The following is a 54421-nucleotide window of genomic DNA, read 5'->3' as shown; positions in this document are numbered from 1 at the left end:
CGGGATTTCTTTCTGAACGGAGCTGACGACGCTGTCCAGCATGGTGTCGAGGATTTCCCGGATGCCGAGGTCCGCACCGGCCTGCTGCAGGGCGCGGGCCGAATCGGGAAGGGCATTGCCCACCAGCTCCATGGCCTGCTCATCGCTCCAGCTGATACCGAACCGGGTCATCAGGTCCTTCTCCGCGGCGAACCAGTACGGCTCGGTGTCCACCAGGGTTCCGTCCATGTCCCAAAAAACGGCATGCAGGGCGGGGTTCGGTGCCAAAGGTCCTCCTGGACAAGCGCCGCAGGAGCCCGCGGCTGGTGATGCGAATAGTCGATAACGGCTGGGCACCTCATGGGCCGCAGCGTCTCCACTGATCGTGGCAGTGCCGCCGGGTTCCGTCAAAACGGAAGACGCCCGCGAACGGGAGACGTCACCGGTTTGCTGACGGAAGCCGGGCGGAAACCAAACTGTCGGGGAGTTCCCGTCCCTTAGTGGCCTTCAGGCACAACTCTCAGGGAGCAAAGGCTCCTCTGGGAGCGGTCAAGGGACATCAGCTCCCCGAGGGGTTGCCGCTAGCTCCCGTGGGACCGCATGAACTCCAGCACGGGAGCCGCCAGGGACGACCCAATCGTGTCCTGCGGCCGTTTGTTTCCGGCCACCTCGAACATGTGGTTTCCACCTTCAACACGCTCGACGACGGCACGGGGCCCGATCTTCTCGGCCACCGGTTCAAGCTCGCCGGGCAGTGCAAACGGATCCCGGGTGCCCTGGAGGAACAGCATCGGAAGGGTGAGCCCGTAGAGGTGCTCATCGCGGAGTTTTCCCGGCTTGCCCGGAGGATGAAGAGGATAGCCCAGATAGACGAGTCCGGCAGCCGGCATGCCCTCCGCGACGGCCATGGAAGCCATCCGCCCGCCAAAGGACTTGCCGCCCGCCCAGACCGGGACGCCGTCGGCGTTGTCTTCTGCGGCGAACATGACCGCACGCCACGCCGCTATCGCAGCCGGAGCGCGGTCCGGGAACTTCTTCCCGGATTCGCGGTAGGGGAAGTTGAACCGCCAGGTGGCCACGCCGCCGTCGTTCATTGCATCGGTGAAACCGGTGAGGAAGGGGTGCTCCATGCCGGACCCTGCCCCGTGTGCCACCACCAGGGACGCCCACGCGTCCTCGGGCCGGGTGAAAACCGCGCTGACGGTCCCGTCGCCGACCGAGACTGTGAGGTTCTCCTGCTGCACTGGCATGGGTTCCAATTTACGTGACGGCTTCACTCCGCTCACGTCACAGCGGCAGCCCGGCCTCTTCCTTGACGGTTTTCATCACGATGGTGCTGGTGAGCTTCTCCACGCCGGGCAGGTTCACTAGCACGTCGTCGTAGAACTGCTGGTAGCCGGGGAGGTCCGCCGCGATCACCTTCAGCAGGAAATCGGGATCCCCGAAGAGGCGGTCCGCCTTCACTATCTGCTCATGCCGGCCCACGGCCGCCTCGAAAGCCAGCATCTGCGCGCGGTCCCGCAGGGTTACGAACACAAGGGTCTGGAAGCCCAGCCCGACGGCGGCCGGATCCACTACGGCGCGGTAGCTGGTGAGCACGCCGGCGCGTTCAAGCTCCTTGATCCTTCGATGGCAGGGGGCAACTGTCAGCCCCACCCGTGCGGCCAGCGCCGTCGCACTCATCCGGCCGTCATTTTGGAGCAGGCGCAAAATTTCCCGGTCAATGGCGTCAATCACGCAAAAATCATAACGCCAACCTGGTTTCTCCGGCACATTCCGGTCAGCACTTAGCGCGGTGTTTTTCTTAGGCTGGAGGAATGGATTTTTCGCAGCTCGCGGGTTTCGCGGCCGTTTCGATCACCCTGGCCATGACCCCGGGCGCTGACTGGGCGTACTGCATCTCCTCCGGGCTGCGCTCCCGGCGCATTACACCGTCCGTGGCCGGACTGTGCACCGGTTACCTCTTCCACACCGCGCTGATCGTCGCCGGGCTCGCCGCACTGATCGCGGCCTCGCCCGGCCTCCTCACCGGCCTGACGCTGGCCGGCGCGGCCTATCTGCTGTGGCTGGGCGTTTCCACCATGCGGTCCTGGCGCAGCGCCGGATTCACGGACGGAACTTCGACGCCGGTGCCCGCGGGAGAAGCGCAGCCGGAGCCGTCCGCGGAGACCGGTTCCGGTTCCAGCGGATCTGTGGCGCTGGCGGTCCGTGTGCCGGTAGGCTCCCGCCGCGCCGTCGAACGCCGGGAATTCCTCAAGGGACTGGGGACGTCCGGTACCAACCCGAAGGCACTGCTCCTCTACCTCGCACTGATCCCGCAGTTTGTAGACCCGGCAGCGGCCCTTGCACTGCCGCTGCAGTCGCTGGTGCTGGGACTGTCCCATTTTGGTGTTTCCGTGCTTGTTTACACGTTGGTGGCAATCGGCGCCCGCCGCCTGCTGCGTTCCCGGCCGGCAGCTGCCCGGGCGGTCACGCTGGCCAGCGGCATCCTGATGGTGTGCGTGGCGCTGGGGCTGCTCGGCGAGCGGCTTCTGCTCCTCGTCTGACCCGCGCCGTCGGACCCGGACCGCTCATCGAGATGGCAGAAACTGCCCGTTTGAGGGCTCAAAAGAGCAGTTTCTGCCATCTCGATGGGGAGGGGGGATTGGGAGGGGGAAGGGGAGGCTAGGCGGACGGCGCCGCGACCACCTGCCGCGCCAGCGCCTTCAGGCTGAAGCCGGGAGCCGAAACCTCCTCCGGGGCCGGACTGATCCCGGCGGCCAGCAGCTTCCTCGCCCCCAGATGTTCCCCGGGGGAATTGACCGACTCCACCGCAGCCAGCCTCCCGTTCCGGAAGCACAGCACGGAGAACTTCCCGGACTCCGGATCCCCGCTGGTCACTGTCTGGTCCCCGGGCGCGGAGAGACCGGCGATCTGCAGCCGCAGGCTGCCCTGGTTGCTCCAGAACCACGGCAGGTCCGTGTACGGCTCGTCCACTCCGAGGATGGTCCGCGCCGCGTGCCGTCCCTGGTCGGTGGCGTTCTGCACCGACTCGATCCGGACCCGTGTTCCCGCATGCGCAGACGGGAAAGTGGCGCAGTCGCCCACGGCCAGGACCGCCGGATCCGAGGTGCGCAACGCCGCATCGACCACAATGCCGTTCCCGGTCTCGAGTCCGGCTGCGGCGGCAAGCGCATCATTGGGCACTACGCCGATGCCCGCCACTACCAGGTCCGCCCGGTACCGGGAGCCGGTCGTAGATACGGCCCAGCCAACCCTGCCGTCCATGCCCGGCTCCAGGGAGGCTATGCCCTCGTTGAACTGGAGCCGGATCCCGGCGCGGGTGTGGGCGGCGGCGAACCAGGCACCCGTCACCGGACTCAGCGCCCGCACCATGGGGCCCGGCGCGAATTCCAGTACCGTCACCTCGCAGCCGCGGGCCCGCGCGGCGGCGGCAACTTCCAGCCCGATGAAGCCGGCACCGACCACCACCACCCGGCGGGCCGCAGCGAGCTCCGCATGCAGCCGCTCGGCGTCGGGCAGTGTCCGCAGCAGGTGCACGCCGGGCAGGTCCGCGCCCGGGCAGGTGAGCGCACGGTTCGCGGTGCCGGTGGCGAAAACCAAATGCCGGTAGCCCACCTTTTGCCCGTCGCCCAGCGTGACGGTCCGTGCGGCGCGGTCCACGGCGGCGGCACGCACGCCCTGACGCAGCGTGATGTCTTTGTCCGCGAAGAACGACGCCGCGCGCAGCGGCAGGGGAGCGGGGCTTCCCTCCGGGGACAGGTAGTCCTTGGACAGCGGCGGACGCTGGTACGGCAGGCCCGGTTCGCCGGCGATGACGGTGATGCCCTCCGGGTAGCCGCCGCTGCGCAGCGAGTCCGCCACCTGCAGCCCGGCCTGACCGCCGCCGATGATGACTACGGACATCTCAGACCTGTTCCGCAGGCACGTCGACGATGATCCCGTCCAGTTCCGTGCAGGCCCTGATCTGGCAGCCGAGACGGGAGGATTCGGTCCGTTCGGCGGTGGTGCGGTCCAGCATTTCCTCTTCGTCGTCGCTGGGGTCGGGCAGCGCGGCGGTGAACTCGGGGCGCACGTAGACGTGGCAGGTGGCGCACATGGCTTGGCCGCCGCATTCTCCGACGATGCCGTCCACTCCGTTGGTGACGGCGGCGCGCATCAGGGACGTGCCCGGCTCCACGCTCACGGTGGCAGGCACGCCCGAAGGCTGGATGAAGGTAATGGTGTTCATGGTTCTCCTAGGAAAGGCGGGGTTAGTCCCAGCGCACGGGCATCTTGAGCATTCCCCGGAAGACCCAGCCGGCGTCGACCGTCTTTGCCGAGGGGTCCAGGCGCAGCCGCGGAAACCGGTCAAAGAGCGCGGGCATGGCCACCTGGGCCACCTGGGTGCGGGCCACCCAGGTTCCGGCGCAGAAGTGCGTTCCGCCGCCGAAGCCCAGGTGCGGTTTCCTGGGCCGGCGCAGGTTGTAGGTTTCCGGGTCTTCGAAGACTGCCGGGTCCCGGTTGGCGGCACCGATGACGACGCCGATGCGGGCTCCCTTGGGCAGGCGGACCCCCTCGAGCACGGTGTCGCGGGTAGCCTCCCGCGGATACATGCCGATCGGAGCCACCCAGCGGACGGACTCTTCGAAGGCTGCGGCATAGAGTTTCGGGTCCTGGTGTACCGAGGCCGCCTGGTCCGGGTTCTCCAGCAGGGCCCAGACCGTGGTGCCCAGGACGTCCCGCGGTTCGTTCAGCCCGCCGCCGATGGTCATCTTCAGGTTGGCGCGGATGGCTTCCAGCGGGATCGGCATGGAGGCCAGCCCGGAGAGCAGGGAGTGGTCGGGGTTCTTCCGCAGGTACGGGAGCATTTCGTCGATCGCGGCGTCCACCTCCGCAGAGGAGCGGGCGCTCTTTTCCCAGACATCGGCGTCGTCTGCGTAGTTTCCGGTGCCGTCGATCATCGTCTGGCTCCAGCGCTGCAGGTCCTGCTGCGTGGCGTTGTGAAAACCGCAGACCAGGCGCAGGTTCTCCGCGGCGTAGGGTGCGGCGTAGTCCCAGACGAAGTCGGCCCCCGCCCCCTTGGCCTCCAGCTCGCCGAGGTACTTCTCATTGTTCGCCTCGAAGAGGGCCCTCCAATGGTTCTTGATGGTGCCCGGGCGCAGCGTCGATCCGTAGGAGTCACGTTCGATCCGGTGCTCCGGATCGTCCTTGCGCAGCATCGAATGGCCCATGGAGCGCTTCATCAGGGAGCCGGTTTCATTGGCGGAGAAGGCCTCGTCGTCCTGCTCGATGGTGTGGCACGCGGCGTAACTGGTCACCATGTAGCGGTTCACCGCCGGGACCCAGTGCGCAGGAGCTTCCTCGCGCATCCGCCGGTAGATCGGGAACGGATCCCGGTAGAGGTCGGCGATGGTGACCCAGTCAGCCACGGGCGCTTCGCGGCCTCCAGGCCGGGACGGTGGAGCGGGCGCAGCGGAAGGCGCGGTAGCCGTAGCGGCGGCGGGCGCCTCGGCGGCGTCCCCCCGCATGCCGGAATAGGGACAGCCGGGGGACTGGGTGGTATCCGGGGTGGTCATCGGAGATCTCCTCGAGTGCGTCGCGGCGGCATCCGCCTGGCACTCAGTGTGCCCTGGGTCATATCCTCGGTAAAGTACAAGAAATCTACGAATATCCACGCCTTTAGTGAGGTTACGCATGCTCCGGTACACCCTGCGGCAGCTGGAAGTGTTCGTCGCCGTGGCGGACCAGGGCAGCATCTCGTCCGCCGCGGAGAGCCTGCACGTCTCCGAATCGGCGGTAGCCGGGGCGCTGAACAACCTGGAACGGGCCTTTGGGGCACAGCTGGCGATCCGGCGGAAAGCCCACGGCATCACCCTCACCACGGCGGGTCAGGGAGTTCTGGCCCGGGCCCGGAACCTGCTGGTGGACGCCGTGGACCTGCAGCTGCACGCCGGCGGTACGGACGCCGAGGTGCGCGGATCGCTGGTGCTGGGCTGTTACCTGACGCTGGCGCCTACGGTGCTGGCCCGGCTGATCGAACACTACGGGCGGCGGTATCCGCTGGTGGAGCTGGACTTCTATGACGGCCCCCAGTCGGAAATCCACCGGCGGCTGGCGGACGGACAGCTCGACGTCGCCATCGCCTACGATCTCTCGCTGCCGGCAGGACTGAACCGGCAGCCGCTGTTCGCCGCTGAACCAGCCGTGGTGCTGGCCGCGGGCCATCCACTGGCGGAGCGCCGCGAACTGTCCCTGGCCGAGGTTGCGCCCGAGCCCATGATCCTGCTGGACGTCGATCCCAGCCGGGAGAACACCATGACCATGTTCGACGCCGCCGGCCTGACGCCGAACGTCCGGTTCCGGACCACGGACTATGAAGTGACGCGCTCGCTGGTGGGGCGCGGGATGGGCTACGCGGTCCTGGTCCAGCAGCCCGCGGGAGAGCTGTCCTACGAAGGCCGCCCGCTCGTGGTGCGGCCGCTGCGCCCGGCGGCGCGTCCGGTGCCCGTCTCCCTGGTGTGGCCCGCTGCCCTGCGGCCATCCCGCAGCGTGGCCGCGATGCTCAGCCTCGCAGCGGAGCTGTACGGCTGACCGGAGACCATCGAGGGGCCAGTTACGGCTCCTTTCAGGCCTGAAACGAGCCGTAACTAGCCCCTCGAGGGGAGGAAGGTGTGGGGCGGCAGCAGCGCGGCCGGCGGATGTGGCAGGAAGCACGTTCCCCGAATTCGACGCCCGCCAGACCCGCCCGGATACTTGGAGGCATGACATCAACGCACACTGACACCCTTCCGGCCCGCGGGCCGGAGGCGGTGACGGTCTCCATCACCCGGCGGGTCGATCCCCGCCGGGTGCCTGAGGCCACGCACTGGGTCCAGGAGGGCGTCAACCTCGCCAACACCTGGCCCGGGTTCCTTGGCTCCGGATGGGTCCGCGCCTCCGCCACCTCCGACGAATGGCACATGCTCTACCGCTTCTCCGACGCTGCCGCCCTTGATGCCTGGGAGCACTCCGAACCGCGGAGGGAGTGGCTGGAACGCGGGCGGGACATGGTCGAAGACCGCACCGTCACCCGCCGCACCGGAATTGAAGGCTGGTTCGACTCGCCGTCGTCCACCACTGACCTCGAAGCCCCGGTGAAACCTCCGCGCTGGAAGCAGGCCGTGGCTATCTGGCTGGGCTTCTTCCCCGTCAACCTGGTTTTCACCTGGCTGGTGGGACTGGTTTTCCCGGGCTGGGAGCTGCTGGCCATGCCGCTGCGGGTACTGCTCACGACGGCGATTCTCACCCCGATCATGGCGTACTGGGTGCTCCCCTGGGTCACGGGCCTGCTGCAGCCGTGGCTGGCACGCCGCCGCTCTTAAGGCACAGACACGCGACGGCGCCGCCCGGGACACTGTCCGGGCGGCGGCGTCGTCGCTGCTACCGGACCGCGGTGGGAACGGGTGCCGGCCTGCCCGACTTCCAGGCCTTGAGAAAACCGTCGCCGATGTCCCACAGCCCGATGAACAGCACCAGTGCAGCCGTGATTCCGGCAATCCAGGTGGAGGCGGCAGCACCCCGGTCGACGTTCGCCAGGAAGGCCCAGTCGAAGACCTGGTCCGTGGCCAGCAGCCACAGCACCGGCACCATGAACGCCAGCGCCAGCACGGCGTTCACTGCGGCAAGGGCGTAGGTCCACCGTCCGGCCAGGTAGAGCACGACGGCGAATCCGGCCTCGATGAACAGCAGGACGATCACGTAGGGCAGCCAGAAACTCCACAGGTCCTCCTGGAGGACCATCACCGGTTCGCCTTTGAAATACATCACGGAGCCCACCCGCTGCCAGAGCAGTACGCCAATGAAGAAGGCGGCGAGTGCCACCGAGGCGATGGTGTCGCCGAGGGAGACCTGGGACTTCCGCGGAACCTGGGGCAGCATGGCGGGCGTCCACTGCTGCAGGCCCAGGTCCTTCCGCCGGGTGCCGTTGAACTGGATGATCGCGAAGACCAGGGTGACCCAGAAGCCGAGGTGCACCAGGACGTTGATGGCTGTGCCGATGGCGCTGCCAAACGCGCCCCATGGATTGCCGGGGTTCACCGCCAGCCGCGCTACCAGCGATCCCACGAAGGAGATAGGGGTGACGATCACCGCGAGTGTCTTTAACAGCCGCCGCCAGTCCAGGAACAGATCCGGTCCAACCAGGTACAGCGGGCGGCCGCTGTACTGGGCGGCCAGGCGTGCCGGATCCCCGAGTTCGGTGAGGACCGCGTTCTCCGCTTCCGCCGCCGGCTGGCCCGCTTCGACCCGCGCTTCGACGTCATCCGCTATGGAGCCGCGCAGTTCCCGCTCAATGTCAGCCCGTGCTCCCTCCGGGAGGGAACGCAGGGCGGCGAAGACATAACGGTCAGTGAGTGTACTCATGATGCATTTCCTTCGTTGAGCCGGCGGATGGAGGCGTGGAGCGCGTCCCAGTCCTTCAGCAGGGCGTTCAGCAGCTCGGCGCCCTGCTCGCTGGTGGTGTAGAACTTCCGCGGCCGTGCCTCTTCGGTATCCCAGGAGCTGGTGAGCAGCCCCTGCTTTTCGAGGCGGCGCAGCAGGGGGTAGAGGGTGTTGGCCTCGACGGTGAACCCGGCCCGGTCCAGTGCTTCAAGCAGGCCGTAGCCGTAGCCGGGGTGTTTGAGGATGGAGAGGCAGGCCAGCACCACGGTCCCTCGGCGCAGTTCCTGGAGATGTCCACCCAGCAGTTCTTCTTCCATAATTCACACTATGGTGTGTCACGCACTACATTGCAATAGGTGGATTGTTTTATTTTCCTAGCACAGGGCTGGCGGAGGGCGCTCAGTTTCCCCGGGCACGAATCCGGTACGCCTGCGGATGAAACCCGGGGGGCTCTCGTGAATCATCACAGTTCACCGGACCGCCCGGGGCAGTGATGCGCGGACGGGTTCTGCGTTCGCTACTATCCAAGGAGGCAGCCGCTCCGTGGGGCGGCAAATGACAGGGGAATGATGGCACTGGTGGGCACAGCCGCGACGGTGGTTCTGCTGCGCGACGGCGGGCAGGGGATTGAGGTCCTGCTGCTGGAACGGCCGCGGCATACGGGCACGTTCGCCGGGGCCTGGGTGTTCCCCGGCGGCAGGGTGGACCCGGAGGACTACGCAGCCGCCGGGTCCATTCCGCCCGATCTCCAGGCCGGTCCGCGGGATCCGCAAGAGGATGTGCCGGCGGCGAGGATTGCCGGGGTGCGGGAGACGGTCGAGGAAACCGGCCTGGTGCTGGCGCCGGAGGGGCTAGTGGAACTTTCCTGCTGGATTCCGCCGCTGCAGGCGCCCAAACGCCTGCGCACCTGGTTCTTCCTGGCACCTGCCCCGGCAGGTGAAATCCGGCTGAACCCCGGCGAGCTGATCGATTCCGCGTGGCTCACGCCGGCCGCGGCGCTGGAGCTGCACCGCCGCGGCAAGATGCTCCTGGTCGCTCCGACCTTCGTCACGCTGATGCTGCTGCAGCAGTTCCCGGACACAGCCGCGGCGCTTGGGGTTGCCGCCGCCGCCACGCCGGAGACCTACAGCAGCCGCCTGCTCGATGGATATGAGCCGGATGCGGTCATTGCGTGGCATGGGGACGAGGAGTATCCCGCCGACGATGCGGGTCAGCCCGGCGACCGGCACCGCCTGGTAATGCGCGGCAGCGACTGGCGCTACGAACGGAGCTAGGTTCCGGGCTGGACCGCGGGCCGCTGCCGGGGGTGCTCCGGAAGCACACGGTCTCGCCCGGCGAGGAAAGCCATGGCGCAGCTCAGTCCCATGATGCCGGCGCTCGCAGCCAGCGGGACGGTCCAGCCGCCGCTGAGGTCATACAGGAAACCGAACAGCACCGGACCGGCGGCGCCGATGGCATAGCCCACGGACTGCGCCATTCCGGACAGGGCAGCTGCCTGGACGTGGCTGGTGGTCCGCAGGCTGAACAGGGACAGAGCCGTCACGATCATGCTCCCGCAGCCTGAAGCGCTGACCACCACCCAGAGCAGGGACAGCCCGGGAGCAGCCAGGAGTCCGAGGAAGCCGGCCATCGCCAGCAGGCTGCCCGCCATGCCCAGCAGCCGCTGGTCCGCGAAACGGCCCAGGACGGCGCCGGTCAGCAGGGATGAGGCGGTGCCCACCACCAGGAAGGCCGAGACGTGCAGCCCGGACGTTGTTTCGGATATGCCCTGGTCACGTTCGATGCTCGGCAGCCAGGTGGTCACCACAAAGAATCCGACGGACTGCAGGCCCATGAACAGGGTTACCTGCCAGCCGAGCAGCGTCTTCCAGGGGGACCTGTACCGGACCCGGGCCGCAGGAGCGCCTGCCGCAGCGGCATCGCCGTCGGCCGTTCCGCGTTTCAGGCCCGGAAGCAGAATCGCCATGGCAATCAGCGCCAGTCCGGCCCACATCCCGAGCGCAAGCCGCCAGCCCGATCCGGGGATCAGGGACACGGGCACAACAATCGCGGCGCCCAGCGCGGTCACCAGGCTCTGAGCGGCAATGTAGAGGCCCGTGAGCTGGCTGATCCTGCCGGGAAAATCACGCTTGATCAGGGAGGGAAGCAGGACGTTGAGAAAGGCGATTGCGATGCCGATCAGGGCGGTCCCGGTCCAGAGTGCCGCCGGGGCCGGAATGGACCGGAAGACGGTGCCGGCAGCCAGCAGCGCCAGGGAGAACCAGAGGGCCCGGTCGAGTCCGGCCCGCAGGGCAACTGCCGGGGCCAGCGGGGAGAATAGCGCAAAGGCGATGAGCGGAAGGCCGGTGAGGAGCCCGGACTGGGCGCTGGAGAAGTCGAATTCGCGGCCGATGTCCGCCAGGAGCGGGCCGACGGAGACGAAGGCCACGCGGAGATTTACACCGATTAGCAGGACGCCGGTCAGGGCCAGGCCTGCCCGTACGGGCGGCGCCTTTTTCATCCTGCTGAAAACCGCCACGCTTCTCCTTTGCAGCTGCGGGTGTGTCATGAACACGTTAGCGCGAGGTTGGGGCACTCGGGCTAAGAGTACATATGTGACACGTCGCAGCCTGCGGCGAGAAGCGCGGCGGCGGCTGCGTGCCTATGCGAAGGTGTTTCCGGCTGAGATCTTTTCGATTTCCTCCGGAGTCAGGCCGGCGACGGCGGCGATGCTTCCGGTCTCCAGGCCCTCATTCACGGCGCTCTGCACGAGTTCGGTGAGGACCTGCTCGGCGCGGTCAACGGCCCACTGCTGGGCTTCCAGATTGGAGGCAGCCATGGCGAGGGAGGAAAGGGATTCTTCAACTGGAGCTCGGAAAGCGGGGACCTGCTGGGAGTTAATGACCGTCATGACTTCACCCTTCGATAGGTAGGCTAGCAACTAGCTAGACAGACTATTTATAAACTAAGGCTTCTGTTATGTAAAGTTTGGACACCAATCTTACCCGTCCACCTCGAGGACGTGGGTCATCTGCTGCAGGAACCGGGTGATGGTTCCAGCCTCCTCCGGAGTCAGCGCCTCGGCCGTCTCCAGCATTTTGCGGTGCATCGCCCCCAAGGTTTCACGGACCTCGTGGTCCGCGTTTTCGGTGGGAATAATTTCAAGGGCGCGCCGGTCCGTGGGGTGGGGCCGCCGGGTCAGGTAGCCGCCCTTTTGCAGGCGGTCGATTAACGCGGTGGTCGATGCAGTGGAGATGCTGAGGACGCGGGAAAGGTCCTTCGGGCCAATGGATTTGCCGGCCTGGCGGGCCTGCATGACATAGCGGACGGCCAGCAGGTCAGTTTCGTTCATCCGCATCGAATCTCGGGTGCGGCGGCGCATGGCGGCTTCGGCGGCGCGGTAGGCGCGAAGCGCATTGAGTACGTCCACTCCGCCTGCGGTTGCAGGCGACTGGTCATACCAGTATCCGGCTCCTGTGGGATTGGCGTGTTCGGGCATGCAGACAAGTCTAGCTGAACGGAATACTAGCCAGCCTACCTACTCACATTGGTGATTCCCCAAGTTTTATGGCCTAGGGTGTTAAGCCCGTAACGCGATTCCTTCGCCCGCGGCGAAGGGCGCGCACATGCTGCAAAGGAGAAACGGCAATGGCCACACCCTTTGAAGAACCGGCAATTCCTTCCCGCACCGAGGAAGACACCCTTGAACAGCAGCTGCCTGTTATTCCGGATGTGGAGGAGGATGAAGGCGCTGCCGATCCCATCCGCCCACACGGTGATCCGCTCCTGCCTGGAGGGTCTGAAGCGGACCGGCTGGACCAGGAGCGTGACGGGTCCGCTTCTGACAGCGAGGACGACTACCCCCGGGATGCCGGCGAGGAGTTCCCGGAAGCCGCCGACTAACCGGTCAGCGCCGGCTCTTCCGGCGGCGGCTGGGCGCTCATTCGAGCAGAAGGCAGTGGTGGGGGAGGCCGTCTGCTCCTAGGGTATTTCGCATGCGAAATATTGAGGTGCCGGGGGCTGTCTCAGCAGTGGTCAACATCGGTGTGCGCAAAACGGACAGTCTGAGCGGAATCCTGCGGCTGCCGGCCAGCGGCGATCCGCTGGCCGCAGTAGCAATCCACCCTGCCACCGCCGTCCCACAGCGGCTGTACAGCGGTTTCGCGGATTTTTTGGCGGCCCGGGGATTCGCCGTGCTGACCTATGACTACCGCGGCACCGGAGCATCCGGCAGCGCGCGGGAGAACCGGCGGCTGCGCATGCGGGACTGGATGGACCTGGACGTTCCGGCGGCCGCTGCCTGGCTGCGCTTACGGTATCCGAAGCTGCCGCACGTCGCCGTTGGGCACAGCCTGGGCGGCCACGCGCTCGCGCTGGACAACGGCGGAGAAGGCCTGCTCGGTTTTATGACCGTGGCCTCCCACGCCGGCGTCACCCGTTCAATTCCTGACCGCACGGAGCGGGCGAGGGTGGAACTGATTCTTCGGGTGCTGGGTCCCGGCGCAGGGAGGGTCCTGGGCTACGTACCCGGGCGCCGGATGGGGCTGGGAGAGGACATGCCCGCTGCGGCAATGCTGGAGTGGAGCAGATGGTCCCGGACACCGGGATATTTCTTCGACGACCCCACCATGCATGCCCGGGAGCGGACGGCACGCGTGCGGACCAGCGTGCTGTGCGTGGGCCTGGATGACGACCTCTGGGCCACGCCGGCACAGATCGGCGTGATCGCCCGCCGGCTGGTCAATGCGCAGGTCCAGACCAGGACCTACGCGCCGTCCGACGCCGGTGTGCCGGCAATTGGGCACATGGGGTACTTCCGCCGCGGCCCGGGAGCCGTGCTCTGGCCGGATGCCGCTGCCTGGCTTGCGGACCGCGCAGGAATACCCGGGCCGTAACGCCCGGCGGCCGCGCTTCACGGTTCCGCTGCGGGGCACAACCACCGTGGGAACTGCAGCTAGGGCCGGTCCACGGCAGCCGGGTGGGTCAGCACGCCGTCCCGCATCCGCGCCACAACGTCCGCCAGAGGAAGGAACTCGACGTCGTGCGTCACCAGGATGGTGGCCACCTTGAATTCCTCCGTGACTTCGCGGAGCAGTTTCATGATCGAGGCCGAACGCTCGTGGTCCAGCGCTGCGGTGGGCTCATCCACCAGAAGCAGCGACGGGTTCCCCATCAGCGCCCGGGCGATGTTCACGCGCTGCCGCTGGCCGCCGGAAAGCTGGTGCGGCCGCTGGTTCACCTGTCCGCCCAGCCCGACGACGCCGAGCAGGTTCGCGGCGCGCTCCGCGGCCGCGCCGGTGGACTCGCCGCGCAGGTGCGCCACGGCAACGAGCTGCTCCACCGCGGTGAGGGAGGGCAGCAGATTGGGCTGCTGGAAGACGATGCCGATTTCCTCCCGCCGGAGCCGGGCACACCCGGCGTCATCCAGCCCGCCGACGTCGGACCCGTTGACCTCCACCGTCCCGGAGGTTGGCGGGATCAGGGTAGCCGCGACGGCCAGCAGGCTGGACTTGCCGGAGCCGGAGGGCCCTGCCAGCCCTGTGACGGTGCCGCGGACGGCGGACAGGCTGACGTTGTCCAGTGCCCGGATGGTGTTGTTCTGCCCGTCGGGGTATTCGAGTGTGACGTCCTTCAGGACCAGGGCTGTGCTGGTGGTGTTCATGGTGTTTCCTGTCTGTAAGTGGTGGAGTGCCGGCAGCGGGTCAGTTCCCGCCCAGCGCCAAGAGGGGGTCAACCTTGGTGACGCGGCGGACGGCGAGCGCTGCACCCGCAAGGCCGAGGAGGAAGACGCCGGCAACCGGCAGCACCGCGGTGGCGGCGGTGGCAGCGAAAGGAGCCGCCGTGGCTGCCACCTCACCGGCAGCGGCACCGAGCAGGCCTCCCGCTGCAGTTCCGGCAGCCAGAATGGCGGCGGCCTGGACCAGCGCGTCACGCAGCACATAGGAGCGGGTTGCGCCCAGTGCCCGCAGTACGGCGATGTCCCGGGTGCGCTGCAGTGTCCAGACGGTTAGGAACGCGACGATCACCAGGGCGGAAATGCCGTACAGGAAGGCCTGCATCATCAGCAGGGATCCGTTCTCGGAGGAGTAGGCAGGCAGGGCCGACAGGCTGTCGGACCGTTCCAGGCTGGTGGTTCCGGCGGCGCTGTTCGCGGCGTCCATCGCGGCGCCGTCCCGCGTGCCGCCGTCGTAATCCACGGCGAGGACGGTACCGGCGACGTCCGGTTCGGCGTGGGCCGCGTCCTTCCAGTCGGCGAGCGAGATCCAGGCAACCGGGGTGTGGCTGTACCACTGGTCCTCGACCACGGCCGCAACCGTGAACGGCTGGCCGTTGACGGACGCGTCCGAACCGGGCAGCAGCCCGAGGTCATCGGCGAACTGCCGGCTGATCACGGCCCTCCCCGGTGCGAGGCCCTCCGGGGCAATCCTGCTGCCGGGGTTCGCTCCGAAGATCGCCGCGGAGGCCGTGCCACCGGCCTGGATGCGTCCCTGGGTGATGCCCAGCGGCTCGGCACTGCTGACACCGGGCGCTTCCTGCCACGCCTGCTGCTGCCCGGGAGAGATCGAGGACTCGGTAAAGGACGCATTGGGTTCGGTTCCCGCGGGCGCGCCGAAGACCACCTCGCCGGCAGGGAGCGATTTGATGCTGGAGGTGGACTGGTCTGACAGGCCGGCAGTGAGGCCGGAGAGCATCACAAGCAGGAAACTGATGAGCGCAACGACCGTTCCCATCAGGGCGAAACGGCCTTTCGCGAAGCGTATTTCTCGCAGGGCCAGGTACATGTGGATTGTCCTTTGATCGTGTAGGAACCGGTTTTCCGGGATTTCCCCTGTTTCAACTCTTCCGGCGGCAAGGCTGTCCGGCATCGGTGGACCGTACGGTCCACGGGCATCGAATGGTGCAGGGGACGGTCAACCATTCGGTTGATGCGGTGCTGGGGCCCGGTGGCTAGGCTGGCGGTATGTCCGCTGAGTTGGGCCGGCCGCGGGCCGGCGAGCGGGTCCTGCGCGTGCTGCGCCTGGCCCTGCACGTCGGGTTCGCCCTCCTGCTGGCCGTGGCGGTTGGGCGGATGCTGCTGATGGCTCCGCCGTCCTGGAAGTCCGTTGTGGCGCTGCTGTTGTCCGCGGTGCTGGCCGTTGTCTATGTGGTCGGCACGGTGGCTGAAAAGCGGGCGTCCGACGGCGGCCGGGGGCGCCGGGCGCTGCGATTCGATCCGGAGCGGCACGGTTTGGCCTGGCTGGCGGCGGTCACCGGTCTCTGGGCCGTGCTTCTGATACTCAGCCCGGACTTTTCCTGGCTGGCCTTTCCGCTGTTCTTCCTGCAGCTGCATTTGCTGCGCCTGCGGCCGGCGCTCCTGACCGTTGCGGTGACCACGGCCGCCGTCGTTGCGGCGCAGTGGGCGCATGCCGGCGGGTTCCACGGCGCGATGCTGCTGGGCCCGCTCATCGGGGCGGGGTTCTCCGTCATTATGGCGCTCGCCTACCAGGCGCTGTACGCCGAGGTGACCAACCAGGGCGAAGCCCTGGACGAACTGCGCCGCACCCGTGCAGAACTGGCACGCAGCCAGCGGGAACAGGGAGTGCTGGAAGAGCGCGAGCGGCTGGCCCGCGAGATCCACGACACCCTGGCCCAGGGGCTGGCCAGCATCGTGCTGATGAGCCGCTCTGCCCGGGAAGCCCTGGACGGCGGGAACCTGGGGACCGTGCGGGGCCGGCTGGACACCGTTGAGGGCACCGCTGCTGAGAATCTGGCCGAGGCCCGCCGTTTTGTCCGGGACCTGCGCGAACCGGAGAATGCCCGGGGGTCGCTGGCGGAACGCCTGGCCCGGGCCTGCCAAGCGGTGCAGGAACGTGCCGCTGCGCAGGGACGGGAGCTGGCCTGCAGTTTCCGGCTGGAGGGTGCCCCGGTACCGCTGCCGGCACCCTACGAAGTAGCCGTGCTGCGGGCAGTGCAGGCCACGCTGGCCAATGTCCTCCAGCATGCGGACGCCGGCCGGGCCGTGGTTACGCTGGCCTTCCTCAGCGGGGACATCACGCTGGATGTTTTCGACGACGGCCGGGGATTCGATGCGGCCGCTGAGCGTGCCCGATCGGGTCCGCGCCGGGACGGTACCGGCTACGGGCTCATCTCGATTGCGCACCGGGTCGAAGCGCTGGGAGGCAGCCTGGATCTTGAATCAGCTCCGGGGGAGGGCACTGCGATAGGAATCCGGCTACCGCTGCCGGAAGCACGGCCGGCTGCGGCTGCAGCAAATCCGCAGGGAACCGCTCCAGGCGCGGAAGGTGAAAGCCGTGGCTGAACTGCGGGTGCTCCTGGTGGATGACCACCCCGTGGTGAGGGCAGGCCTGCGGGCCATGTTCTCCGGGTTCGAAGACGTCTCCGTCGCCGACGAAGCGGCCAACGGGGATGAGGCACTGCGGATCCTTGACCGGGAGTTCGCGGTAGGCGGGAAAATCGACCTCGTGCTCATGGACCTCCAGATGGCACCTGGCATGGACGGGGTCACGGCGACCCGGCGCATCAGGGAGCAGTACCCGAACCTGCCGGTGCTGGTCCTGACCACGTACGACACTGACGCAGATATCCTCGCCGCGGTGGAAGCAGGTGCCAGCGGCTACATGCTCAAGGACGCTCCGCCAGGCAATATCCGGGATGCAGCCCGGTCAGCTGCGGCAGGGCAGACCGCCCTGGCGCCGGAAGTCGCCGCCAGGCTGATGGGACGGATGCGCAACCCGGTTCCCTCCCTGAGCGCCCGCGAGATCGAGCTGGTGGAGCTCCTCGCCACCGGCATGTCCAACCGCGCCATTTCCCGGCGGCTGTTCATCAGCGAAGCCACGGTCAAGACTCATCTGGTCCACATCTACGAGAAGCTCGGCGTGGACAACCGCACCGCTGCCATTGCGGTGGCGCGGGAGCGGAGGATTATCCGCTCCTAGCGGCCGGAGATCGGCCGCCCCTCTAGTGACTCGACGGGCACATGACTAGTCTCGGCGGCCAGGGTAGGAAACAAGGGTCCCAACTTCACCCCGGGAACATTTCCGCCTCATTACTCGCACCTGAGGGGAACCATGAACACTCAGCAGTCTCCTGTCCGCCGAGGAACCGTCCGCCGAAAGCTGCACGGAAGGTTCAGGGGCATAGCCGTCCTGGTGCTGTCATTCCTGCTGCTGCTCCCCTTCGCAGGCCCGGTTCAGGCGCGCATAGGCGAACCAGTCCGGAACGATCCGGTGGGCACCTCCGAAGAGACGGACATCGTCATCACGTCCCTGGGATTTGGGCAGGCCGTCAACGGGGCGCTGCCGCCGGCCGGCACCACCTGGCCCATCGATTCCTATCCCACGTCCATTCCCGCCGGCTACGAAACAGAGAATGTTGACTTCGCGGGAATCATCGAGACCCAGGACGCCCAGGGCACCACCACCGCCCAGATGTACTGCATCGACCTGCGCACTTCTACCCGCGTGGGCATCGGCTACGTCAACGGCACCTGGTCCGAGGCCAATGTCCCCAATATCGGGTACGTGGAGCGGATCCTGAATACCTACTACCCGTCCTCCAACCTGCCAGCGGGGCTCAACAACAACCAGCGGGCGGCGGCAGTGCAGGCAGCCATCTGGTTCTTTACCGACGGCTACGTGGTGAGGCCCGGTTCCCCGATTTACTCGGCCGTGGCCGGAATCGTGAACGCGACCATCGCCGCCGGCCCCCAGACCGAACCTCCGGCACCGGATATCTCCGTCACTCCTGCCACGGCAGAGGCCTCGGTGAACGGCGTGGCCGGTCCCTACACCGTGCAGGCGCAGGAAGGCGCCGAGATTAACGTCAGCGTGTCCGACGGGTTCACTCTCTATGCCGACGCAGCCGGCACCGTGCCCATCACCAACCCGGTTGAGTCCGGGACCCAGGTATGGGTGAGAAGCGATGCCGGAGACACGGGGCCGGCCACCATCCTGGCGCAGGCGGCGGTATCGGTTCCGACAGGAAACGTGTACCTGTACGACGGCGCCACGTCAGGAACCACCACCGCCCAGAAGCTGATCCTCGCCGCCACCCGGACGCTGACCTCCAACGCCACCGCGCAGGCGGAGTTCTTCGAAGTTGGTTCCCTCGCCGTGACCAAGACGATCGACGGTGCGGCAGCCGGCAGCCAGGGAGCCGTAGCCATCAGCATCGACTGCGGCGAGGGCTACCAGTTCACGTTCAACATCGATGCGGGGACCACGGGATCCGTCAGCGAGACCTTCAACGAGATTCCGGTGGGATCCACCTGCACCATCACCGAGCCCACCAACGGAGCCACGGCTACCGTAGCGGTGAGCACCGTCCTGCCGGACCCGGTGGCCATCACGGCAGGGACCACCGCGACGGCCACCGTCACGGACACCTACACCTTCGTACCCGGAACGCTCTCCGTGGGCAAGACCATCGCCGGTGAAGCTGCCGGCGCCCAGGGCGAGGTAGTTCTCACGGTGGTCTGCACCTCAGGCGAAACGCAGGTGGTCAATGACACCATCACCATCCCGGCCAACGCCACGGAGGTCACCCCCACCGAGTACGGAAACCTGCCCGCTAACACCAGCTGCGTGGTCACGGAAACCAGCAGCGGAGAAACCACCAGCATCGCTGTGGAGACCACAGGTACGGGCACGTACACCGTTCCCGCCGCCGGCAGTGTCCAAGCCGCCGTCACCAACACCTACACCTTCAGGACCGGTGTCCTGGGAGTCCGGAAGCTGATCGAGGGCGCAGCCGCGGGTCAGCAGGGCCCCGTGACGCTGAACGTCGTCTGCACCGGCGCCTCTACCCTCAACGAAACGATCACCATCCCGGCGGGAGCAACCGAGACCGATCCGGTGGAATACACCGGCCTGCTCGCCGGCACGAGCTGCACCGTCACTGAAACGGCCAACGGGTCCAGCACCGAGATTGGCGTCGAGACAGTGTTTGAACCGGCTACGGGTACGGTCACCATTCCTGCGGAGGACGGTGTGGAAATCACCGTCACCAACACCTACACGGTGAACCCGGGCTCATTGACTGTCTCCAAGGCCATCGCCGGAGCAGCGGCGGGACAGCAGGGTGAGGTACAGATAGACATCCTCTGCCGGCTCGACGACGTCACGACCTTCAGCACTTCGGTCACGATTCCGGCGGGGACTACCGCACCGCAATCGCAGACATTCACGGACATCCCGGCCGGCAGCGCGTGCGCAGTGACGGAGTCGGCCACCGGCGAGACTGACGAGATCGCCGTCGTCGTCGACCTGCCGGACACCGCGACCATCCCGGCGGGAGGCACGGCAACTGCCGCGGTCACCAACACCTACACGCAGAAACCCGGCATGATCACGGTCTATAAGAATTTCGATGGTCCGGCTGCCGGCAGCCAGGAAGCTGTCCTGGTTGAGGTCACCTGCACGCTGAACGGGGCGACCGTCCTGGAGGAGACCTTCCAGGGCCCGCCGCAGGCGGCTTCCCCGGTCTTCGGCCGCTTCCTGAACGTGCCGGCGGGGGCATCCTGCTCGGTAACGGAACTGGAGGACGGCAGCACCCCGGCCATCCTGGTGGAGACGGATCTTCCGGATCCGTTCACCGTTCCTGCCGGAGGTGACGTCGAGGCCACCGTCACGAACACCTATACCTTCGCTCCCGGATCAATCTCCGTGAGCAAGGTCATCGACGGTGAAGCGGCCGGGAACCAGGACGACATTGTCCTGCAAACGGTCTGCACCCTGGACGGCGAAACCGTCCTCGACGAAACGTTCATCATCCCGGCAGGTTCCACCGGTACTGAATCGACCCAGTATGAGGACCTGGCGGTAGGCACCGAATGCACCGTCACCGAGACGCAGGACGGCGCAACGGAAACGGTTGGCGTCAGCACCGTGCTGCCGGACCCGGTAACCATCGCGGCCGGTGCCGGGGTTGAAGCCGCAGTCACCAACACGTACACCTTCAATCCCGGTTCGCTCAGCGTCAGCAAGGTGATCGACGGAGAAGCAGCCGGAGCGCAGGAGGACATTGTCCTGGGCATCACCTGCTCATTGAACGGCGAGACCGTGCTGGACGAGACGGTCACGATTCCCGCCGGAACCACCGGTACCGAAACGCAGGAGTTCGAGGACCTGGCCGTGGGTACCGAGTGCATCGTCACCGAACCCGGCACCGGAGCGACAGAGACCGTGGGAGTCACCACGGTCCTCCCCGATCCGGTGACCATCGCGGCCGCGACGGTCAGTGAAGCGACGGTGACGAACACCTACACCTTCAATCCCGGAACCCTCGTCGTCACCAAGCAGATTGCCGGTGCGGCTGCAGGGCATCAGGGAGAAGTGGTGCTGAACGTGGTCTGCATCCTGGCCGAGGAAACGGTGCTGGATGAAACGCTGACCGTTCCGGCCGGAGCCACCGGCGAGGTGATGTCCACGTTCGGCGGGCTGGCCCAAGGCACTGAGTGCGAGGTGACTGAGACGGCAACGGGAGTGGCGAGCGGGCTGGAAGTCAGCACGGTCCTTCCCGAACCGGTTGGCATCAGCGCCGCCGGGGCATCCGAGCTGCGCGTCGTCAACACCTACACCGCAACGCAGCCGGCACCGCGTCCGGCACCGGATCGGCCGGGCAAGAACCGCCTGCCGTCCACGGGCGCTGAGTTTGCCGGAGGCTTCCTGGCCCTCGGTGCCGGCCTGATCGCGGCCGGCGGAGCCAGCGTAGCTGCCGCTAAGCGGCGCCCGGGCCGCAGGAGCTAGCCCTAAGCTGGCAGGGAACGTAACAGGACTGGGCGGCCGGGGAACCGGCCGCCCAGTCCTCTTAGCCTCATTCGGGGTTTTCCGGGTCCTTGTCCTTGGAGCCGGGAACGGCGCCGAACCTGCGGTTGACGCCCGAGCCGTGTCCCATCGAATCGGGATTGGGTTTGCCCGCGATGATCATTAGCAGGAACGTCAGCAGGCACACGATGAACGTGATGCACCCGGCTGCCAGCCCCAGCTGCCAGCGCAGTTCATTCTCGGCGCCGCCCGTGGAAACCACCGCCGTCGTAATGGCCACGAATCCGGCGATGACTCCGGAAGCGATGACGGGGACGTTGCCGTAGGCGGGCCCGGTGCCCTGGGTCCCCTTGGTGTCAGCCATGATCCTCAGCTCCTGAACATAGTGCGTGCTGTTCGGTGCGTAGCCGCTTCAAGCGACCTGTGCCGCCGATTCTTCCACCGCCTCCGGGAGGCTGGAAGGGCCGTGGCCGTCTGGACGCAGGCCAGGCAGCAACCAGACAGGGTTCAGAACTTGAAAAGGGCCGCGATTTCGCGTTTCTGTCCGTCCACGAAGACGTCGGTGCGCTCGTCGTAAAAGCAGACACGGTCCTGCAGCTGCGCTGAGTCGGGAAGTATCGACTCATAGGACCAGGCCAGGTCTTCGCCCTCCGGCGTCCCCGCCACGGACCAGTACCTCGCGGTTCCCTTGTAGGGGCAAACGCTCTGGGTGGCCGTGGGCTCCAGGAGCCGCCAATCCACGTCGTCGCGCGGATAGTAAGTGCGGACCGGCACCATGGTCTCGTAGACGAAGAGCGGATGGGCGGTTTCTGCCAGTGTCTGCCCCCTGAACTCCACGCGCGACGCTCTGGAGGATTCCCGGGCGTCCACCCGGTGGAAAGGGTCGCGCGGGTGCCCCTTGATCTCCTGGTCCTCTTCGAGCCACTGGTGGAATGCGGAGAAATCCAGCAGCACGCGCCCGCCAAGATCGGGGTCGTTTGGCATAAACGCTGCAGCGGGCAGGGTTTCCGCTGCGGCAACAAGGTCAAAGGCCGTGCCTCCAGTTGTGTGCACGGAGAAAGGAAACCGCGGATCCATGACCGGAGCGGGACGGAGATCGGCTGCAGGGGCAGAGGAGGGAACCACATCGGCGGCCAAGTCAGCGGTTGGCACCGCGAAGATGGGGGTTACACGCCCCGGTTCCCAGACGAGCAGTGCATCCGTCGTGTCCAGGACCAGGCCGGACTCCAGCCGGGCGCGGATGCGCCGGGCGGCGGGCTCGAAACGCAGCTCCGGCAACAGGTTGAACCAGGTCCGGCTCAATTTCAGTGCCATACCTCGATGGTGTGCCTGCCGCCGGGATGAGGCAAGGCCTCTCCGGAAATGCGCTGCCGGGCGGCATTTCGGTTCATGCTGCCATCCCACCGCGCGCAGCAAGAAGGGCCGCAGGCGATTGCCTGCGGCCCTTTTTACGGGTTTTCCGGAACGCTCTAGACCTGCGCCTCAACGGCAGCGGAAGCTGCCGTGCTGGAGAGCGCGGGAGCGGTATCGAAGCTCAGTTCCACGGCGGATACTCCTCCGGCCACGAGGGCCGAGGCTACCGCGATGCCTGCGAGGAGAGCGGTTGTCCGGTGTGAAGTCCGTTGGCTTGTCCGGGTCTGGAACATGGGTATGTCCTCCTTTCCAGAACGGGGATGGGACCAGCACGCAGGCCGGAATGCCCGCGCCGCTGTGCCTCTCTTAAGGCTACGGTGCGCAGCATGCCCAGTTGCATAACACAGCTCACAATCCGGGGATTTACCGCCGTGGTGTTGGCCACGGTGCAGTGTGCCCCGGACTACGTCTGCGGTGTCAGTGCCGGCGGAGGTTCCGCAGCGCCTGCCAGGCTCCCGTGGACCACAGCGCCCAGATCACCAGCAGCGGCTGGAAGAACAGGCGGATAAACCGTTTCTGGTCGGTGTCCAGGCCAAAACCGTCCGTCCGCGTGACGTACTGGGAGATATTGCCCGGGAAGATCGCGATAAAGAATGCCGCTGCGGCCAGCCCGACGGGCACCCTTCGGCTGGGCAGGAGGGCCAGGGCGGAACCCACCCCGATCTCCGCGATGCCGGACAGCAGCACTACGGTGTCCTTGTCCAGTGGAACCCAGCCGGGCACCTGGGCCTGGAATTCCTCGCGGGCAAACGTAAGGTGGCTGGTTCCGGCGAAGGCCAGGAACAGGCCCAGCACGACGGCGGCGGCCCGGCGCAGGCGGCTGGTCCGCGGTGCGCGGGCGGTCAGGGTATGGATCAGGGCGCTGCGGGACATGCCCTGACGCTAGCGTATCCGCCTGCCGCCGGAAAGCACGGCGGCAGGCGGCCGGGTCAGTGGCCGAAGCTGTCGGAGTCCAGAATCCCGGCGTCTCCGGTGTCCAGCGCCGAAAGGTCCGCGATGTCAGCTTCTTCCAAAGCGAAATCGAAGACCGCCAGGTTCTCCGCCAGGTGCGCCGGTGACGAGGCTTTCGGGATGGGAACCAGGCCCTGCTGGACGTGCCAGCGCAGCACAATCTGTCCGGGGGTCTTGCCGTACTTCGCGGCGAGGGCGGTGACTGCAGTGTCCTCCAGCAGCCCGCCGTCCCGTCCGAGCGGGCTCCATGACTCGGTGACGATGCCGAGCCTGTTGTTCGCCTGCCGGGACGCTTCCCGGACGTGCCGGGGATCCACCTGGATCTGGTTCAGGTCCGGGACCACTCCGGCCTCGGCGAGGCGCTGCAGGTGTGCCGGCTTGAAGTTGGAGACGCCGATGCCGCGGATCATGCCCTCTTCGAGCAGTTCCGCCAGGCCCAGGACGGCTTCCACGTACCGGTCCTGGTCCGGGTTCGGCCAGTGCACCAGGAGCAGGTCGATGTATTCGGTGCCGAGCTTCTGCGCCGATGAGGAGAATGCACGGCGGACGCCGTCGCGGCTGTGCCACTGCTTGTTGAACTTGGTGGTGATGACCACTTCGCTGCGGGCGATGCCGCTGCGCCGGATGCCTTCGCCAACACCGACCTCGTTGCCGTAGTTCTCTGCTGTGTCGAACAATCGGTAGCCGGCCTCGACTGCGGCGGCAACGGCGTCGGCCGCCTGTGCATCGTCCATAGGCCACGTGCCCATTCCGAGGGCGGGCAGCTCGAGGCCGTTGCGGAGGGTGACGGTGGGGGCGGCGGAGTTCGGCATGGTGCTTCCTTTCACTCTGGCTGTCGTTCGAGCCTAGCCAGACCAGCTCTGCGTTGCAGAAGCGTCCAGGACCCGCACCTCCCACGGGCGCAGTTCTGCGGAGTCCCCCAGCTCGGCGTAGTTGCCCAGGAGCAGCGGCCCGTCCGGGGCAAGCCCCGGGGGGACCTCCAGGACTTCCCCGGACACGTTGGCAAGGACCAGCCAGGAGGTGTCATCGAGGCGGCGGCGGTAGGCGAACAGGCGCGGGTGTTCAGGGGCCTCCAGATGGAAGTCGCCCAGGACCACCACATCCTGGGTGTGCCGCAGCCGGATGAGGTCCTGGTAATACCGGAAGACCGACTTTTCCGCTGAACGGTCCGCCTCGGTGTTGATGCGCCGGTGGTTCGGGTTGACGTCGATCCAAGGCTGTCCCTCGGTGAAACCGGCGTTCGGCCCGTCCGTCCACTGCATCGGGGTGCGCGGGTTGTCCCGGCTCATGGCCCGCAGAGCCTCCAGGGCTTCCTCCGGGGGCGTTCCCTGGGCCGTGGATTCTGAGTAGAAGTTCAGGGATTCAACATCCCGGTACTGTTCAACCGTGGTGAAGCCGGCGTTGGTCATGCCGATCTCCTCGCCCTGGTAGACGTACGGCGTGCCGCGCTGCAGGTGCAGCAGGGTTGCCCAAAGCGTGGCCGATTCGTACCGGAACCCGGCGTCGTCCCCGAACCGGGACAGATGCCTCGGCTGGTCATGGTTGCTCAGGTACAGGCTGTTCCAGCCGCGGTCCGCGAGCCCGCGCTGCCAGCGGTTCCAGGAGGTCTTCAGGTCCGGCAGGCTCAACGGCCGGTAATCCCATTTGCGTCCACCAATCTGGTCCAGGCTGACATGTTCGAACTGAAAGACCATGTCCAGCTCCGCCCGGTACGGGTCGGTGTAGAGCAGTGCCTGCTCCACCGTGGCCCCGGGCGTTTCACCCACCGTGAGGAAGCCGCCGTCGCGCCCTTCGAACACCTCGCGGCGCATCTCCGCCAGGAACTCATGGATGCGCGGCCCGTTGGTGAAATGCGGGGAACCGTCGCCCCAGATACTGCCCGGCCCCACCAGTCCGTCCGGAAGCGCCGGGTCCTTGGAGATGAAGTTGATGACGTCCATCCGGAACCCGTCCACCCCGCGGTCCAGCCACCAGCGCATCATCTCGTACACCTTGTGCCGGACGGCGGGGTTTTCCCAGTTCAGGTCCGGCTGGTGCGGGGTGAACAGATGCAGGTAGTACTGCCCTGTTTCCGGCTCGTACGTCCAGGCTGGTCCGCCAAAGTGCGAGCCCCAGTTGTTAGGTTCGGCGCCGGGTTCCCCCGGTTCGAAGCCCGGACGCGCGTCCCGCCACCAGAAGTAGTCCCGGTACTTATTGTCCCGTGATGTGCGGGCTTTCTGAAACGCCGGATGTTCGCTCGAGGTGTGGTTTACCACCAAGTCCATGACCAGCTTCATGCCGCGTACATGGAGCTGCCCCAGCAGTTCGTCGAAGTCCTCTTCGGTGCCGAACAGCCGGTCGATGCGGCGGTAGTTGGAAATGTCGTAGCCGTTGTCCCGCTGCGGCGATTCATGGACCGGGGACAGCCAGATGACGTCCACGCCCAGGTCCTGCAGATAATCCAGATGCGCAAGGATGCCGCGCAGGTCCCCGATCCCGTCCCCGTTGCCGTCCGCGAAGCTGCGCGGATAGATCTGGTAGACGACGGCGCTGGTCCACCACGCGGGCTGGTGCGGATCGGTCATGGCCGGGTTTCCTCTCGCTGGCGGTGCCTGCGAGTCTACGCGCCGGGCCCGGGGACCCAGAAGGGAGCCCGGACCCGCGCCGGGCTAGTCTTCCACCGAATCTCCGCGGACCAGGCGTTGCGCCACCTCCGTGAGGAGCTCGACGCCGCGCACGGCGTCCTCATCGCGGGTGAACTCGGCTTCGTTGTGTGAGATGCCTTCAACGCTGGGCACAAACAGCATCACGGTGGGTACGTGGTCCTTGAGGTTGGTGGAGTCATGCCCCGCCACGGTCATGATGTCCCGGTGGCTGAAGCCCAGCGCATCTGCCGCGGCATGGCCCAGCCGGACGCCGGACGGCTGGTAGGGGTTCAGCCCCCACTGATGGGTCAGTGCCAGGGAGACCCCGGTCCGGGACCGGGACTCGGCGTCGGCAATGCGCTTGTCCAGCAGGTCCATGGCGCGGGCGAGGACGGATTCGTCCGGTGAACGCAGGTCCAGGTTCATGACCACCTGGCGGGCGATCGTCACCGGAGAGTTGGGCAGGACCTGCAGCTGGGACACGGAACTGTGCAGCAGGCCCGGCTCGAACTCTTCGGTGAGGTCCCGGGCCGCGGCGATGACCAGCGACGCTCCGTACAGGGCGTCCCGGCGGTCAACCATCCGCGTGGACCCGGTGTGGGACTGGTCCCCGTCCACCGTGACCTGATACTTCGCGGCGGCCCAGGTCTTATCCACGATGCCTACCTGGGTGCCGGTCTCCTCGAGGATGCGGCCCTGTTCAATGTGGATTTCCGCGTACCGGGCAACGGAGTCCAAAGCCGGGGCAGTCCCCGGCGCGGACGGGTTGCCCAGTGCCTGGGCCACGGTGGTGCCGGCCAGGTCCGAGGTGGCACGGGCTGTTTCCAGGGACAGCTTTCCCGTGAAAACGCCGCTGCCCATCATGCTGGGGGTGAAGCGGCTGCCTTCCTCGTTGAACCAGTTCACCACTGCCAGGTTGAAGACCGGTACCAGCTCGCCTGCTTCCGCGGCGGCTGCTGCCCGAACCACTGCGTGGGCGGCGGCCAGCACCCCGTAAGCGCCGTCGTACCGTCCGGCCAGCGGCTGCGAATCAAGGTGCGAGCCGAGCAGGACCCACGGTGCTCCGGGCACGATTTCCGCCAGCCCAAACTGGTTGCCCGCCGGGTCAACGGCTTCGGTGAGACCGTGTTCGGCGAGCCAGATGCTGAACCAGGCGCGGACGGCGTGGTCCTCGGGTGTTCCGGCTTGGCGGTCGACGCCGCCTCCTGCCGTTGCGCCGAAGCTGGACATGACGGCGAAATCCGCCAGGAAACTGGAGTTGCTGGTGCTCATCGGACGTCCTTTGCTGCGTTGGGGAAGGAGGGGAGATTGGGATGTGAATAGCGGAGTTCGCCGCCCACCATGGTGCCCAGGACCTGGGTGGCGCCGATCCGGGAGGGATCAACCGTTGTGGGATCCTGGTCGAGGAAAACCAGGTCCGCGAGCAGGCCGGGGGAGAGGCTTCCCTTCTCTCCGGACGTACCGGTGGCTGCGGCGGAGCCGGTGGTATACGCCGCCAGCGCCTGTTCAGCGGTGATCCGTTCCGCAGGCCCGTAGGCCATGCCCGAAGGGGTCAGCCGTTCCACGAAGGACTGCATGACATCCAGCGGCCGCCCGTTGGAAACCGGACGGTCGGAACTGCCCGGCAGGACGGCGCCGCGGCGCAGCAGCCCGGCCGCCGGGTAGGAAAGCTCCGTGCGGGCAGGACCAAGGAGTTCCGCCATGCCGTCGCCGAATTCGGTGATGAAGTGGGGCTGCGGAACCAGGACGATTCCCGCCTCCGCAATCCGGTCCAGCTGTTCCGGGCGGACCACGCCGCCGTGCTCGATGCGGTTGGGGAAGCAGTTGGGACCGTACGTTTCCTGGGCCTCAATGATGATGCTGATGGCGTGCTCCACGGCCGCGTCGCCAATGGCGTGCATGGCAATCGGCCACCCTGCGCGATAGGCGGCGAGGGCCGACTCGCGGAGCTCCCCGGCGTCCATCTGCAGGTAGCCGTGGTTGTGCGTGCAGCCCACGTAGTCCTCGGACATGTATGCCGTGCTGCCCAGCAGTGATCCGTCGCTGAAGATCTTCACCGGACCGATCCGCAGCCACTCATCGCCGAGTCCGGAGCGGATGCCCGCATCCAGTCCCAGCCCGCCGCCGTCGTCCGTGTGTCCGGAAAGCGGACGAAGGGCATCAAGCACCAGCATGGGCTGCATCCGTACCGAGAGCAGTCCCTTGTCCCGGGCGGACAGGTAGGCGCCGAACTCGCGGGGGGAGTGGCCGATCCAGCCGCCGGCGATTCCGGCGTCGGTGACACTGGTGATGCCTTCGGTGAGGTAGTGCGCCGTGGCCAGTTCCAGGGCCTTTTCGATGGTCTCCAGCGGATACGGCAGCATGAGCTCCTGGACCAGCCGCATGGCGTTTTCCTCTAGGAGGCCGGTGGGCCGGCCGTCTTCGCCGCGGACAACGACGCCGCCGTCAATCTCCGCTGCCAGGTCCTGCGTCCGGGCCACCAGGTCCAGGGCAGTGCCGTTAAGGGTGCAGGCGTGGCCGGAGGAGTGCTTGATCCACACCGGCCGGCCGCCCGAAGCCTCGTCCAGCCGGTCCCGGTCCGGCTGGGCGCCGCCGAGCAGGAGGGGACTGAAGCCCGAGGCGACGACCCAGTCATCGGGCGCCAGCTGGTCTGCGGCAGCGGATATCGCCGAATAGACGTCGTCCAGCGAGCGGGCATCCCCCAGTGCGGTTTCCATCAGCCCGAGCCCGAACCACACGCTGTGGCTGTGCACATCGTTGAAGCCGGGCACCACGGTCAGCCCTTCGGCGTCGAACACCGCGCGGGCGGGGAGCTCGATGCCCGGGTCCACGGCCAGGATCCGGCCGCCAAGGATGGCCAGGGTGCCGGCACGCGGATGTGCCGGGTCCTGGGTGAGCACCTGGGCGTTGGTAATCAACAGGTCTGCAAGCATGGGTTCCTAGCCGTTGTTCCGTCCCCACGGCGACGCATGGAAACGCACAGCCTGCTGGGTGTTATTCCCATTCAACTATGGCTAAATGTCTCGCTCAATGGACATAAGCCGCCATAGTTGGCGGATAAATTATGCATATCCATAAAGTGGCAGGATGACCGAAATCCCCCTCCCGGCCCTGGTTCCCTCGCCCCGGGCCTTCCCGCTCGAAGCTCCCGCCGGGCACCAGTGGGAAGACCTGATCCGGCGGCTGTGGACCCAGCGCGATTCGCTGGTTACCGACTTCCTTTCCAGGTTCGAAGCCGTGTCCTATGACGATGCGCAGGTACCCGTGGAGGACGTCTACCAGACGGCCGTGGACACCATGGACATGTTCCTGTACCAGATGGCGGGGCTGGAGCTTCCGCCGGACCTGCGTAACCTGCCGCGCGAGGTAGCCACCCGCCGCGCGTCCCAGGGTGTGCCCCTGCAGTCCTTCCTGGAAGCCGTACGGAATGATTTCCGCGTCTTGTGGAAGGGCCTGGAGCGAGTCGCGCACGGGGACGGCGTCAACGTCCTGGTGTCCAACATGGACCGGGTGATGGACGTGGTGGAAGGCTACGTGTCGAGCATCCAGCAGTCCTTCGTGGAGGCAGAAGCGCTCCTGGCCCGGGACAAGCAGCTCTACCGCCAGCGCCTGCTCTCCCGGCTGTTCGGCGGAGAACCGAAAACACCGCAGGACCTCGAGGATATTGCGGCGGGGCTCGGGGTCAAGGCGGCGGATTCATTTGAGGTCCTGGCCGTGATCGGAGAGGCCGTGGCCGAGGCGCAGCGCACGTTCCTCCATGACCGGAGGCTGCATTCCTATGAACGGGCGGGGGTCCTGTACATCTTCCGGCAGCGCCGTGCCGGCTCCTGGCAGCAGGAGCCGCCTGGATTCGCCGCAGGCTACGTGCCGGACATTTCGGGACTGGCGGCAGTACCTGCCGCCGCATCATCGGCCCTGGTGCTGGCACGGAGCGGCGGTCCGGGCCTGCAGACCGTCCAGGAAGCCTGGCAGCGGATCGCGGCCGAACTGCTGGAACAGACGCTGCCGGGTTTCTGCTCCGGCGTCCAGGAGGCACTGCGCAGGTGCACGGACCACGAGCGGGCCAGGCTGCTCCAGGTGGCTGAAAGCTACGCCCGCACCGGTTCAATCAAGGAAACAGCCGAAGAGCTCTACTGCCACCGCAACACGGTGGTCAACCGGCTGCATTCGCTGCAGCAGGTCATTGGGCTGGACCTGGCTGTCCCGGGGGAAGCCGCCTGGGCGCTCATAGCCCTCAGCACCCTCCCGGAATACCCACGCACTGTATAAATGCCCAATTTCCGCGTAAAAGGTGGGTGAAATTTGTCATTGTTTGGTCAATTGCCGCCTGACTACGCTCAGTGAGATACCTCCCACTCCGGCCCGCATGCCCCCCACTTCAGCGACGCGGCCAGCTCGAAAGGCAACATCACTCGTGACTAACACCACTCGATCAGGGGAACGCGGCGCGCCCGTGACCATCTCCGGAAAGGACGCGGGCACCATTGCCCGCGCCTCCTTCGTCGGAACCGCTCTGGAATGGTACGACTACTACCTCTTCGGCACAGCGGCAGCGCTGGTCTTCAACCGCCTGTTCTTCACCACCATGGACCCCACAGCGGCGCTGCTGGCCTCCTTCGCCACTTTCGGCGTCGGCTTCGCTGCCCGCCCCATCGGCGCCGTCCTCTTCGGCTACATCGGTGACAAGTTCGGCCGCCGGCCGGCACTGCTGGCCACCATCGTCATGATCGGCATCGCCACCGGGCTGATCGGCCTGCTGCCGGACTTCGGTTCCATTGGCCTCGCAGCACCGATCCTCCTGGCCGTCCTGCGGCTGGTCCAGGGCCTGGCCGTCGGCGGTGAATGGGGCGGTGCCGTCACCATGGCCATCGAGCACGCACCGGTGGAGAAGCGCGGCCGGTTCGCCGCCCTGGTCCAGGTCGGTTCGCCGGTAGGTACGCTGCTCTCCTCCGCAGCCTTTTCCCTGGTGCTCCTCTTCCCGTCGGAGACCTTCGACGCCTGGGGCTGGCGCATCCCGTTCCTGATGGCCTTCCCGCTGCTGCTCATCGCCCTGTGGATCCGCATCAAGGTTGAGGAATCCCCCATCTTCAAGGACCTCCTGGCACAGGAGGAAACCTCCAAGGTTCCAGCCCTGGACGTCTTCCGCAACGCCGGCGGCCGCCTGGCCGTTGCCGTGATGGCTGCGCTGCTGGGCGTGGGCGGCTTCTACATGATCACCACCTTCATTGTCAGCTACGGTTCCAACACCCTCGGCGTGGACCGGCAGGTCATGGTCAACGCCACGCTGATCGCGGCCGTCGCCCAGATTTTCGTCACTATTGCGATGGGCCGGCTGGCCGAGAAGATCGGCCCGGGCAAGGTCACCATGTGGGGCGGCATCCTCACCGCCGCCGCGGCCTTCCCGATCTTCGCGATGGTGGACACCAAGTCCACCCTGATGATCACGCTGGCCATCACGCTCGGCATCGTTCTGATTGCCGTGGCCTACGCCGTCAACGGCGCGCTGCTGACAGAACTGTTCCCGCCGAAACTGCGCTACTCCGGTGTTGCCCTCGGGTACAACATCGCCGGCGCCACCAGCGGCTTCATGCCCCTGCTAGCCACTGCCATGCTCGGGTTCTCCGGCAACCAGTCCTGGGGAGGAGCGCTCATCCTGGTCATCATTGCCCTGGTCACCGCTGTTGGCGGATTCCTCGGCGAGCGGCTGCGTGTGCAGGACAAGCGGATCGTTTCCGCGGACTAACCCCGCCGCCGGGCTGAGAGACGGCACCCAAATCCGGCCGGCAGGAAGTATCCGTTCCCCCATGGACTTCCTGCCGGCCTTTCCAGGCAAGGCCCCGCCGGTTCCCCGCGGCGGGGTCTTTTGCCGTCCGCGGGAGCCTGCACCGCTAGAGTGTCAGCCGCATCAGTACCCGCGGAAAACCGCCAAGGACGGAGTCGGTGTCCGCAGCTTTCGTGAAGCCGGCTGCTTCGAAAACGCTGCGAGTGCCAACGTAGGCCATGGTCAGTTCGACTTTCGCGCCCTGGTTATCCACCGGATAAGCCTCGACGGCGGGTGCCCCGTGCCCGCGGGCGAACTCGACGGCGCCCGCCACCAGCGCATGCGAGATTCCCCTGCCGCGATGGCCGGGACGGACCCGCACACACCACAGGGACCACACCGGCAGGTCATCAACGTGCGGAATCTTCCGGCTCCTGGCAAACGAGGTGTCCGCGCGCGGATGGATCGCCGCCCACCCGGCCGGCTCTCCGTCGTCGTAGGCCAGGACGCCGGGCGGCGGCTCCTGCCGCACCAGGTTCCGGACGTATTCCCCGCGGGCCGGGCCGCGCAGTTCCTGGTTCAGGCGGGAGGAAGCCAGCCGGTAGCTCAGGCACCAGCACACGGTGGAATCGGCACGCCGGGGCCCCAGCACAGCCGCAGTGTCCGCGAAATCCGTGGCGGCCCGCACCTCGATCGGCATGGCCAAAACCATACTCCTGATGCCTGGCTCACAGAAGCTGAGATCCCCGCGGAAAGGGGCTAGACTAGCCGGTTCATCCGGCAGATTCCCTGCCGGAAGACACAAGCATTAGGAAAAAGAAAAGAGAGCGCAATGTTCGCCGCTGGAGCGTCCATTACCGAGATCGAGCAGGACGTCGAGGACATGATCGTGCAGCTGGTGCACCGGCTGGGAGACCTGGCCGATGCGGATCCGGATCCGGTGGGAGCCCAGGAGCGTGCCTACATCAAGGCCTTCTCCGACGTCCGTGCCAACAGCTCCATGGACCAGGCTGCGCTGCTGCAAACAGCCATCAGCCGGCCCAATCTGGCCGAATCCCTGCTGTACCTGAACCGCCGCCTGGATGCGGCGAACCTGGGTCCGCGGGATCCGGCCGGAATCATCGGCGTCATCGTCCGCCTGGCCATGGACGGGCTGTGGGTCAGCGACATCCTGGACTCCAGCCGGTTCACCAGGCCTGAGCGCGAGCGGATCACCCGGCTGCTCACGGCCCTCTCCCGGCTGAGTGACGAGCGGATGGCGGAGCTGCTCCCGCAGTGCGCCGCCACCCGCTAGCGGTCACTTCTTGTCATCCCCGGTGAGGCGCTGGGACAAGTAGACCGGGATCATCGACGCCACGATCAGCACGGCGGCGATGACATTGACCACCGGTGCCTGGTTGGGCCGGGCCATGTTGTTGAAGATCCAGATCGGCAGCGTCTCGGTGCCGGGCGGCGCGGTGAAGGTGGTGACCACCACTTCATCGAAGCTCAGCGCAAAGGCGAGCAGCCCGCCGGCAACGAACGCCGAACGGAAGCCGGGGAACGTGACATGGAAGAACGTCTTCACCACGTTGGCGCCCATGTCCATGGCCGCTTCCTCGAGTCCGCGGTTCATCCGGCCCAGCCGGGCCTGGACGTTGTTGAACACCATCACGATGCAGAATGTCGCGTGGCCAACGATCACCGAGAAGAGTCCCAGCCCAATGCCCAGCGGTTCCAGCACGGTCTTGAACGTGTTGTTGAGGGCGACGCCGGTGACGATGCCGGGCAGGGCGATGGGCAGCACTACCAGCAGGTTGATGGTGTTCTTGCCGAAGAAGTCGTAGCGGGACAGCGCGAACGCCACCATGCTGCCCAGCACCAGCGCGATCACCGTGGCAACGGACGCGACCTTCAGCGAGGTCCACAGCGCTTCCCGGACGCCTTCGTTGTGCCAGGCGGCAACCCACCAGCGGGTGGTGAACTCCTGGATCGGGAACGCACCGGAGGTGGTGGCGTTGAATGAATTGGCGATCACCAGCAGCAGCGGCAGGTAGATCGCAGCCATGACCAGGCCGGCGAAGACCCGGAGGGTGATTTTGGCGGAAGCCGATAGCCTCATGGGTCTCTCCTACAGTTGCTTCAGGGCGCCGGACTTGCGGGCCAGGAACAGGTAAAGCACGACGACGATAATCGGCACGGTGCCGAAGGCTGCGGCGAGCGGCGGGTTGAGGTTGATGTTCGAGGCGATGACGGTGCCGATCACCTGGGTCTTGCCGCCGACGAACTGCGCCGCGATGTAGTCGCCCAGGCTCAGCGAGAAGGTGAAGATGGACCCGGCCACGAAGGCCGGCTTCAGCAGCGGCACCGCCACGGTCCAGACCGTGGACCAGGGCTTTGCACCCAGGTCCGAGGACGCGTCGAAGAGGCTGTCCGGGATCTGGCGGAAGGCGTTGTAGACCGGCACTGCCATGTAGGGGAACCAGAGGTACGCCAGCGTCACGACCAGCGCAGCCGTTCCGTAGCCCGGTCCGTTCATGCCCAGCGGCGCCAGCAGCCAGTCCAGCGGGCCGCCGGAGGAGAAGGTGATGCGCCAGGAAAAGACCTTCACCAGGTAGCCGGCCCACAGCGGGAGAGTGATGCCGATTGCCAGGGCCGCGCGCATTCTTGGGGACGCCACCTTCGCCATGTAGAGCCCCAGCGGCAGGGCCAGGGCGGCGCACAGGACGGTGACGGCCAGCGCGATGCCGATGGTCCGCAGGGCGGTCTGCTGGTAGGCGGGGACGGTGATGATTTCAATGAAGTTCTCCAGCGTGAACGCCGGAATAACCTTCGAGGTGAAGCTGTCCGTACGCCAGAATGCGGTGATGAACAGCAGGATCAGGGATCCGATGTAGAGCACGCCGAGCCAGCCCAGCGGCAGCAGGAGCAGGCCGGTCAGACGGGCCTTCGGCCGGGCGTAGAGCATGCGGGACAAGCGGTCGCCCAGGCTGTTCCGGGGCTGGGCCGGTGCCGACGCGGGCGGGGTTTCGTGAATTACTGCCATGGCGCTTTCCGGCGGAATTCCGCCGATTCTCCTCTTGGGCCGGGCCGGTGAACTGACAAGCCGCCGGAGCGGCTGGGTGGAAACCGGCGGGCGGGCGGCGTCGAACCGCCGCCCGCCGGTGGTCTTGCGGGACGGGCCGCTGGAACTAGCCCTTGACCTCAGTCCAGGCCTTGGTCCATTCCTGGTAGTTGGTGCAGGTCACGTCCGTGCGGCCGTCGACGCACTGCTCAACCGGAGTGGTCCACATCCAGACCTGCTTGTAGTAGTCCTCGTCCGTGGCGTGGAAGGTCTCGCAGTGGGCGGCGTTGGCTTCGGAACCTTCACAGGCCAGGGCGTTGGCCGGAGCCATGCCGAAGTTCTGCGAAATCTGGGCGTTGACCTCGGCCGATGAGGCGTAGTCCATCCACTTGTAGGCGCAGTTCGGGTTCTTCGCCTCAGCGGCGATCATCCAGGTGTCGGACCAGCCGGTGGCACCTTCCCTGGGCAGCACGGATTCCACCTTGCCGCCGTCGCCCTGGGCCAGGTTCACGATGACCTGCCAGCCGGTGCCCATGTGGGCGGTGCCGGAAGAGATGGAGCTGACGGCCTTCAGTGCGTCGTTCCAGTATTCGCCCACCAGGCCGTTCTGGGTCTTCAGGAGTTCGACGGCGGCGGCCAGCTGGTCCGCGTCCAGCGCGTAGGGGTTGGTAATGCCCAGGTCCGGCTGGGTGGCCATCAGGTACACGGCGGCGTCGGCGATGTAGATCGGGGAGTCGTAGGCCATGGTCTTGCCGGCGTACTCGGTGTCCTCTTCCCACACCGGAGCCCAGGAATCCGGGGCCTCGGCAACGTGGTCCGTGTTGTACATCAGGACGTTGGCGCCGCGGCCAATCGGAACGCCGTAGCTCTTGCCGTTGAGGGTGTCGTAAACCTGGCCCTTGAGCCCGTCGACGATGTTGCCGAAGTTGGGGATCAGCTCGGTGTTGATCGGAGCCACGTCGCCGCCGGCGATCAGGCGCAGTGATGCATCGCCGGAGGCGGACACCAGGTCGTACTCGCCGCTGCGCATCAGCTGGACCATTTCGTCCGAGGTGGCGCCGACCTTGCGGTTCACCTGGCATTTGGTCTCTTCTTCGAAGGCGCTGACCCAGTCGGCGTCGGGGTTGGTGGAGCCGTCTTCCACGAAGCCGGCCCAGGCAATGATGTTGACCTGGCCTTCGCTTTCGCCGACTTCCGATGCCATGGGCAGGTCCGGGACCTGGATACCGGTGGTGCCGGAGCCTGAGGTAGAGGCATCCCCGCCGCAGCCGGCCAGGACCAGCGAGAGCGAGGCGAGCGCTGCCAGCGGCAGGGCCTTGGGAATCTTCATGGTGAACCTTTCATAGTGGGTGCGGTGCGGGTGGAACTGGGCCGGCGGAGCGCCGGCCGGGAGGAGAAAAGTGTCAGGAGACGTGGAAGTTGAAGCGCGCGGGCCACTGGAGCTCGACGGCGTCTCCGCGAGAGGCGGCGGTGGCCCGGGAGTCGTTCTGCTCCTGGACAATGAGCCGGTCCCCGGTAGGCGTGGACGCGACGTAGCGGGTGGTGGGTCCGGTGTAGACGATTTCCTCGATGGTGGCGGGAACGGCGGAGAACCCCTCGGGCGCCGGGGTTCCGGGCGCGGCCAGGTGGATGCGCTCGGGGCGGATGCTGACCAGCCCGTCTGCGCCGGTCAGCCGCCGGGCCAGTTCTCCTTCCACGAGGTTGGTGCTTCCGAGGAAGGTAGCCACGAAGCGGGTGGCGGGGCGCTCGTAGAGGTCTTCCGGGGTTCCTACCTGCTCGACGTTGCCGTTGTTGAAGACGGCAACCCGGTCCGAGAGCGTCAGCGCCTCCTCCTGGTCATGGGTGACGAAGATGAAGGTGATGCCGACTTCTCGCTGGATCTGCTTCAGCTCAATCTGCATTTGTTCCCGCAGCTGCTTGTCCAGTGCGCCGAGCGGTTCGTCCAGCAGCAGGACCTGCGGGCGCAGGATCAGTGCGCGGGCCAGGGCGATGCGCTGGCGCTGGCCACCGGAGAGCTGGGAGGGCAGCCGTCCGGCCACCTGCGGCAGGCGCACCATTTCAAGAGCCTCGGCCACCCGGCGCTCGCGTTCGGCCTTCGGCGTCTTGCGGAGTTTCAGGCCGTAGCCCACGTTCTGCGCCACGGTCAGGTGGGGGAAGAGAGCGTAGTCCTGGAAGACCGTGTTCACGTTCCGTTCGAACGGTGCCTTCCCGGTGACATCGGTGCCGTGCAGGCTGATGGTGCCGCTGGTGACAGGCTCGAAGCCGGCGACCATGCGCAGCACGGTGGTCTTGCCGGACCCGGAGGGGCCCAGCAGGGAAAAGAATTCCCCGGAGCGGATGTCCAGGTCCAGGTCCCTGACGGCGGTGAACTCACCAAAGCTCTTGGTCACGGAGGAGAGGCTGATCGCGGTGCCGGAGAGCGCCTGGTCCTCGGCGGCTGGGGAGAGTGCAGTGCTGGCTCGCACGGTGGATCCTTTCACTTCAGCTGGAAGCGCCGAAGCGCCGTGTAAAGCTATGAAACCAGATGTTATATGTAATTCACGTCACTTCAAGTAAATTTCTTGTTACGGATGCGCGGCCCGGCACGCCGGCGCCGTCCGGCCCGCCAAGCTGGAAAGATCGTGAACATGCCCCAGAACTCCGCTCCGCAAAAACGCCTCCTCACCGCCGTCTTCGCTCCGCTGGGCGACGCCGGCAAGGCCAGCCGCGTCGAAGAGCGCATAGTCCAGGGGATTTCGGCCGGTGCGCTCACGGACGGTGACCGGCTGCCAACCGAAATGGAACTCGCCGCCTCGATGGGCGTGGCCACGGTTACCGCCCGCGAAGCACTGGCCGGCCTGCGGTCCAGGGGACTGGTTGAAACACGACGCGGACGCGAAGGCGGCACGTTTATTACGCTGCCTTCCGGAGACAGATCGGTGCTGGTGCGCCGCCGCCTCACCGGCATGAGCCGGGTTGAGCTGCGTGACCTCGCCATCCACTACGCGGCAATCGCGGCCACCGCCGCGGAGCTCGCGGCCGACGCAGCGGACCGCGGGGACGTGGAGGCGCTGGCCCAGCTGCTGGACGCCCCCGAGGGCAGCAGCAACCGAGCCGTCGGCGATTTCCTCCTTGAACTCGCCGCGCTCAGCCAGTCCGCCCGGCTGACCCGCGAATACGTGCGCCTGCACACGGAATACGGTTCACTGCTGGGCCTGGCCCACGCGGATCCCGGGTTTAACTCCGCGATGGTGGAGCTGTGCCGGGAGATCTGCGGGGCCGTGGCCGGCGCCGACGCAGCTGCCGCACGGTCCCTGGTCCGGCAGTATGTCCAGGCCTCGGTTGCCTGGCTGATCGATGAACACACCCGCCTTCACTCCTCCGCCGCCCTCACTACGGCAGAGAAACCACCCGCACCCGCCAGGAGGAAAGCATGAGCACTTCCCGTATTGACGCAGCAGGACCGTCCCCGGCAGCAGCGCCGGCGGACCTTGGCACGTTCTTTCGGGAACTGCTGGAAATCCTGCAGGAATGGAAACCCCGGCTGGAGGTTCTCTTTCGCGACCCCGCGGCCGCGCCCTCGCGCCGGGAAGTGGACGCCGTCGTCGAGCCCCTGACCGTTGCCCTGCTGCAGCGCACGGACTATCCGCTGGCCGGAGGCGGTTTCGTGGCAGCGCACAATGCCCTGGGTGACGCCCCCTGGCATATGGCCTGGTGGCAGGGCAGGAGCAAGGAAGTCCAGGTGCTTTCCTCCGTGGAGACCATGGGGGAGGCCTATTCACGGCGGGAGTGGTTCACCGTTCCCGTGGAGACCGGCGAGAGCCACGTAACCGGCCCGTATGTGGATTTCATCTGCACCGATGAATACACCGTGACCCTGACCTCCCCGCTCACCGTGGGCGGAAAAGTGGTGGGCGTGGTGGGTGCTGACGTATTCGTCGAGTCGCTGGAGGAAGTCCTGCTTCCGGACCTGCGCCGGGTGCATCCCAAGGCGTCGCTGGTGAACCGGGTGGGTAGGGTAGTGGTCTCTGCAGACCCCCAGCTTGCGGCCGGACGGCTGCTGGTGGGGGACTGGCGCGAGGCTGCGGACCCGTCACGGATGGAACTGCGCGGACCGGAGCATGCCGGGCGGTTCGCCGCGTTGCATCCCTGCGGGACACTGCCGCTCGCCGTCGCCGTCCCGCTCTAGCGCTTCGTTCCCACCCCGAGAGGCCAGTTGCGGCTCTTCTCAGCCGTCAAAAAAGCCGTAAATGGCCTCTCGACGGGAGGGTGGGCGGTCTCAGGCGGCGGCGCGGGCCGGAATATGGAAGAACGGCACGGTGCGGTTGACCATTGGCCCGATCAGCAGCGCGAAGGCCACGGTGCCAAGGCCGACGGCGCCGCCCAAGGCCCAGCCGATGGCAAGAACCGTGACTTCGATGCCGGTGCGGACTGCCCAGATCGGCCAGCCGAAGCGGGCGTGCAGGCCGGTCATGAGCCCGTCGCGCGGGCCGGGGCCCATCCGCGCGCCGATGTACAGCCCGGTGGCGACCGCCAGCAGGGCCAGCCCGCCGGCAAACAGCAGGATCTGTCCCCACAGCTCGGCCGGCTCGTCCACCACGGCCAGCCCTACCTCAGCGCTGGGTCCCACCAGGAGCACGTTCAGTACGGTCCCCACGCCGGGCTTCTGCCGCAGCGGGATCCACAGCAGCAGCACCACCAACCCAATCAGGTTGGTAACCAGTCCGAACGCGATGCCGGTCTGCAGGCTGGTGCCCTGCGCCAGCACGTCCCACGGGGAGACGCCGAGCCCGGCCCGGATCATCATGCCGATGGAGAAGCCATAGAAGAAGAGGCCGGCGAGCAGCTGCAGCACCCGGCGGAGGAAGTTCGCGGACATGAGAACAACCCAACTCCCCTGCGGGCGGGAATCCAAAAAGTCGGGTTCCGCCCGGAGACATATTGGGTAACCGGCAGGGGTTCCGCTAGGCGCGGAGGCGGATGACGGCGTCGGCCTTTGCCGCGTGCGCTGCTACCAGATCCGCGTTGGCCTGATCACTTCCCAGCGCCCAGGCCCGCGCCGCGGCCGGTGCCTTGCCGAAGAGTTCGTGCCGTGCGGCAAGCCGGCTGGTGCGCTCGGTGTCCTCCAACGCCAGGTACCAGACGGCGTCGAGCCGGTCCCGCGCCTGCGGCCAGGCGCCGTCCGGAAGCAGCAGGTAGTTGCCCTCGGTGATGACCAGCGGGACGTCCCGCCGCACCGGCAGCGCAGATCCCACCGGTTCTTCCAGCTCGCGCCGGAACTCCGGCGCGTAGACCACCGGTTCGTCCGCCGCCCGGAGCCTGCCCAGCAGGGCCGCGTATCCGGCGTCGTCGAACGTTTCCGGCGCACCCTTCCGGTTCCGCGCCCCCAACGCTTGCAGCATCCGGTTGGCCAGGTGGAAACCATCCATGGGAACTACGACGGCGAGGTCCGGTCCCAGCGCGGCTGCCAGAGCGGCGGCCAGGGTCGACTTGCCCGCGCCCGGCGGGCCGGTGATGCCCAGGATGCGCCGGGGGCCGGCAGCCAGGGCACGGGCCTGCGCGGTGAGGTCCGCCAGCGTGCGGTCCAGGATCTGCATGCCACCATCTTCGCGCAGCGGGCTGGAATGTTTTGGCATAAAGGGTGGTTAATGGAGGTGCAACTAAATATGGGGATGATCGGTGTCGACGATGTTTGCCGTATCTGGGGAAGCGGGCCGAGGATGCAGGGTTATCTCGCAAACGCCCCCTGTAAACAAATAAGTGCCAAACCTATGCGCACTGACTTCGCCCTCGCCGCCTAGGCCAGAGTGAGTCCGTCAGACCGGAAACGCTTCCGTTCCGGATCCTGGCGTCGTTAAGGAAGCCACTGCCGGACACCGCTGCCGTTCAGGTGTCCGGGACTCAATGAACGGATGGGCCCGGATCAGCCGCTCGCCTGCGAGATGGCCGGGGCCGAGAAAATCCGCAGCAGGATGCGCCCGGAGAAGCCCAGATACTCCAGCATCGGACGGGGGTTCGATTCCCCCCATCTCCACCAGGCTGTGCTCCGTCCCGACAGGCCGGGGCGCAGCTTTTTTGCTGTGTTTCTGCCTCCGTACGCCATTGACGCCGCTGCAAGAATAGGCGCATGGCCCTGCACAGGTATCCGGTCCGCCGGCTCGAGGAAGACCCCGCACATGAGCTGGAGCGCGGTTCCTGGCCTGCGGTGCTGCCGCCGGTCGCCCAGATCCTGAACGAAGGTCTTGAACTGGGTCCGGCCACCATCCTCGTCGGCGAAAACGGATCGGGGAAGTCAACGCTCATCGAGGCGGTGGCCCTCGCCTACGGGTTGTCCGCGGAGGGCGGCTCGACGGGGGCGCGCCACACAACGCGCTCCACGGAATCCGTCCTGGCGGATCACCTGCGGCTGGTCAGGAATGCGGGGGCCGCACGGCGCGGATACTTCCTGCGGGCTGAAACCATGCACGGTTTTTATACCTACCTGGAAGAGAATCCCAGGAGCGGCCTGCCGGACATTCCCTTCCACGATATGTCCCACGGGGAGTCTTTCCTGCAGCTGGCTGCGGACCGGTTCCGGGGCCGCGGGCTGTGGGTGCTGGATGAGCCCGAATCCGCGCTGTCCTTCTCCGGATGCCTCAGCCTTCTTTCAGTACTCAAGGGGTTGCTGGCCGACGGCAGGTCCCAGGTCATTATGTCCACCCACTCGCCGCTCCTGGCTGCCCTGCCGGGGGCGGAAATTCTGGAGCTCGGGTCTTGGGGCCTGCGCAGGCGTGCCTGGGAGGAGCTGGACCTGGTGGGGAACTGGCGGTCCTTCCTTGCCTCACCGGAGCGGTACCTTCGCCACCTCTAGGAACGCAGGCCGTGACTTCTGCGCCGCCGGGTAGTTGGATGTGCAGATGGGCCGTTGATCAGGAGCGCAGCGCTCCGGCGGCCACGAGGAGGTTCCATGGGACGGGTCAGTGGCAAGACGGTTTTGGTCAGCGGAGGCGCGCGGGGCATCGGAGCTGCGGTGGTCCGCAGGCTCGCCGGTGAGGGTGCGCAGGTGGTGGTCGGAGACGTGCTCGACGCCGAGGGCCGGGATCTGGCGGAATCCCTGGGCTCTGCTGCGGCTTTTGTGCATCTGGACGTTACCAGTCCGGACGATTGGGCGGCGGCTGTCCGGGAAGCGGAAGATAAGTTCGGCGGCGTGGACGTACTCGTCAACAACGCCGGAATCGCGAACTTCGGCAGCATCGAGGACTACACGCTGGAGCAGTGGAATTCGATTATCGGCATCAACCTGACCGGGGTTTTCCTGGGCATCAAGGCCGTGGTGGAACCCATGAAGCGCTCCGCTGGCGCGTCCATCATCAACCTCTCCTCCACAGCCGGACTCCAGGGCTACAAGGACCTGCCGGGATACACAGCCGCGAAGTATGGGGTCCGGGGGCTGACCAAATCTGTTGCGATAGATCTTGGCCCGTACGGAATCCGGGTCAACTCGGTGCACCCCGGTGCGGTGCGGACGCCGATGACAGACGGACTGGAAGGAGGGCAGGAACATGTGGCGCTGCACCGCATGGGTGAGCCGGAAGAGATCGCCAACCTTGTGCTGTTCCTTGCCAGTGATGAATCGAGCTTTTCCACGGGTGCCGAATTCGTCGCCGACGGCGGAGAGACCGCCGGGCTGGCACGTTATGAGGTGGCGGAATTGAGTTCGGAGCCCGGCCAGGCGCCGTCGTCACCGGCGGGCGCGTCCTTTCCGGGCGAGCCGCCGGCAGCGCCGGAGCCGCCGGTCATGTGAGGCTAGCGCGGCAGTTCCGCGTCTTCGCGTTCGGGACTTCCGGTGCTGCCCTTCGGCTCAGTGAACACGATGTAGCGGTAGGCGAAGTACCGGAAGATGTTGCCCAGCAGGACGCCGACGACGTTGCCTGAAATGTTGTCGGCGAACTGGCTGGTGAAGCCCAGGACGTAGTGCGAGACAAAGAGGCAGCCGGTCGCAATGCCCAGGCCAATGAGGTTCGTCAAGGCGAAAAGGGCGGTCTCCGCCCGCACGCTCCGGCCCCGGGTGCGGCGGAAAGTCAGGTAGCGGCTGCCCAGCCAGGAAATGGTTGTCGCGACAACTACCGAGACGATCTTGGCGGAGATGGGATTGTCATCCAGGACGGTGGCAGCCAGGAGATTGAACAGGCCGATGTCCACCAGGAAGGCGACGGTACCGACAAAAGAGAACGATCCCAGTCTCCGGAAGACCCTCCGGGCCGTTGAGATGCCGTCCATGCTCCTACCAGTTCTTCTGCCGGCCCGGCGCGGGCCGGGGGTGGGGTCCTGCAGTCCGGCCGCAGGCCCAGGAACCACAGGAAGGGGCTCTGCCTCGATGTTTTCACATGCGCCAAAACGCGGCAAAATCGCCGCGCCCGGGTGTTACTGGCTCTGTGCCGGCAACCGCACAGTGAAGACGGTGCCTGCCCCGGCCTGGCTCTGCAGGGTAATGGTTCCGCCGTGGGCTTCGACGATGTTCTTGCTGATGACCAGGCCAAGTCCCACGCCGGGGATGGCGGCCTTGCGGCTGGTCCCGGAGCGGAAGAACTTGGTGAAGACCTCTGCCTGCTCGGCCTCCGTCATGCCGATGCCGGTATCGGAAACCTCGAACGTCAGGGTCTGCGGGGTGCTAGAGGCGCTCACGGTAACCCTGCCGCCGTCGGGCGAGTACTTGACCGCGTTCGAAAGCAGGTTGTCGATGACCTGGCTGATCCGCTGCGGATCCAGGAAAGCAGGAAGCTCGGCCGGGAAGTCGCGGACGAGCTGGACTTTGTTGATCTCCGCCCGGGGCGCCGCTGAGGTCAGGGAGCTGCCGAGCAGTTCAGAGAGATCAGCGGGTACGCGTTCAATGCTGCTCGGTCCCGCAGCGGCGGACAGCAGGTCGGAGACCAGCTCCAGCAGCTTTTCCGAATTGCGCAGCGCAACGCGCAGCGACGCCGCCACGTACGCGGGGATCTGGTCCTCGTCCTCCAGCGCCAGATCGAGGTAGCCCATGATCGAGGTCAGCGGCGTCCGGAGCTCATGGGACACGTTGGCCACGAAGTCTTCCTTAGCGGCCACCGCGTTCACAAGGCCCGTCACGTCGCTGAACGCCAGCACTGACCCTTGGAAATCGCCCTGGCGCTGGACGGAACGGGCGGTCACGGAGAACGCCCGCTGCGCATCACCGCAGCCGAACCACACCAGCTGGTCGGAGAAGGACTGGCCCAGGACGGTGCGGCGCACGGGCCGCATATCCGGCGGCAGGGGAGTGGCCCGGTCCGGTCCGGAGATCAGCAGCTCACACTCGTTCGCCTCCGCCTTGCCCGGCGGAAGGGCCCGGCGGTTGATGAAGCGCTGGCGCGAGTTGGTGAGAATCGTGTTTCCATCTTCGTCCACCACTGACACCCCCACCTCTACGGTGTCCAGCACGGTCTGGAGGAGGGATTCATTGCGGCGGCTTTCCGCCAGGCTTTCCTGCAGTACGCGGTCCTTCTCCTGCAGTGCCCGCTGCTTCTCCAGCACCACGGCTTCGGCGCTGGCCCGTGCGGCCTCGGCCTGCTCCGCCGTGCGGAGGGCGGTCACCAGCTCGCGCTCGTACAGACGGCGTTCGTGGGCATTAAAGACCACAACCCGGTCCATGGCGGGGCGGGACCCTTCGGCGGGCTGCCGATTGGCGGAGATCAGCGCTGGCAGGCGCGTGCCGTCCGCGCTGAGGAAATCCACGGCCAGTTCGGCGAAGGGCCGGCCGACGCCGAGTTGCGGCATGGCATGCGTGGAGTACACAATCCGGTCACCAATGGGCAGCAGGGACAGCAGGCTGGTGCCGATCAGGTCTTCCCGGGGACAGCCGACCCACGTGGCGAAGGTGGCGTTCACTTCGGCGATCGTCCCGTCCTCCAATGTCACCAGGTAGCCCGAAGGGGAACTGTGGAACAGCTCCTGGTAGTCCAGCGCGAAGCCGGGCGGGTGCAGTTCCGTCCCGGCGGGTGTCTCGCTCATGACTGGTTTCGCGATAGGTAGGCAAGAATGGCCTCCGCCGTTTCGGCAGGGGCGCTGACGTGCGGCAGGTGGCCGGTGGCCCGCAGCTGCACCAGGGTGGCGTCCGGCATCTGGTCGCGGGTGTAGGCGCCAATGTGGGGAGGAGCCAGCAAGTCGTCGGAGCACTGCAGGATCAGCGAAGGAATCCCGACATCCTTCAGCAGGCCGCGGACATCGGAGCGGAAGGAAACATCGGCAAAGCCCCGCGCGACGGTGGGGTCCAGCCGGCAGAAGCTGCCCTCCAACTCGTCGGTGAGTTCGGGGTTCTCCGGGTTTCCCATGATCATGGGTGCCATGGCGGCCGACCAGACGACGTAGTTCGCGTCCAGTGAGTCCAGCAGCTCATCAATGTCCCTGGCGCTGAAGCCTCCGGTGTAACCATCCTCGGGGCGGTCCATGTAGCTGGGGGATGAGGCCAGGAGGATGAGGTTCGCGAACCTCTCCGGTGCCTCGGCCACGGCTGCCACGCCCATCATCGCGCTGACGCTGTGCCCCACGAAGCTCACTTCGCGCAGGTCCAGCGCGGAGCAGATTTCCAGCACGTCCTGTACGTACCCGTCAAGGGATCCGTACTTTGCCGTGGTGTACGCAGCCTTGTCCGATTCGCCGGCGCCCACGTGGTCAAAAACGATGACGCGGTAATCGTCCGTGAAGAAGGGCAGGAGACGCCGCCACATCCCCTGGTCGCAGCCGAATCCGTGTCCGAGCATGACCACAGGGCCGGCACTGTTGCCTAAGATCCGGACATTGTTGCGGACGGAAACGTCAGTCGTCATGGGACGGCGGCCTTTGGTTGTGTTATGGGGGCGGTGGTGCTGGAGTGAACTTTACCGCTCCCCGGTGTCCTCGGCGTTGAATCCGGTCTTCGTGACACGCGTTTCCTGGACGGGGCCGGTGACCGCCCCGTGCCGTGGATTAGTCCCGGGCGAACCGCAGCTCCGCGGCACCGCCGTTGAAGGAGGTGGTGCCGATCAGATGCATGCGGCCGGTAGGGGCAGTTACCGGGAGCAGGCGCCGTCCGGATCCCAGTGCGACGGGCATGTAGGTGACCCGGAGTTCGTCGAGCAGCCCGGCATCCGCGAACTGGGCGGCCACGTCTCCGCCGCCCACCACCCAGACATTCCTGTCCCCGGCGAGGGCGCGGGCCTGTTCCAGGATCCTGCCGGGATCCCCGGCCGTAAACCGGACTCCTGTGCCGGGCGGAGCCTGCAGCTCACGGTGGGTCAGCACCAGGCATGGCAGATCGCCGTAATCCCAGGTGCCGGGCTGCTCGCGGCGGATCCATTCGTAGGTCTGCGCCCCCATGATGAGGGCGCCCACCCCGGCCATGAACTGGTCATAGTGTTCCTGGAATGCTGCGAAGCCAAAATCCAGCAGCCAGTCGAGGCTGTCGCCTTCGGTCGCGATGAAGCCATCCAGTGACGATGCGACGTAATAGATGACTCTTGGCATGCCCCGAGCGTACCGCCGGCCGGTGTGGTGAAGTTAGGGCTGGTTCCCTAGCCTCCGCCGAGATGGCAGAAACGGCTCGTATGGAGCCCCATACGAGCCGTTTCTGCCATCTCGATCGGGGAGGGAGCCAAATCCGCACACACTTAGATGCATATGCATGTACCATTGAGGACTAGGGCTGTCATAGGAAGGGGAATGGGAGAGGCATGAGCAACGTCGAAACTGCCCCGGTGGAGGTGGAATGCGCCAGTACCCCCGCCGCCGACGTCGAAATCCACGCGCCCCGAAATGTGCCGCTCGGCGGACCCCGTGCCATGCCCGTCCGCCGCACGCTGCCCCAGCGCAGCCGCAGCCTGATTGGCGCGTGGTGCTTCGTGGACCATTACGGGCCCGACGCCGTCGCGCGCACCGGCGGAATGGTGGTGCCTCCCCATCCGCACACCGGGCTGCAGACCGTCAGCTGGCTCTTCACCGGCGAAATAGAGCACCGTGACAGCACCGGCGCCCATGCCATGGTCCGTCCCGGCGAGCTCAACCTGATGACCGCCGGCCGCGGCATCGCCCACTCCGAGGTGTCCACGCCGCAGACCAGCATCCTGCATGGCGTCCAGCTGTGGCTGGCCCTGCCGGAAGCGTCCCGGCACACCGATCCGCGCTTTGAGCACTATGCCCCCGAACCCGCCGCCGGCCCCGGGTGGGAGGCGCGGGTTTTCCTGGGCGAACTTGCCGGATCCTCCTCCCCGGTCCGCACGCATTCGCCGATCGTCGGGGCGGAGATCCTCCTGGAGCCGGGCACAGTCCTGGACCTCGACGCAGACCACCGGTTCGAGTACGGGCTGCTCGCTGACACTGGGAACCTGCACTTCCAGGGCGCTGCCGTCGCCCCCGGGGAGCTGGCCTGCGTGCCGCCGGGACGCACCGCCCTGCGGATCGCCGCTCCGGCGGAGTCGCCTGTTCGAGCCATCCTGCTCGGCGGTGAACCGCTGGGCGAAACCATTGTCATGTGGTGGAACTTCATTGGCCGCAGCCACGAGGAAATTGTCCGGTATCGCCGCGACTGGCAGCAGCACCTTGGCATCGAAACCCATCCCGGAACGGAGCCCGCCGCCCGGTTCATGACCGTGCCGAATGATCCGCTGCCGCCGCTGCCGGCACCTGTCCTGCCCAACGCCCGGCTGCGTCCGCGCAGCTGAAGAGAGGGGAACGAAATGAAGATCCAGCACAACCCCGGGAAGCAGCGCTACGAAGCGATTGACGACGCCGGCACGGTTGCCGGGTTCGCGGCCTACCGCGACCGTCCGGGAAGCCGGGCGTTCACGCACACCGAGGTCTCTGATGACCACGAAGGCCAGGGGGTCGGTTCGCAGCTGGCCCGCTTCGCCGTCGAAGATGTGCGCGACGCCGGACTCCGGCTGGCCCCGTTCTGTCCCTTCATTGCCCGCTGGCTTACGAAGCATCCGGAGTACACCGGATTCGTGGATTGGCCGAAGACCGCTGAACACAGGAACGGGGAGTCAGCACGTTGAGCGAGAAGGTCTTTATCGACAAGCAGCACCGCCCGGTCTACCAGGCCATGGCTGCCACCGCTGCGTCCATCCGGAGCGCGGCCGAAGAAGCCGGTCTGGGCCGCATCGTCATGGAACTGGTCAACGTGCGCGTTTCACAGCTCAACGGCTGCGCCTTCTGCTTGGATCTGCATACGCGCCAGTCCCTCGAAGCCGGGGAAAGTGAACAGCGGCTCGCTGTCCTGCCTGCCTGGCGGGACACCGCCCTCTTCGATGAGACGGAGCGGGCAGCCCTGGGGCTTGCCGAAGCACTGACGCAGCTCTCGGGCGGCGCAGAGCGGGAAGGTGTTTTCGCCGGGTACCGGGCACAGCTCAGCGCGGAGCAGTTCTCCGTGATTAGCTGGGCAGCGATTGCGATCAACGCCTTCAACCGGGTTTCCATCATCAGCGGCCACCCGGTACGAAAACGCTAGGGTGCACTGAGGGCCGGGTCTCCGGCAAGCTGTCCTGCCGGAGACCCGGGCCTTGAAGCATCCCTAGAACGGATAGGGGGCGATCTTCGGCCGCATGGTCAGCCACTGGACTTCGGTGAACGCCTCAATGTTGGCTGCAGCGCCGCCGAAGCGTGAACCGGTACCAGAGGCGCCCATGCCTCCGAACGGAGAGTTGGCCTCATCCGACACCGTCTGTTCGTTGATGTGCACCTTGCCGGAAACCACGCGGTCGGCAACTTCCATGGCCAGGCCCACGTCACCCAGGATTCCCACGGACAGCGCATACTCCGACGCATTGGTCAGCTCGATCGCCTCCTCCACTGAGGAGAAAGCCAGGACGGGAGCCACCGGGCCAAAGATCTCCTGCGTCCAGGCCGGGTTGTCCGGGGTCAGACCGGTCAGCACGGTGGGGGAGTAGAACAGGCCCTCGTAGGTGCCGCCGGCGGCGATCTGCGCTCCTGAGTCCTTCGCCTCGCGTACCAGCCGGTCAATGTTGTCCCGCTGCCGTTCGTCGATGATCGGGCCCAGGGCCACCTGTCCGCTTGCCGGGTCGCCGACCGGCAGGTGCTTCGCCTTTTCCGCCAGCCGTGCCGTGTACTCCTCCACCAGGGACTCGTGGACCAGGTGCCGCCCGGTGGTCATGCAGATCTGTCCCTGGTGCAGGAAGGAACCAAACGCGCCTGCGGAAGCAGCGAGGTCAAGGTCCGCGCCTGGAAGCACGATGAGCGCGTTGTTGCCGCCCAGTTCCAGGTGGGCCCGCTTGAGCAGGCGCCCCGCGGCCTCACCTACCTTCCGGCCCGCCGCCGTCGAACCGGTAAAGGAGATGACGCGCACTTCCGGTGCTTCCACGAGGGCCTGGCCCACGTCCGCACCGCCGGGCAGCAGCTGCAGCAGGCCGGGGGGCAGCCCGGCTTCCTCGAAGACCCGCATGATGACGACGCCGCCGGAGACGGTGGTGCGGGGGTCCGGCTTGAGCAGCACCGCGTTGCCAAGTGCCAGGGCCGGGGCTACTGAACGGATCGAGAGGATCAGCGGGAAGTTGAACGGAGAAATAACCGAGACGACGCCGGCGGGCCGCCGCCGGGCGAAGGACCAGCGGTCCTCGTTGCTGGTCAGCACGTCTCCTGCAGGGTGGGCCGGCAGGGCTGCGGCGTGGAAGCACTCGTTGGCGGCTACGTGGGTCTCGAGGCCCGCCTTGGCATCGATTCCGCCGGTTTCACGCATGATCCAGCCCTGGATTTCCTGCGCATGGTCTTCAAACAACTGGCCGGCCCTGCGCAGAACGGCAGCGCGGACCTCTGGCTTGGTCCGTGCCCATTCCTGCTGGGCAGCTGCGGCCCTGGCCGAGGCGGAGAGGGCATCCGCGCGGTTGGCCAGGCCCGCGGAGCCAAGGGTCGAACCGGTAGCGGGTTCGAGCACGTCCATGGTGCCGCCGGAGCCCGTGGTCCAGGAGTCGGTGTGGATTTTGCCGTGCCAGACGGAGGTGGTGAGGAGGGACATTGCTGCTCCTTGTCATCGGTGTGTAGAGGTGCCGGGAACGTGTTGCGGGTGGCCCCTAGGGTACGCCCAGAGTGACGCCTGTCACGTCACGTGACGCGGACCGTGCACCCACACCGCGGCCCGCCCGGGAGGCACCCCGCTTGGCCCCCCGTCCGTGCCATGGGATAGTGGCAGGCAATCCAGTAAGCATGCTGACTAATGGAGGTTTCCATGGCAGAACGGCTCGTTGCAGATGTGATCGTCGAAAGGCTGCAGGCCTGGGGCGTTGACCGGATCTTTGGCTACAGCGGCGACGGAATCAATACCGTGCTCGGTGCCCTGAGACGCTCCGGATCCCCGGAATTCGTGCAGGCCCGGCATGAGGAAAACGCCGCCTTCATGGCCGTGGGCCACGCAAAGTACACCGGCCGGCCAGGGGTCATGCTCTCCACCCAGGGCCCCGGTGCCGTACACCTGCTCAACGGCCTGTATGACGCGAAGATGGACAGCGTGCCCGTGGTCGCGATCATCGGCCAGCAGTCCCGCAGCGTCCTGGGCTCCGCCTACATGCAGGAAATCGACCTGCTCAACCTCACGCGCGACGTCGCTTCCTCCTTCCGCCAGCAGGTCAACAGCCCGGAACAGCTCCCCCTGGTGCTGGACCGGGCGTTCAAGGCGGCGCTCGCGGACCGGGCCCCCGCCGTCGTCATCATTCCGCACGACATCCAGCAGGCCCCCGCCCCGGAGCTGGAACAGGAACACGGAATCGTTACCAGTGCCCCGGTGTGGAGTCCGCCGAACCTGGTGCCGGCGAGCGCAGATCTCGAGGCAGCTGCGGCGGTCATCAACGACGGCGAGCGGGTGGCCTTCCTCGTCGGGCAGGGTGCACGCGGCGCCTGGCCGCAGGTCAAGGCACTCGCGGAGAAGACCGGCGCAGGGATCACGACGTCGCTGATGGGCAAGCCGTACGTGGATGAGTCCCATCCGCTGGCAGCCGGAGTGATGGGACATCTGGGCACCAGCGCCAGCGGGTATGTGCTGGGGGAGTGCGACACCCTGGTGATCATCGGCTCCAACGATCCGTGGACGGAGTTCTATCCGCCGCCCGGGGCAGCACGGGCGGTGCAGATCGACGTCGATGCCGCCGCGATCGGCAACCGGTACCCGGTGGAGACGGCAGTGACAGGCGACGCAGCAGCCGCCCTGGAGGGCCTGCTTCCGCTGGTCACCGAACGCAGCGGATCCCCCTGGCGCACCGCCGTCGAAACAGCAGTGCAGGACTGGCAGCAGCTGGCCGCCGAGCGTGCGGCGACTCCGGCCAGCCCGGTGAACCCGGAACTGGCGGTGCGGGAGCTGAGCCGCCGCCTGCCGGATAACGCGCAGGTGGCCGTGGACGTCGGCAGCAGTGTGTACTGGTACGCGCGGCAGCTGCGCCTGCCCGTCGGCGTCCCGGCGCATCTGTCCAGCACGCTGGCGAGCATGGGCTGTGCCATTCCCTACGGACTGGCAGCAAAACTGGCAGCACCGGACAGGCCGGTAGTGGCGCTCTCCGGTGACGGAGCCATGCAGATGGCCGGGCTGTCCGAGCTCATCACGGTGAGCAGGCTGTGGCCGCGCTGGGCGGATCCCCGGTTTGTGCTCATGGTGCTGAACAACCGCGAGCTGGCCGAGGTGACCTGGGAGCAGCGTGAGATGGAAGGCGACCCGCGGTTCGACCAGAGCCAGGCGCTGCCGGACTTCTCCTACGCGGCCTACGCCGAGCTGCTGGGACTGCAGGGCATCCGGGTGGAGGATTCCGCGCAGATCGGACCGGCCTGGGATGCGGCGCTGGACGCGGACCGTCCGGTGCTGATTGAGGTCCTTTCCGATCCGGACGTACCGCTGCTTCCGCCGTTCCCCGCCGGACGCAGCAAGGGACAGGACATGATGGACGCCTTGGAGAAGGAAGGGCCGGATACCGCTCATGCCCGCGAACTGCTTCAGCAGTACCTGCGCCAGGAAGAGGAACTAGCCGGTTCCTAGCCGGCGGGTGCGGTGGGGATAAACCGGACGGCGGAGCCGGGGCGCAGCTGTGCTGCCGTGTCCAGGTCCGCCTCCACGACGACGCCGATCACCGGATATCCTCCCGTCACCGGGGCGTCGGCCAGGAACAGGATCGGAAGGCCGGACGGCGGCACTTGCACCGAGCCGGGGAGCACTGCTTCGCTGGCGAGTTCGCCGGTTTCACGGTCCGTCAGGGCCTCGCCCTCGAACCGGATGCCCACGCGGTTGGACCTCTCGCCCACGGTCCAGGTTCGGGATTCGAAGGCGCTGGTTCCTTCCGCGCCGAACCAGTCCTGCCGGGGACCGGGTATGTAGCGCAGCTCCGTGGTCGCTTCGCCGGGCAGGGGAGGGGGCGTTTCCGGGTGCCCGACGGCGGTGCCAGGGTCCCCGCCCACGCCAAGCAGGTCTCCGGGCCGGAGCGGCCGTGGCCCGAGGCCGGCCAGGGTATCGGTGGACCGGCTGCCCAGTACGGGTGTGGCCTGGAGCCCGCCGCGGAATCCGACGTAGGACCGCAGTCCCGCAGCGGGAGCGCCCAGGGCCAGGTGGCAGCCGGCGCGCAGCACGAAGGCCCGGTCCACGCCCGCGGTTCGTTCCGCGCCGTCGGGCAACACGATTCTGAGCGGCGCGGCCGCACCGGTGACGGCCAGCACCAGGTCCTGCTCTGCGCGCAGGTGCAGGCCGCCGAACAGGACTTCCAGTCCGGCAGCGCCGGGCGGATTGCCGGTGAGGCGGTTGGCCCGAAGCAGCGCGGACCTGTCCGCGGCACCGGACCGGCTGACCCCTATGTGGCTCAGGGCGGGACGCCCAAGATCCTGCACGGTTGCCAGCGGGCCGGCAGCGAGGACTGTTGCGGCCGGCCGGAAAACCGGCTCAGTGCCAGTGCCAGTGCCAGTGGCGTGGGCACCGGCGCGGGGCGTCTGCTGCGCTGCCGGCTCGGAAACCTGTACCCGCTCCCGGACCGGAACGAAACGTACCCGCGTTCCGGGGGAGATCAGCGCCGGGAACTCGCGTTCAAGGTCCCACAGAGCCGCGGATGTACGGCCGATGAGCTGCCAGCCGCCGGGCGAGACTCCTGGATAGGCCGCGGAATACTCGCCGGCCAGGGCCACCGCGCCGGCAGGGACGGTGGTGCGCGGCTCTTCGCGGCGGGGCACCTCCAGCTGCCGGCCCCCGCCCGTCAGGTAGGCGAATCCGGGAGCGAAACCGCAGAACGCAGCGGTCCACAGAGCGGCCGCATGGGCCTGGACCACTGCCTGCGCGGATCCGAGTCCGGTCAGCCGGGCGACGTCGTCAAGATCCTCGCCGTCATAGATCGTCGGAAGCTCCACCAGGGGAGTATCCGCGCCGCGTTCCTGACCGTTCCCCGGTTCAAGCAGCGCCGCGGGTCCGGCGGCCTGCCTTGCCTGCGCAGCGGTGGCAAAACGGAGCAGTACCGTCCGCGCTGCCGGAACTGCCTCAACCTGGCCGGGCAGAGGCACTGCGGAAAGTGTCCGGTGCAGGGCAGCGGCTTCGGTGGTGCCTGCCGTTTCCAGCAGCAGCGCGCGCTCGCCGGCCGGGCGGACAGCCAGTGCGGGAGCGGCCCGCGGGCTAGGCGAAGCTGGCAATTCTTACGCCGCCGGCCTCAAGAGCACTGCGCACGGACTGTCCCATGGCAACTGCTCCGGGGGTATCCCCATGAACGCAGATACTGTCCGCGGCAACGTCGATGACGGTGCCGTCCGCGGTCTGGATCTTGCCGTCCAGGGCGAGGCGCAGCGCGTGGTCCGTGATCTCCGAAAGGTCCGTCAGTACGGCGCCGGGCAGGGTCCGCGAAACCAGGCTTCCATCCGGGTTGTAGGCACGGTCCGCGAACGCTTCGGCGATGGTCCGGAGCCCGGACTGTGCCGCCAGCTGCTCGACGACGGACCCAGGCAGCACCACCAGCGGCAGGTTCGGGTCCACGGCGCAGAGCGCATCAATCACCGCCCCGGCCTGCACCGGGTCCACCGCTATGCGGTTGTACAGGGCGCCGTGCGGCTTGACGTACCGGACCTCGGTTCCGGCTGCCCGGGCAAGGGACTGCAGGGCGCCGATCTGGTAGATCACTTCCCCGGTCAGTTCGGCCGCATCCACATCCAGAGCGCGCCGGCCAAAACCGGACAGGTCCCGGTACCCGGGGTGTGCGCCGACGGCGGTGCCGGCCTGTGCGGCAGCGAGGCAGGCCGCGTACATGGTACTGGCGTCCCCGGCATGGAAGCCACAGGCCACGTTGGCGCTTGAGACAGCGCTGATCATGGCGGCGTCATCGCCAAGGGACCACCGGCCAAAGGACTCACCGACGTCGGCGTTGAGGTCGATCGTGGCCATGCGGGGAAGTCCTTCCTGGACGGATACCTGGCTCCCAGCTTCGCGCTTTCCGCGGCCAACTTCAACACGTGTCCTGGCGAGGCAGGACCCCGGCCCGGTGGAGTCACGGGTGCGCGGAACCCGCCGGGCCGGAGTATCTTCTAATGCCTGATAGGAGCGCCGAGTTCC

General features: G+C 66.9%; 56 protein-coding genes and 1 other RNA gene (2 of these 57 cut by a window edge). 21 read left to right on the top strand and 36 right to left on the bottom strand.

The annotated features are described in order from the left end of the window. From ITX31_RS09450 to ITX31_RS09440, 3 genes are all read right to left on the bottom strand, one after another. Positions 1 to 267, bottom strand: the beginning of a protein-coding gene (locus tag ITX31_RS09450) for an HAD family hydrolase (RefSeq protein ID WP_228529121.1). The gene continues 429 nt to the left of window position 1, outside the view; the window shows 267 of its 696 coding nt (coding positions 1-267); its start codon is at positions 265 to 267; the stop codon falls past the left edge of the window. Positions 268 to 560: 293 nt separating this feature from the next. Then, entirely contained in the window at positions 561 to 1229 is a 669-nt protein-coding gene (locus tag ITX31_RS09445) for an alpha/beta family hydrolase (protein ID WP_194783134.1), read from the bottom strand. Positions 1230 to 1266: 37 nt separating this feature from the next. Then, positions 1267 to 1716 carry an Lrp/AsnC family transcriptional regulator gene (locus ITX31_RS09440; RefSeq protein ID WP_323745630.1) on the bottom strand — a complete coding sequence of 150 codons (450 nt, stop codon included), beginning with the start codon at positions 1714 to 1716 and terminating at the stop codon, positions 1267 to 1269. An 80-nt stretch (positions 1717 to 1796) separates the two neighbouring features. Between ITX31_RS09440 and ITX31_RS09435 the strand changes: the two genes are divergently transcribed. Then, on the top strand, positions 1797 to 2525 hold the full coding sequence (locus tag ITX31_RS09435; RefSeq protein WP_194783133.1) for a LysE family translocator: 729 nt from the start codon (positions 1797 to 1799) through the stop codon (positions 2523 to 2525). A 118-nt stretch (positions 2526 to 2643) separates the two neighbouring features. Here the strand turns inward: ITX31_RS09435 and ITX31_RS09430 are convergent, their stop codons facing one another. From ITX31_RS09430 to ITX31_RS09420, 3 genes are read right to left on the bottom strand one after another with little or no spacing between them, the layout of a single operon-like run. After that, positions 2644 to 3885, bottom strand: coding sequence for an NAD(P)/FAD-dependent oxidoreductase (locus tag ITX31_RS09430; protein WP_194783132.1), 1242 nt, complete (start codon positions 3883 to 3885; stop codon positions 2644 to 2646). A 1-nt stretch (position 3886) separates the two neighbouring features. Next, positions 3887 to 4210, bottom strand: coding sequence for a 2Fe-2S iron-sulfur cluster-binding protein (locus ITX31_RS09425; protein ID WP_194783131.1), 324 nt, complete (start codon positions 4208 to 4210; stop codon positions 3887 to 3889). 22 nt (positions 4211 to 4232) lie between these two features. Further along, positions 4233 to 5537, bottom strand: coding sequence for a cytochrome P450 (locus tag ITX31_RS09420; protein ID WP_228529120.1), 1305 nt, complete (start codon positions 5535 to 5537; stop codon positions 4233 to 4235). A gap of 118 nt (positions 5538 to 5655) precedes the next feature. Here ITX31_RS09420 and ITX31_RS09415 point away from each other — a divergent pair, with 118 nt between their 5' ends. Then, positions 5656 to 6552: a LysR substrate-binding domain-containing protein gene (locus ITX31_RS09415; RefSeq protein WP_228529119.1), complete on the top strand. Its 897-nt coding sequence runs from the start codon at positions 5656 to 5658 to the stop codon at positions 6550 to 6552. A gap of 170 nt (positions 6553 to 6722) precedes the next feature. Continuing rightward, positions 6723 to 7322 (top strand): antibiotic biosynthesis monooxygenase, encoded by a 600-nt coding sequence (locus ITX31_RS09410; RefSeq protein ID WP_194783130.1) that lies wholly within the window; start codon positions 6723 to 6725, stop codon positions 7320 to 7322. A 58-nt stretch (positions 7323 to 7380) separates the two neighbouring features. On the opposite strand, the gene ITX31_RS09405 is transcribed toward ITX31_RS09410, so the two are convergent. Then, entirely contained in the window at positions 7381 to 8361 is a 981-nt protein-coding gene (locus ITX31_RS09405; RefSeq protein WP_194783129.1) for a permease prefix domain 1-containing protein, read from the bottom strand. Beyond that, positions 8358 to 8696 carry a PadR family transcriptional regulator gene (locus ITX31_RS09400; RefSeq protein ID WP_194783128.1) on the bottom strand — a complete coding sequence of 113 codons (339 nt, stop codon included), beginning with the start codon at positions 8694 to 8696 and terminating at the stop codon, positions 8358 to 8360. The genes ITX31_RS09405 and ITX31_RS09400 overlap by 4 nt, the downstream gene beginning before the upstream one ends. 249 nt (positions 8697 to 8945) lie before the next feature. On the opposite strand from ITX31_RS09400, the gene ITX31_RS09395 reads away from it, so the two are divergent. After that, positions 8946 to 9653 carry an NUDIX hydrolase gene (locus ITX31_RS09395; protein ID WP_194783127.1) on the top strand — a complete coding sequence of 236 codons (708 nt, stop codon included), beginning with the start codon at positions 8946 to 8948 and terminating at the stop codon, positions 9651 to 9653. Here ITX31_RS09395 and ITX31_RS09390 read toward each other — a convergent pair. The 3 genes from ITX31_RS09390 to ITX31_RS09380 all read right to left on the bottom strand — a co-directional run bounded on the left by ITX31_RS09390 (position 9650) and on the right by ITX31_RS09380 (position 11857). Then, on the bottom strand, positions 9650 to 10897 hold the full coding sequence (locus tag ITX31_RS09390; RefSeq protein ID WP_323745629.1) for an MFS transporter: 1248 nt from the start codon (positions 10895 to 10897) through the stop codon (positions 9650 to 9652). The two genes, ITX31_RS09395 and ITX31_RS09390, sit on opposite strands and share 4 nt — an antisense overlap. 123 nt (positions 10898 to 11020) lie before the next feature. After that, positions 11021 to 11269: a hypothetical protein gene (locus tag ITX31_RS09385; protein WP_194783126.1), complete on the bottom strand. Its 249-nt coding sequence runs from the start codon at positions 11267 to 11269 to the stop codon at positions 11021 to 11023. Positions 11270 to 11359: 90 nt separating this feature from the next. Then, positions 11360 to 11857, bottom strand: a complete 498-nt coding sequence (locus ITX31_RS09380) for a MarR family winged helix-turn-helix transcriptional regulator (protein ID WP_194783125.1) — start codon at positions 11855 to 11857, stop codon at positions 11360 to 11362. Between the two features lie 149 nt (positions 11858 to 12006). On the opposite strand from ITX31_RS09380, the gene ITX31_RS09375 reads away from it, so the two are divergent. Next, positions 12007 to 12261, top strand: a complete 255-nt coding sequence (locus tag ITX31_RS09375) for a hypothetical protein (protein ID WP_194783124.1) — start codon at positions 12007 to 12009, stop codon at positions 12259 to 12261. A gap of 92 nt (positions 12262 to 12353) precedes the next feature. Next, entirely contained in the window at positions 12354 to 13253 is a 900-nt protein-coding gene (locus ITX31_RS09370; RefSeq protein ID WP_194783123.1) for an alpha/beta fold hydrolase, read from the top strand. Between the two features lie 59 nt (positions 13254 to 13312). Here the strand turns inward: ITX31_RS09370 and ITX31_RS09365 are convergent, their stop codons facing one another. Then, entirely contained in the window at positions 13313 to 14020 is a 708-nt protein-coding gene (locus ITX31_RS09365) for an ABC transporter ATP-binding protein (protein WP_194783122.1), read from the bottom strand. Positions 14021 to 14060: 40 nt separating this feature from the next. Then, positions 14061 to 15140, bottom strand: coding sequence for an ABC transporter permease (locus ITX31_RS09360; protein ID WP_194783121.1), 1080 nt, complete (start codon positions 15138 to 15140; stop codon positions 14061 to 14063). 179 nt (positions 15141 to 15319) lie between these two features. Between ITX31_RS09360 and ITX31_RS09355 the strand changes: the two genes are divergently transcribed. The 3 genes from ITX31_RS09355 to ITX31_RS09345 all read left to right on the top strand — a co-directional run bounded on the left by ITX31_RS09355 (position 15320) and on the right by ITX31_RS09345 (position 21104). Continuing rightward, the gene (locus ITX31_RS09355; protein WP_194783120.1) at positions 15320 to 16657 is read left to right on the top strand and encodes a sensor histidine kinase; all 1338 of its coding nucleotides are present in this window, start codon (positions 15320 to 15322) and stop codon (positions 16655 to 16657) included. Further along, positions 16650 to 17294: a response regulator gene (locus tag ITX31_RS09350; protein WP_194783119.1), complete on the top strand. Its 645-nt coding sequence runs from the start codon at positions 16650 to 16652 to the stop codon at positions 17292 to 17294. Before ITX31_RS09355 ends, ITX31_RS09350 begins: the two co-directional genes overlap by 8 nt. 132 nt (positions 17295 to 17426) lie before the next feature. Beyond that, positions 17427 to 21104 carry a thioester domain-containing protein gene (locus tag ITX31_RS09345; RefSeq protein WP_194783118.1) on the top strand — a complete coding sequence of 1226 codons (3678 nt, stop codon included), beginning with the start codon at positions 17427 to 17429 and terminating at the stop codon, positions 21102 to 21104. Between the two features lie 67 nt (positions 21105 to 21171). On the opposite strand, the gene ITX31_RS09340 is transcribed toward ITX31_RS09345, so the two are convergent. The 8 genes from ITX31_RS09340 to ITX31_RS09305 all read right to left on the bottom strand — a co-directional run bounded on the left by ITX31_RS09340 (position 21172) and on the right by ITX31_RS09305 (position 29043). After that, positions 21172 to 21486: a hypothetical protein gene (locus ITX31_RS09340; protein ID WP_194783117.1), complete on the bottom strand. Its 315-nt coding sequence runs from the start codon at positions 21484 to 21486 to the stop codon at positions 21172 to 21174. A 143-nt stretch (positions 21487 to 21629) separates the two neighbouring features. Next, positions 21630 to 22436 carry a DUF427 domain-containing protein gene (locus tag ITX31_RS09335; RefSeq protein WP_194783116.1) on the bottom strand — a complete coding sequence of 269 codons (807 nt, stop codon included), beginning with the start codon at positions 22434 to 22436 and terminating at the stop codon, positions 21630 to 21632. Between the two features lie 155 nt (positions 22437 to 22591). Continuing rightward, positions 22592 to 22768, bottom strand: a complete 177-nt coding sequence (locus ITX31_RS09330; protein WP_194783115.1) for a hypothetical protein — start codon at positions 22766 to 22768, stop codon at positions 22592 to 22594. Between the two features lie 184 nt (positions 22769 to 22952). Further along, positions 22953 to 23408: a hypothetical protein gene (locus ITX31_RS09325; protein WP_194783114.1), complete on the bottom strand. Its 456-nt coding sequence runs from the start codon at positions 23406 to 23408 to the stop codon at positions 22953 to 22955. Between the two features lie 56 nt (positions 23409 to 23464). Continuing rightward, positions 23465 to 24298, bottom strand: coding sequence for an aldo/keto reductase (locus tag ITX31_RS09320; protein WP_194783113.1), 834 nt, complete (start codon positions 24296 to 24298; stop codon positions 23465 to 23467). Between the two features lie 33 nt (positions 24299 to 24331). Then, positions 24332 to 26050 (bottom strand): alpha-glucosidase, encoded by a 1719-nt coding sequence (locus ITX31_RS09315; protein WP_194783112.1) that lies wholly within the window; start codon positions 26048 to 26050, stop codon positions 24332 to 24334. An 84-nt stretch (positions 26051 to 26134) separates the two neighbouring features. Beyond that, on the bottom strand, positions 26135 to 27382 hold the full coding sequence (locus ITX31_RS09310; RefSeq protein ID WP_194783111.1) for a M20 family metallo-hydrolase: 1248 nt from the start codon (positions 27380 to 27382) through the stop codon (positions 26135 to 26137). After that, on the bottom strand, positions 27379 to 29043 hold the full coding sequence (locus ITX31_RS09305; protein ID WP_194783110.1) for an amidohydrolase: 1665 nt from the start codon (positions 29041 to 29043) through the stop codon (positions 27379 to 27381). The genes ITX31_RS09310 and ITX31_RS09305 overlap by 4 nt, the downstream gene beginning before the upstream one ends. A gap of 154 nt (positions 29044 to 29197) precedes the next feature. On the opposite strand from ITX31_RS09305, the gene ITX31_RS09300 reads away from it, so the two are divergent. Further along, positions 29198 to 30379 (top strand): helix-turn-helix domain-containing protein, encoded by a 1182-nt coding sequence (locus tag ITX31_RS09300; RefSeq protein ID WP_194783109.1) that lies wholly within the window; start codon positions 29198 to 29200, stop codon positions 30377 to 30379. 145 nt (positions 30380 to 30524) lie between these two features. Further along, positions 30525 to 31853 (top strand): MFS transporter, encoded by a 1329-nt coding sequence (locus ITX31_RS09295; RefSeq protein WP_323745628.1) that lies wholly within the window; start codon positions 30525 to 30527, stop codon positions 31851 to 31853. Positions 31854 to 31998: 145 nt separating this feature from the next. On the opposite strand, the gene ITX31_RS09290 is transcribed toward ITX31_RS09295, so the two are convergent. Continuing rightward, entirely contained in the window at positions 31999 to 32571 is a 573-nt protein-coding gene (locus ITX31_RS09290) for a GNAT family N-acetyltransferase (protein ID WP_194783107.1), read from the bottom strand. 132 nt (positions 32572 to 32703) lie between these two features. Here ITX31_RS09290 and ITX31_RS09285 point away from each other — a divergent pair, with 132 nt between their 5' ends. Continuing rightward, entirely contained in the window at positions 32704 to 33165 is a 462-nt protein-coding gene (locus ITX31_RS09285) for a TetR family transcriptional regulator (RefSeq protein WP_194783106.1), read from the top strand. A 3-nt stretch (positions 33166 to 33168) separates the two neighbouring features. On the opposite strand, the gene ITX31_RS09280 is transcribed toward ITX31_RS09285, so the two are convergent. The 4 genes from ITX31_RS09280 to ITX31_RS09265 form a co-directional block, all read right to left on the bottom strand. Next, positions 33169 to 33972, bottom strand: coding sequence for an ABC transporter permease (locus tag ITX31_RS09280; protein WP_194783105.1), 804 nt, complete (start codon positions 33970 to 33972; stop codon positions 33169 to 33171). 9 nt (positions 33973 to 33981) lie between these two features. Then, positions 33982 to 34896 carry an ABC transporter permease gene (locus ITX31_RS09275; protein ID WP_194783104.1) on the bottom strand — a complete coding sequence of 305 codons (915 nt, stop codon included), beginning with the start codon at positions 34894 to 34896 and terminating at the stop codon, positions 33982 to 33984. A gap of 145 nt (positions 34897 to 35041) precedes the next feature. Then, complete coding sequence (locus ITX31_RS09270; protein ID WP_194783103.1) at positions 35042 to 36244, bottom strand: extracellular solute-binding protein; 1203 nt, start codon at positions 36242 to 36244, stop codon at positions 35042 to 35044. 73 nt (positions 36245 to 36317) lie between these two features. Beyond that, positions 36318 to 37379: an ABC transporter ATP-binding protein gene (locus ITX31_RS09265; RefSeq protein ID WP_194783102.1), complete on the bottom strand. Its 1062-nt coding sequence runs from the start codon at positions 37377 to 37379 to the stop codon at positions 36318 to 36320. Between the two features lie 162 nt (positions 37380 to 37541). Here ITX31_RS09265 and ITX31_RS09260 point away from each other — a divergent pair, with 162 nt between their 5' ends. Further along, a complete protein-coding gene (locus ITX31_RS09260; protein WP_194783101.1) occupies positions 37542 to 38330 on the top strand; it encodes a GntR family transcriptional regulator in 789 nt (262 codons plus the stop codon). After that, positions 38327 to 39082 carry a hypothetical protein gene (locus ITX31_RS09255; RefSeq protein ID WP_194783100.1) on the top strand — a complete coding sequence of 252 codons (756 nt, stop codon included), beginning with the start codon at positions 38327 to 38329 and terminating at the stop codon, positions 39080 to 39082. The genes ITX31_RS09260 and ITX31_RS09255 overlap by 4 nt, the downstream gene beginning before the upstream one ends. A 90-nt stretch (positions 39083 to 39172) precedes the next feature. Here ITX31_RS09255 and ITX31_RS09250 read toward each other — a convergent pair whose 3' ends face one another. After that, positions 39173 to 39772: a YczE/YyaS/YitT family protein gene (locus ITX31_RS09250; protein ID WP_194783099.1), complete on the bottom strand. Its 600-nt coding sequence runs from the start codon at positions 39770 to 39772 to the stop codon at positions 39173 to 39175. 85 nt (positions 39773 to 39857) lie between these two features. Then, complete coding sequence (locus ITX31_RS09245) at positions 39858 to 40529, bottom strand: nucleoside/nucleotide kinase family protein (RefSeq protein ID WP_228529118.1); 672 nt, start codon at positions 40527 to 40529, stop codon at positions 39858 to 39860. Between the two features lie 32 nt (positions 40530 to 40561). Here ITX31_RS09245 and ssrA point away from each other — a divergent pair. The 3 genes from ssrA (at position 40562) to ITX31_RS09230 (ending at position 42676) form a co-directional block, all read left to right on the top strand. After that, positions 40562 to 40930, top strand: a transfer-messenger RNA (tmRNA) gene (gene ssrA / locus ITX31_RS09240). A gap of 90 nt (positions 40931 to 41020) precedes the next feature. Next, positions 41021 to 41743: an AAA family ATPase gene (locus tag ITX31_RS09235; RefSeq protein ID WP_194783098.1), complete on the top strand. Its 723-nt coding sequence runs from the start codon at positions 41021 to 41023 to the stop codon at positions 41741 to 41743. Between the two features lie 96 nt (positions 41744 to 41839). After that, positions 41840 to 42676: an SDR family oxidoreductase gene (locus tag ITX31_RS09230; RefSeq protein WP_194783097.1), complete on the top strand. Its 837-nt coding sequence runs from the start codon at positions 41840 to 41842 to the stop codon at positions 42674 to 42676. A gap of 2 nt (positions 42677 to 42678) precedes the next feature. Here ITX31_RS09230 and ITX31_RS09225 read toward each other — a convergent pair whose 3' ends face one another. The 4 genes from ITX31_RS09225 to ITX31_RS09210 form a co-directional block, all read right to left on the bottom strand. Next, entirely contained in the window at positions 42679 to 43152 is a 474-nt protein-coding gene (locus tag ITX31_RS09225; protein ID WP_194783096.1) for a GtrA family protein, read from the bottom strand. A gap of 144 nt (positions 43153 to 43296) precedes the next feature. Beyond that, positions 43297 to 44895 carry an ATP-binding protein gene (locus ITX31_RS09220; protein ID WP_194783095.1) on the bottom strand — a complete coding sequence of 533 codons (1599 nt, stop codon included), beginning with the start codon at positions 44893 to 44895 and terminating at the stop codon, positions 43297 to 43299. Beyond that, positions 44892 to 45710, bottom strand: coding sequence for an alpha/beta fold hydrolase (locus ITX31_RS09215; RefSeq protein WP_194783094.1), 819 nt, complete (start codon positions 45708 to 45710; stop codon positions 44892 to 44894). The genes ITX31_RS09220 and ITX31_RS09215 overlap by 4 nt, the downstream gene beginning before the upstream one ends. 139 nt (positions 45711 to 45849) lie before the next feature. Next, positions 45850 to 46386 (bottom strand): dihydrofolate reductase family protein, encoded by a 537-nt coding sequence (locus ITX31_RS09210; protein WP_194783093.1) that lies wholly within the window; start codon positions 46384 to 46386, stop codon positions 45850 to 45852. Positions 46387 to 46592: 206 nt separating this feature from the next. Between ITX31_RS09210 and ITX31_RS09205 the strand changes: the two genes are divergently transcribed. From ITX31_RS09205 to ITX31_RS09195, 3 genes are read left to right on the top strand one after another with little or no spacing between them, the layout of a single operon-like run. Then, positions 46593 to 47579, top strand: a complete 987-nt coding sequence (locus ITX31_RS09205; RefSeq protein WP_194783092.1) for a pirin family protein — start codon at positions 46593 to 46595, stop codon at positions 47577 to 47579. Between the two features lie 15 nt (positions 47580 to 47594). After that, positions 47595 to 47912, top strand: a complete 318-nt coding sequence (locus ITX31_RS09200; protein ID WP_194783091.1) for a GNAT family N-acetyltransferase — start codon at positions 47595 to 47597, stop codon at positions 47910 to 47912. Next, the gene (locus ITX31_RS09195) at positions 47909 to 48364 is read left to right on the top strand and encodes a carboxymuconolactone decarboxylase family protein (protein ID WP_228529117.1); all 456 of its coding nucleotides are present in this window, start codon (positions 47909 to 47911) and stop codon (positions 48362 to 48364) included. The genes ITX31_RS09200 and ITX31_RS09195 overlap by 4 nt, the downstream gene beginning before the upstream one ends. Before the next feature lie 63 nt (positions 48365 to 48427). Here ITX31_RS09195 and ITX31_RS09190 read toward each other — a convergent pair whose 3' ends face one another. Continuing rightward, positions 48428 to 49885, bottom strand: a complete 1458-nt coding sequence (locus tag ITX31_RS09190) for a benzaldehyde dehydrogenase (protein ID WP_194783090.1) — start codon at positions 49883 to 49885, stop codon at positions 48428 to 48430. A gap of 210 nt (positions 49886 to 50095) precedes the next feature. Between ITX31_RS09190 and ITX31_RS09185 the strand changes: the two genes are divergently transcribed. Further along, the gene (locus tag ITX31_RS09185; protein ID WP_194783089.1) at positions 50096 to 51886 is read left to right on the top strand and encodes a thiamine pyrophosphate-requiring protein; all 1791 of its coding nucleotides are present in this window, start codon (positions 50096 to 50098) and stop codon (positions 51884 to 51886) included. On the opposite strand, the gene ITX31_RS09180 is transcribed toward ITX31_RS09185, so the two are convergent. From ITX31_RS09180 to ITX31_RS09170, 3 genes are all read right to left on the bottom strand, one after another. Next, a complete protein-coding gene (locus tag ITX31_RS09180; protein WP_194783088.1) occupies positions 51883 to 53511 on the bottom strand; it encodes a 5-oxoprolinase/urea amidolyase family protein in 1629 nt (542 codons plus the stop codon). The genes ITX31_RS09185 and ITX31_RS09180 overlap by 4 nt on opposite strands. Beyond that, positions 53495 to 54253 carry a LamB/YcsF family protein gene (locus ITX31_RS09175; RefSeq protein ID WP_194783087.1) on the bottom strand — a complete coding sequence of 253 codons (759 nt, stop codon included), beginning with the start codon at positions 54251 to 54253 and terminating at the stop codon, positions 53495 to 53497. Before ITX31_RS09175 ends, ITX31_RS09180 begins: the two co-directional genes overlap by 17 nt. Before the next feature lie 140 nt (positions 54254 to 54393). Further along, positions 54394 to 54421: the 3' end of an ammonium transporter gene (locus tag ITX31_RS09170; protein WP_194783086.1), read on the bottom strand. 1259 nt of this gene lie beyond the right edge of the window; only the last 28 of its 1287 coding nucleotides appear in the window; the start codon falls outside the window, past its right edge — the gene reads right to left on this strand; its stop codon occupies positions 54394 to 54396.

The sequence above is a fragment of the Arthrobacter gandavensis genome, assembly GCF_015355785.1.
In the GTDB taxonomy this organism is placed as follows: Bacteria; Actinomycetota; Actinomycetes; order Actinomycetales; family Micrococcaceae; genus Arthrobacter_B; species Arthrobacter_B gandavensis_A.
The sequence above is the reverse complement of the archived record's forward strand: the minus strand, read 5'-3'. Positions and strand labels throughout refer to the sequence as shown.

Excerpts from the sequence above, each read along its gene's own strand:
- ITX31_RS09385 (WP_194783126.1), bottom strand. The coding sequence starts at position 11,269 with ATGACGGTCATTAACTCCCAGCAGGTCCCCGCTTTCCGAGCTCCAGTT.
- ITX31_RS09405 (WP_194783129.1), bottom strand. The coding sequence starts at position 8,361 with ATGAGTACACTCACTGACCGTTATGTCTTCGCCGCCCTGCGTTCCCTC.
- ITX31_RS09190 (WP_194783090.1), bottom strand. The coding sequence starts at position 49,885 with ATGTCCCTCCTCACCACCTCCGTCTGGCACGGCAAAATCCACACCGAC.
- ITX31_RS09400 (WP_194783128.1), bottom strand. The coding sequence starts at position 8,696 with ATGGAAGAAGAACTGCTGGGTGGACATCTCCAGGAACTGCGCCGAGGG.
- ITX31_RS09320 (WP_194783113.1), bottom strand. The coding sequence starts at position 24,298 with ATGCCGAACTCCGCCGCCCCCACCGTCACCCTCCGCAACGGCCTCGAG.
- ITX31_RS09445 (WP_194783134.1), bottom strand. The coding sequence starts at position 1,229 with ATGCCAGTGCAGCAGGAGAACCTCACAGTCTCGGTCGGCGACGGGACC.
- ITX31_RS09175 (WP_194783087.1), bottom strand. The coding sequence starts at position 54,253 with ATGGCCACGATCGACCTCAACGCCGACGTCGGTGAGTCCTTTGGCCGG.
- ITX31_RS09420 (WP_228529120.1), bottom strand. The coding sequence starts at position 5,537 with ATGACCACCCCGGATACCACCCAGTCCCCCGGCTGTCCCTATTCCGGC.
- ITX31_RS09415 (WP_228529119.1), top strand. The coding sequence starts at position 5,656 with ATGCTCCGGTACACCCTGCGGCAGCTGGAAGTGTTCGTCGCCGTGGCG.
- ITX31_RS09225 (WP_194783096.1), bottom strand. The coding sequence starts at position 43,152 with ATGGACGGCATCTCAACGGCCCGGAGGGTCTTCCGGAGACTGGGATCG.
- ITX31_RS09300 (WP_194783109.1), top strand. The coding sequence starts at position 29,198 with ATGACCGAAATCCCCCTCCCGGCCCTGGTTCCCTCGCCCCGGGCCTTC.
- ITX31_RS09200 (WP_194783091.1), top strand. The coding sequence starts at position 47,595 with ATGAAGATCCAGCACAACCCCGGGAAGCAGCGCTACGAAGCGATTGAC.
- ITX31_RS09215 (WP_194783094.1), bottom strand. The coding sequence starts at position 45,710 with ATGACGACTGACGTTTCCGTCCGCAACAATGTCCGGATCTTAGGCAAC.
- ITX31_RS09250 (WP_194783099.1), bottom strand. The coding sequence starts at position 39,772 with ATGTCCGCGAACTTCCTCCGCCGGGTGCTGCAGCTGCTCGCCGGCCTC.
- ITX31_RS09375 (WP_194783124.1), top strand. The coding sequence starts at position 12,007 with ATGGCCACACCCTTTGAAGAACCGGCAATTCCTTCCCGCACCGAGGAA.
- ITX31_RS09425 (WP_194783131.1), bottom strand. The coding sequence starts at position 4,210 with ATGAACACCATTACCTTCATCCAGCCTTCGGGCGTGCCTGCCACCGTG.
- ITX31_RS09220 (WP_194783095.1), bottom strand. The coding sequence starts at position 44,895 with ATGAGCGAGACACCCGCCGGGACGGAACTGCACCCGCCCGGCTTCGCG.
- ITX31_RS09230 (WP_194783097.1), top strand. The coding sequence starts at position 41,840 with ATGGGACGGGTCAGTGGCAAGACGGTTTTGGTCAGCGGAGGCGCGCGG.
- ITX31_RS09335 (WP_194783116.1), bottom strand. The coding sequence starts at position 22,436 with ATGGCACTGAAATTGAGCCGGACCTGGTTCAACCTGTTGCCGGAGCTG.
- ITX31_RS09290 (WP_194783107.1), bottom strand. The coding sequence starts at position 32,571 with ATGCCGATCGAGGTGCGGGCCGCCACGGATTTCGCGGACACTGCGGCT.
- ITX31_RS09310 (WP_194783111.1), bottom strand. The coding sequence starts at position 27,382 with ATGAGCACCAGCAACTCCAGTTTCCTGGCGGATTTCGCCGTCATGTCC.
- ITX31_RS09260 (WP_194783101.1), top strand. The coding sequence starts at position 37,542 with ATGCCCCAGAACTCCGCTCCGCAAAAACGCCTCCTCACCGCCGTCTTC.
- ITX31_RS09235 (WP_194783098.1), top strand. The coding sequence starts at position 41,021 with ATGGCCCTGCACAGGTATCCGGTCCGCCGGCTCGAGGAAGACCCCGCA.
- ITX31_RS09395 (WP_194783127.1), top strand. The coding sequence starts at position 8,946 with ATGATGGCACTGGTGGGCACAGCCGCGACGGTGGTTCTGCTGCGCGAC.
- ITX31_RS09345 (WP_194783118.1), top strand. The coding sequence starts at position 17,427 with ATGAACACTCAGCAGTCTCCTGTCCGCCGAGGAACCGTCCGCCGAAAG.
- ITX31_RS09340 (WP_194783117.1), bottom strand. The coding sequence starts at position 21,486 with ATGGCTGACACCAAGGGGACCCAGGGCACCGGGCCCGCCTACGGCAAC.
- ITX31_RS09210 (WP_194783093.1), bottom strand. The coding sequence starts at position 46,386 with ATGCCAAGAGTCATCTATTACGTCGCATCGTCACTGGATGGCTTCATC.
- ITX31_RS09255 (WP_194783100.1), top strand. The coding sequence starts at position 38,327 with ATGAGCACTTCCCGTATTGACGCAGCAGGACCGTCCCCGGCAGCAGCG.
- ITX31_RS09430 (WP_194783132.1), bottom strand. The coding sequence starts at position 3,885 with ATGTCCGTAGTCATCATCGGCGGCGGTCAGGCCGGGCTGCAGGTGGCG.
- ITX31_RS09245 (WP_228529118.1), bottom strand. The coding sequence starts at position 40,529 with ATGCCAAAACATTCCAGCCCGCTGCGCGAAGATGGTGGCATGCAGATC.
- ITX31_RS09355 (WP_194783120.1), top strand. The coding sequence starts at position 15,320 with ATGTCCGCTGAGTTGGGCCGGCCGCGGGCCGGCGAGCGGGTCCTGCGC.
- ITX31_RS09410 (WP_194783130.1), top strand. The coding sequence starts at position 6,723 with ATGACATCAACGCACACTGACACCCTTCCGGCCCGCGGGCCGGAGGCG.
- ITX31_RS09185 (WP_194783089.1), top strand. The coding sequence starts at position 50,096 with ATGGCAGAACGGCTCGTTGCAGATGTGATCGTCGAAAGGCTGCAGGCC.
- ITX31_RS09325 (WP_194783114.1), bottom strand. The coding sequence starts at position 23,408 with ATGTCCCGCAGCGCCCTGATCCATACCCTGACCGCCCGCGCACCGCGG.
- ITX31_RS09305 (WP_194783110.1), bottom strand. The coding sequence starts at position 29,043 with ATGCTTGCAGACCTGTTGATTACCAACGCCCAGGTGCTCACCCAGGAC.
- ITX31_RS09275 (WP_194783104.1), bottom strand. The coding sequence starts at position 34,896 with ATGGCAGTAATTCACGAAACCCCGCCCGCGTCGGCACCGGCCCAGCCC.
- ITX31_RS09435 (WP_194783133.1), top strand. The coding sequence starts at position 1,797 with ATGGATTTTTCGCAGCTCGCGGGTTTCGCGGCCGTTTCGATCACCCTG.
- ITX31_RS09370 (WP_194783123.1), top strand. The coding sequence starts at position 12,354 with ATGCGAAATATTGAGGTGCCGGGGGCTGTCTCAGCAGTGGTCAACATC.
- ITX31_RS09360 (WP_194783121.1), bottom strand. The coding sequence starts at position 15,140 with ATGTACCTGGCCCTGCGAGAAATACGCTTCGCGAAAGGCCGTTTCGCC.
- ITX31_RS09330 (WP_194783115.1), bottom strand. The coding sequence starts at position 22,768 with ATGTTCCAGACCCGGACAAGCCAACGGACTTCACACCGGACAACCGCT.
- ITX31_RS09365 (WP_194783122.1), bottom strand. The coding sequence starts at position 14,020 with ATGAACACCACCAGCACAGCCCTGGTCCTGAAGGACGTCACACTCGAA.
- ITX31_RS09205 (WP_194783092.1), top strand. The coding sequence starts at position 46,593 with ATGAGCAACGTCGAAACTGCCCCGGTGGAGGTGGAATGCGCCAGTACC.
- ITX31_RS09285 (WP_194783106.1), top strand. The coding sequence starts at position 32,704 with ATGTTCGCCGCTGGAGCGTCCATTACCGAGATCGAGCAGGACGTCGAG.
- ITX31_RS09315 (WP_194783112.1), bottom strand. The coding sequence starts at position 26,050 with ATGACCGATCCGCACCAGCCCGCGTGGTGGACCAGCGCCGTCGTCTAC.
- ITX31_RS09280 (WP_194783105.1), bottom strand. The coding sequence starts at position 33,972 with ATGAGGCTATCGGCTTCCGCCAAAATCACCCTCCGGGTCTTCGCCGGC.
- ITX31_RS09270 (WP_194783103.1), bottom strand. The coding sequence starts at position 36,244 with ATGAAGATTCCCAAGGCCCTGCCGCTGGCAGCGCTCGCCTCGCTCTCG.
- ITX31_RS09380 (WP_194783125.1), bottom strand. The coding sequence starts at position 11,857 with ATGCCCGAACACGCCAATCCCACAGGAGCCGGATACTGGTATGACCAG.